General features: G+C 49.4%; 49 protein-coding genes and 1 pseudogene (1 of these 50 running past the window's edge). 13 read left to right on the plus strand and 37 right to left on the minus strand.

All coding sequences use genetic code 11. The annotated features are described in order from the left end of the window. Positions 1-804 precede the first annotated feature (804 nt). The 23 genes from NR121_RS17475 to NR121_RS17585 form a co-directional block, all read right to left on the minus strand. Positions 805-1,590, minus strand: a complete 786-nt coding sequence (locus tag NR121_RS17475) for an enoyl-CoA hydratase-related protein (RefSeq protein ID WP_256831568.1) — start codon at positions 1,588-1,590, stop codon at positions 805-807. A gap of 46 nt (positions 1,591-1,636) precedes the next feature. Further along, a complete protein-coding gene (locus NR121_RS17480) occupies positions 1,637-3,130 on the minus strand; it encodes an NAD-dependent succinate-semialdehyde dehydrogenase (RefSeq protein WP_256831570.1) in 1,494 nt (497 codons plus the stop codon). Positions 3,131-3,152: 22 nt separating this feature from the next. After that, a complete protein-coding gene (locus tag NR121_RS17485; RefSeq protein WP_256831572.1) occupies positions 3,153-4,352 on the minus strand; it encodes a thiolase family protein in 1,200 nt (399 codons plus the stop codon). A 16-nt stretch (positions 4,353-4,368) separates the two neighbouring features. Continuing rightward, positions 4,369-5,226 carry a 3-hydroxyacyl-CoA dehydrogenase gene (locus NR121_RS17490; RefSeq protein ID WP_062410799.1) on the minus strand — a complete coding sequence of 286 codons (858 nt, stop codon included), beginning with the start codon at positions 5,224-5,226 and terminating at the stop codon, positions 4,369-4,371. A gap of 39 nt (positions 5,227-5,265) precedes the next feature. Next, on the minus strand, positions 5,266-5,721 hold the full coding sequence (gene paaD / locus NR121_RS17495) for a 1,2-phenylacetyl-CoA epoxidase subunit PaaD (protein ID WP_054818472.1): 456 nt from the start codon (positions 5,719-5,721) through the stop codon (positions 5,266-5,268). 20 nt (positions 5,722-5,741) lie between these two features. Beyond that, positions 5,742-6,518, minus strand: a complete 777-nt coding sequence (locus tag NR121_RS17500) for a Phenylacetic acid catabolic protein (RefSeq protein WP_256831574.1) — start codon at positions 6,516-6,518, stop codon at positions 5,742-5,744. Positions 6,519-6,532: 14 nt separating this feature from the next. Beyond that, a complete protein-coding gene (locus NR121_RS17505; RefSeq protein WP_256831575.1) occupies positions 6,533-6,808 on the minus strand; it encodes a hypothetical protein in 276 nt (91 codons plus the stop codon). Between the two features lie 16 nt (positions 6,809-6,824). Then, positions 6,825-7,742, minus strand: coding sequence for a Phenylacetic acid catabolic protein (locus tag NR121_RS17510; protein WP_256831576.1), 918 nt, complete (start codon positions 7,740-7,742; stop codon positions 6,825-6,827). A 32-nt stretch (positions 7,743-7,774) separates the two neighbouring features. Continuing rightward, positions 7,775-8,950: a thiolase family protein gene (locus NR121_RS17515; RefSeq protein WP_074729121.1), complete on the minus strand. Its 1,176-nt coding sequence runs from the start codon at positions 8,948-8,950 to the stop codon at positions 7,775-7,777. 21 nt (positions 8,951-8,971) lie between these two features. Further along, complete coding sequence (locus NR121_RS17520; RefSeq protein WP_062410793.1) at positions 8,972-9,562, minus strand: TetR/AcrR family transcriptional regulator; 591 nt, start codon at positions 9,560-9,562, stop codon at positions 8,972-8,974. A gap of 28 nt (positions 9,563-9,590) precedes the next feature. Next, entirely contained in the window at positions 9,591-10,052 is a 462-nt protein-coding gene (locus NR121_RS17525) for a MaoC family dehydratase (protein WP_054818466.1), read from the minus strand. Beyond that, entirely contained in the window at positions 10,052-10,468 is a 417-nt protein-coding gene (locus NR121_RS17530; protein WP_160327418.1) for an acyl-CoA thioesterase, read from the minus strand. Before NR121_RS17530 ends, NR121_RS17525 begins: the two co-directional genes overlap by 1 nt. 17 nt (positions 10,469-10,485) lie before the next feature. Then, on the minus strand, positions 10,486-10,671 hold the full coding sequence (locus NR121_RS17535) for a hypothetical protein (protein ID WP_054818464.1): 186 nt from the start codon (positions 10,669-10,671) through the stop codon (positions 10,486-10,488). Positions 10,672-10,702: 31 nt separating this feature from the next. After that, on the minus strand, positions 10,703-12,085 hold the full coding sequence (locus tag NR121_RS17540) for a phenylacetate--CoA ligase family protein (protein WP_054818463.1): 1,383 nt from the start codon (positions 12,083-12,085) through the stop codon (positions 10,703-10,705). Between the two features lie 28 nt (positions 12,086-12,113). Beyond that, a complete protein-coding gene (locus tag NR121_RS17545) occupies positions 12,114-12,821 on the minus strand; it encodes an ABC transporter ATP-binding protein (protein WP_054818462.1) in 708 nt (235 codons plus the stop codon). After that, a complete protein-coding gene (locus NR121_RS17550) occupies positions 12,814-13,584 on the minus strand; it encodes an ABC transporter ATP-binding protein (RefSeq protein WP_062410789.1) in 771 nt (256 codons plus the stop codon). Before NR121_RS17550 ends, NR121_RS17545 begins: the two co-directional genes overlap by 8 nt. 37 nt (positions 13,585-13,621) lie before the next feature. Then, a complete protein-coding gene (locus tag NR121_RS17555; RefSeq protein WP_256831577.1) occupies positions 13,622-14,557 on the minus strand; it encodes a branched-chain amino acid ABC transporter permease in 936 nt (311 codons plus the stop codon). Beyond that, a complete protein-coding gene (locus tag NR121_RS17560) occupies positions 14,554-15,411 on the minus strand; it encodes a branched-chain amino acid ABC transporter permease (RefSeq protein WP_256831579.1) in 858 nt (285 codons plus the stop codon). The genes NR121_RS17555 and NR121_RS17560 overlap by 4 nt, the downstream gene beginning before the upstream one ends. Before the next feature lie 23 nt (positions 15,412-15,434). After that, positions 15,435-16,643 carry an ABC transporter substrate-binding protein gene (locus tag NR121_RS17565; protein ID WP_256831581.1) on the minus strand — a complete coding sequence of 403 codons (1,209 nt, stop codon included), beginning with the start codon at positions 16,641-16,643 and terminating at the stop codon, positions 15,435-15,437. 355 nt (positions 16,644-16,998) lie between these two features. Beyond that, positions 16,999-17,760: an IclR family transcriptional regulator gene (locus NR121_RS17570; protein WP_062410785.1), complete on the minus strand. Its 762-nt coding sequence runs from the start codon at positions 17,758-17,760 to the stop codon at positions 16,999-17,001. 158 nt (positions 17,761-17,918) lie between these two features. Beyond that, entirely contained in the window at positions 17,919-19,193 is a 1,275-nt protein-coding gene (locus tag NR121_RS17575) for a TRAP transporter large permease (RefSeq protein WP_174349609.1), read from the minus strand. Then, positions 19,193-19,687, minus strand: a complete 495-nt coding sequence (locus NR121_RS17580) for a TRAP transporter small permease (RefSeq protein ID WP_174349610.1) — start codon at positions 19,685-19,687, stop codon at positions 19,193-19,195. Before NR121_RS17580 ends, NR121_RS17575 begins: the two co-directional genes overlap by 1 nt. Before the next feature lie 144 nt (positions 19,688-19,831). Then, on the minus strand, positions 19,832-20,863 hold the full coding sequence (locus tag NR121_RS17585) for a TRAP transporter substrate-binding protein (protein ID WP_256831583.1): 1,032 nt from the start codon (positions 20,861-20,863) through the stop codon (positions 19,832-19,834). 706 nt (positions 20,864-21,569) lie between these two features. Here NR121_RS17585 and NR121_RS17590 point away from each other — a divergent pair. From NR121_RS17590 to NR121_RS17610, 5 genes are all read left to right on the plus strand, one after another. Continuing rightward, the gene (locus tag NR121_RS17590; protein WP_256831587.1) at positions 21,570-21,824 is read left to right on the plus strand and encodes a YciI family protein; all 255 of its coding nucleotides are present in this window, start codon (positions 21,570-21,572) and stop codon (positions 21,822-21,824) included. Between the two features lie 40 nt (positions 21,825-21,864). Continuing rightward, positions 21,865-22,809 carry a fumarylacetoacetate hydrolase family protein gene (locus NR121_RS17595; RefSeq protein ID WP_062410780.1) on the plus strand — a complete coding sequence of 315 codons (945 nt, stop codon included), beginning with the start codon at positions 21,865-21,867 and terminating at the stop codon, positions 22,807-22,809. A 2-nt stretch (positions 22,810-22,811) separates the two neighbouring features. Beyond that, entirely contained in the window at positions 22,812-23,300 is a 489-nt protein-coding gene (locus NR121_RS17600; RefSeq protein WP_054818450.1) for a DinB family protein, read from the plus strand. A 28-nt stretch (positions 23,301-23,328) separates the two neighbouring features. Continuing rightward, positions 23,329-24,441, plus strand: a complete 1,113-nt coding sequence (locus tag NR121_RS17605; protein ID WP_054818449.1) for a cupin domain-containing protein — start codon at positions 23,329-23,331, stop codon at positions 24,439-24,441. A gap of 70 nt (positions 24,442-24,511) precedes the next feature. After that, positions 24,512-25,693: an FAD-dependent monooxygenase gene (locus NR121_RS17610; protein ID WP_054818448.1), complete on the plus strand. Its 1,182-nt coding sequence runs from the start codon at positions 24,512-24,514 to the stop codon at positions 25,691-25,693. A gap of 57 nt (positions 25,694-25,750) precedes the next feature. Here the strand turns inward: NR121_RS17610 and NR121_RS17615 are convergent, their stop codons facing one another. From NR121_RS17615 to speD, 3 genes are all read right to left on the minus strand, one after another. Beyond that, complete coding sequence (locus tag NR121_RS17615; protein WP_256831589.1) at positions 25,751-27,364, minus strand: methyl-accepting chemotaxis protein; 1,614 nt, start codon at positions 27,362-27,364, stop codon at positions 25,751-25,753. A gap of 167 nt (positions 27,365-27,531) precedes the next feature. Continuing rightward, entirely contained in the window at positions 27,532-29,259 is a 1,728-nt protein-coding gene (gene acsA / locus NR121_RS17620) for an acetate--CoA ligase (RefSeq protein WP_062410775.1), read from the minus strand. A gap of 226 nt (positions 29,260-29,485) precedes the next feature. Next, positions 29,486-30,292 (minus strand): adenosylmethionine decarboxylase, encoded by an 807-nt coding sequence (gene speD, locus NR121_RS17625; RefSeq protein WP_174349652.1) that lies wholly within the window; start codon positions 30,290-30,292, stop codon positions 29,486-29,488. A gap of 204 nt (positions 30,293-30,496) precedes the next feature. Between speD and NR121_RS17630 the strand changes: the two genes are divergently transcribed. The 7 genes from NR121_RS17630 (at position 30,497) to NR121_RS17660 (ending at position 36,938) form a co-directional block, all read left to right on the plus strand. Continuing rightward, complete coding sequence (locus NR121_RS17630; protein ID WP_054818444.1) at positions 30,497-31,225, plus strand: amino acid ABC transporter ATP-binding protein; 729 nt, start codon at positions 30,497-30,499, stop codon at positions 31,223-31,225. A 74-nt stretch (positions 31,226-31,299) separates the two neighbouring features. After that, the gene (locus NR121_RS17635; protein ID WP_254611166.1) at positions 31,300-32,061 is read left to right on the plus strand and encodes a transporter substrate-binding domain-containing protein; all 762 of its coding nucleotides are present in this window, start codon (positions 31,300-31,302) and stop codon (positions 32,059-32,061) included. Between the two features lie 78 nt (positions 32,062-32,139). Next, the gene (locus NR121_RS17640) at positions 32,140-32,796 is read left to right on the plus strand and encodes an amino acid ABC transporter permease (protein ID WP_054818442.1); all 657 of its coding nucleotides are present in this window, start codon (positions 32,140-32,142) and stop codon (positions 32,794-32,796) included. Between the two features lie 15 nt (positions 32,797-32,811). Beyond that, positions 32,812-33,462, plus strand: coding sequence for an amino acid ABC transporter permease (locus tag NR121_RS17645; protein WP_062410772.1), 651 nt, complete (start codon positions 32,812-32,814; stop codon positions 33,460-33,462). A gap of 102 nt (positions 33,463-33,564) precedes the next feature. Continuing rightward, positions 33,565-34,860 (plus strand): ATP-binding protein, encoded by a 1,296-nt coding sequence (locus NR121_RS17650; protein WP_174349613.1) that lies wholly within the window; start codon positions 33,565-33,567, stop codon positions 34,858-34,860. Next, positions 34,835-35,752 (plus strand): response regulator, encoded by a 918-nt coding sequence (locus NR121_RS17655; protein WP_054818441.1) that lies wholly within the window; start codon positions 34,835-34,837, stop codon positions 35,750-35,752. The genes NR121_RS17650 and NR121_RS17655 overlap by 26 nt, the downstream gene beginning before the upstream one ends. Before the next feature lie 106 nt (positions 35,753-35,858). Further along, positions 35,859-36,938: a lactonase family protein gene (locus tag NR121_RS17660; RefSeq protein ID WP_062410769.1), complete on the plus strand. Its 1,080-nt coding sequence runs from the start codon at positions 35,859-35,861 to the stop codon at positions 36,936-36,938. A gap of 84 nt (positions 36,939-37,022) precedes the next feature. Here NR121_RS17660 and NR121_RS17665 read toward each other — a convergent pair whose 3' ends face one another. The 9 genes and pseudogenes from NR121_RS17665 to htpG form a co-directional block, all read right to left on the minus strand. Continuing rightward, positions 37,023-37,898, minus strand: a complete 876-nt coding sequence (locus NR121_RS17665) for a radical SAM/SPASM domain-containing protein (protein ID WP_256831591.1) — start codon at positions 37,896-37,898, stop codon at positions 37,023-37,025. Then, the gene (locus tag NR121_RS17670; protein ID WP_054818439.1) at positions 37,895-38,380 is read right to left on the minus strand and encodes an acyl-CoA thioesterase; all 486 of its coding nucleotides are present in this window, start codon (positions 38,378-38,380) and stop codon (positions 37,895-37,897) included. Before NR121_RS17670 ends, NR121_RS17665 begins: the two co-directional genes overlap by 4 nt. A 111-nt stretch (positions 38,381-38,491) precedes the next feature. Beyond that, a pseudogene (locus NR121_RS17675) lies at positions 38,492-38,831 on the minus strand (transposase); the annotation flags it as partial. A 236-nt stretch (positions 38,832-39,067) separates the two neighbouring features. Then, the gene (locus NR121_RS17680) at positions 39,068-41,974 is read right to left on the minus strand and encodes an S-layer homology domain-containing protein (protein ID WP_256831616.1); all 2,907 of its coding nucleotides are present in this window, start codon (positions 41,972-41,974) and stop codon (positions 39,068-39,070) included. 222 nt (positions 41,975-42,196) lie between these two features. Continuing rightward, the gene (locus tag NR121_RS17685; protein WP_256831592.1) at positions 42,197-45,307 is read right to left on the minus strand and encodes an S-layer homology domain-containing protein; all 3,111 of its coding nucleotides are present in this window, start codon (positions 45,305-45,307) and stop codon (positions 42,197-42,199) included. Between the two features lie 129 nt (positions 45,308-45,436). Further along, entirely contained in the window at positions 45,437-47,062 is a 1,626-nt protein-coding gene (locus NR121_RS17690) for a helix-turn-helix domain-containing protein (RefSeq protein WP_054818429.1), read from the minus strand. Positions 47,063-47,284: 222 nt separating this feature from the next. Then, positions 47,285-50,335: a type III restriction-modification system endonuclease gene (locus tag NR121_RS17695; RefSeq protein WP_074729100.1), complete on the minus strand. Its 3,051-nt coding sequence runs from the start codon at positions 50,333-50,335 to the stop codon at positions 47,285-47,287. A 15-nt stretch (positions 50,336-50,350) separates the two neighbouring features. Next, positions 50,351-52,264: a site-specific DNA-methyltransferase gene (locus tag NR121_RS17700; protein WP_054818428.1), complete on the minus strand. Its 1,914-nt coding sequence runs from the start codon at positions 52,262-52,264 to the stop codon at positions 50,351-50,353. A 174-nt stretch (positions 52,265-52,438) separates the two neighbouring features. Next, positions 52,439-54,319, minus strand: coding sequence for a molecular chaperone HtpG (gene htpG / locus NR121_RS17705; protein ID WP_054818427.1), 1,881 nt, complete (start codon positions 54,317-54,319; stop codon positions 52,439-52,441). Positions 54,320-54,748: 429 nt separating this feature from the next. Between htpG and NR121_RS17710 the strand changes: the two genes are divergently transcribed. After that, positions 54,749-55,516 (plus strand): IclR family transcriptional regulator, encoded by a 768-nt coding sequence (locus tag NR121_RS17710; RefSeq protein ID WP_256831594.1) that lies wholly within the window; start codon positions 54,749-54,751, stop codon positions 55,514-55,516. An 85-nt stretch (positions 55,517-55,601) separates the two neighbouring features. On the opposite strand, the gene NR121_RS17715 is transcribed toward NR121_RS17710, so the two are convergent. Both NR121_RS17715 and NR121_RS17720 read right to left on the minus strand, forming a co-directional pair. Further along, the gene (locus NR121_RS17715) at positions 55,602-57,059 is read right to left on the minus strand and encodes an aldehyde dehydrogenase family protein (RefSeq protein ID WP_256831617.1); all 1,458 of its coding nucleotides are present in this window, start codon (positions 57,057-57,059) and stop codon (positions 55,602-55,604) included. An 83-nt stretch (positions 57,060-57,142) separates the two neighbouring features. After that, positions 57,143-57,671, minus strand: the 3' portion of a protein-coding gene (locus NR121_RS17720) for a ketopantoate reductase family protein (RefSeq protein ID WP_054818426.1). The gene runs 416 nt beyond the window's last position; only the last 529 of its 945 coding nucleotides appear in the window; the start codon falls outside the window, past its right edge — the gene reads right to left on this strand; the stop codon is at positions 57,143-57,145.

Genomic DNA, 57,671 nt, shown 5'->3' on the forward strand with positions numbered 1-57,671 from the left:
TCATGCGGCCGGAAAATCAATCTACCATAACTCCGTACCGTTTGGCAACTGTTTTTTTATCCAGACTGAGGAACGAATCCTTTCGTCCAGACGCTGATTCAGTTGCAGTATTTTCGGAGTCACGGTTTAATAATCTATCATATTCGATTTCGTTTTGCAAGTCTTTTGGTTTCCGTGCTTGGGATCGTCCGCAAGCCCAGAGAAACCGTCTGACTTGTACCCTGTCTGCCTCGCAACAGCTCAGGATTAGTAATTTATCATATCTATTAACAAAACGCAAGCGGAATATTGTTCAATCCGGAATGGACTCAGCGGTCATTCTCCGTTGAAGAACCGGGAACGACCGCCGTATCCTGTATTCGGTTTGGTTCGTCCGGGGTTTACCCGGCATTCGAGTCCAATGTCTACTCCCTTGGTGATGATCATCCTTGTCTTCCTTGAGCTGACGTTCTTCATTGCTCTTCTTTCTTTAAACCAGCTACACTCTCCAGGTAAATATAGACCCCCTTTCAACCTAATGATAGCGGTTACAAAAAGATCCGTTTGTCAAGACTTAAAATGAGCACAGGCACAGCGCCCTATCTTTGTCAGAAGCATCAGGACAGCTGCCGAAGATCTGATCACATTTCGACAAACCGGTCCTGTGGGTGTTTCTTGAACTGACAGAAGACGCACAGGGTGCGATTCCGCTTCGACATAAAACTGCTTCAAGCTTGACAGCTAAAAGCTCCCTGGTTTGTTAGATAAAAAAAGCCGAGGATCCGTGACGGATCATCGGTCATCCGAAGCCTATTCTCCTGCTGATCACCTGCCTACAAACCGGGGCGCCCGCTTCTCCTTGAAAGCAGCCAGCGCTTCTATGCGGTCGGCTGTTGGAATGATGGCCTCATAAGTTTGAGATTCGATACGCAGGCCGGTCTTCAAGTCAGCCTCGCTTCCATATTGAATCGCATACTTGGCCTGCCTTACCGCCAGCGGACCGTTCTTCATGATTTCGTCCGCTAAATTCAGCGCGGGGCGCATCACGTCCTCCCCTTTCCCGGCTACGCCATTCAACATGCCCAAGGCCAATGCTTCCCCGGCGGTAATTCGCCTTGCCGTAAAAATTAGCTCTTTCGCCCGGGCCATCCCGATCAGCCGAGGCAGCCGCTGGGTTCCGCCGCCTCCGGGAACGATCGCCCAGCTGACCTCCGTTAAACCGATAAGCGCCCCTTTGACCGCATAACGAAAATCGCAGGACAGCGCCAATTCCAAACCGCCGCCGAGCGCATGTCCGTTCATCGCGGCAATCGTCGGTTGGGGCAGCTCTTCAATCATCGTGAACACATCGCGGATTTTCATCACATTCCGGCGCACCTCCTGCTCGGTAAGCGTTTGCCTTTCTTTCAAATCCGCTCCCGCACTGAAGGCTTTATCACCGGCACCCGTAATAATAACCGCATAGACGTCGTTATCCATTCGAATGCCGCTGACCGCTTGCTCCAATTGCACCAGCATCCGATAGTCGAAGCAGTTCAGCCTTTCCGCCCGATTCAAGGTAATGACCGCCAAATGCTCCCGTTTATCCAGCAAAACGAGCGACTCCTCCATTTTCCATCGTTCACCTCCAACCTATCTCTCTCAGGTCATCGTACCGCTACACTTGGATCGAAACGGTGACGGTTTCCAAAAAATCGTATAGCCCCTCTTTCCCCCCCTCACGCCCCCATCCGCTTTCTTTGACTCCTCCGAAAGGAGATTCAATATTGGCCGAAACGGCTCCGTTCACGCCTACGTTGCCGACCTCCAGCTTTTCGGAAATGGTGAGCACTCTGGAAACATCCTTCGTGTAGACAAAACCTGCAAGTCCGTAAGGCGTCGCGACGGCACGCGATACGACCTCATCCTCTTCCTTGAACGTAAGAAAAGTCGCTACCGGACCAAAGGTCTCTTCCCGGCAAATATCCATATGATCCTGAGCTCCTCTGATCATCACAGGCAGGTAGTAATAGCCTGAGTCCGAATCCACACCGTCTACCATCTTGCCGCACACTTGAGCCTCCGCTCCTTGAGCCACGGCACTTTTGACCAGCCGGTCCACCTTTTCAATCGCTCTTTGATGAATGAGCGGACCGATATGGGCTTCCTTATGATGCCCCGGTCCCACTTTCAAGGTATCGATTTGCCGATAAAACCGGTCAATAAACTCTTCCGCTATGGATTCATGTACGTAAATACGGTTAGGAGACCCGCAAACCTGGCCGGTATTTCTGAATTTGGCATACTGCAGGGTCTTTACGGCTCTCTCCTGGTCCGCATCCGGAAAAATAATGCACGGGGAATTGCCTCCAAGCTCCATATGCGTCTGCTTTAAATGCTGTCCCGCTTGTGCAGTGAGCAGACGTCCGACCTGAGTGGATCCGGTGAAGGTGATTTTCCGGACGGCGGGATGCTCGCAGAACACCTTTCCAATGGCCGCCGCATCTCCGGTAATGATGTTCACGACCCCTTGGGGAAAACCGGCTTTTTCCACAAGACGGGCGAGCATCAATGCCGTTAACGGCGTTTCCGGAGCGGGCTTGGCTGCAAACGTGCACCCTGCGGCGACAGAGGCGGCCAATTTTCTTGCCAGAATGCCAAAAGGGAAATTGAAGGGACAGATGGACACGACGACACCCACGGGTCGTTGCAGCACGAAAATCCGGTTATTCGGATTCGCAGGCGAAACCACGGTTCCGTTAATGCGCTTGGCTTCCTCCGAATACCAGCTTACGTAAGCGGAGGCCGAACGGATTTCCTCCATCGCTTCCTTCAATACCTTGCCCGATTCGGCGGTCAACAGAGAGGCCAACGGTAAAGCGTGCTCCCTCAATAAATTGGCTAACCGGTATAAATATTTCGAGCGTTCCCTCGCGCTGACCATCGACCAGCTGCCGAATGCGGCCTGAGCGGCTTCAACCGCTCGCTTCGCTTCTTGAGCGCCCCCTTTTGAAACGTAGGCAATCACATTTTTCGAAGAAGGGTCTTCGACTGGCTCCCATTCTCCGGACCGGCCCTCGACCCATTGTCCGTTAATGTACATCTTCAGTTGTTCACCGTGCTCGATGAATTCCAACCAAGGAAAGCTTTGCGCGTTTATTTGCACACTCATATCCAACCTCTCCCCCATTTCATTACACAGCTTCGACAATCGCTGCGATTCCCTGCCCTACGCCGATACACATCGTGGCCAAGCCCCTTTTGGCTTTTCTGCGTTTCATTTCATGCACCAGAGTGGTCAAAATTCTTGCCCCGCTGGCGCCCAGAGGATGCCCCAAAGCAATCGCTCCTCCATTGACATTCACGATCGACGGATCCAGTTCCAACCCCCGAATACATTGAAGCGACTGGGAAGCGAACGCCTCGTTAAGTTCCACCAGGTCCAGATCGGAAACGCTGAGCCCCGCCCTTTGGAGCACCTTTTGAACGGCCGGAATCGGGCCCAGTCCCATCACATCCGGTTCGACTCCGGCAACGGCTCCGGCCACAAATCGGGCTAACGGCTTTACGCCCAGCTCCTTCGCCTTGTCGGCACTCATCAACAGCAGGACGGAGGCGCCGTCGTTGACTCCGGAAGCGTTGCCAGCAGTAACGGTACCGCCACTGAACAGCGGCGGTAATTTCTCCAGCTGCTCCAGCTTAAGGTTAAAGCGGGGATGCTCATCCTGTGCGAAGGACGTCCGGTTCCCCTTGGCATCCTCCACCGTAACGGGGATGACCTCATCGTCAAACCGGCCCGATTCCCAGGCGCGCTGCGCCTTGTGCTGACTTTGCCATGCGAATTCATCCTGATCCGCCCGGGAAATGCGATACCGGTCCGCTACGATTTGGGCCGTTCCGGGCATGCTTGTCGATCCGTACAAGCGCTCCAACCGGGGATTGACGAACCGCCAGCCGATGGTGGTATCGTACATTTTCACATCGCCGCGGGGATATTCGGTTTCCGCTTTACCCATGACAAGCGGCGCCCTCGTCATGCTCTCCGTTCCTCCGGCAAGATAAATCTCGCCGGCACCGGCGCCGATGCTTCTCGCGGCGTACATCACCGCATCCAGCCCCGATCCGCACAAACGATTCACTGTCGTTCCGCCTACTTCCAGCGGCAATCCGGATAATAGAACCGCCATCCGGGCCACATTGCGATTGTCCTCCCCCGCTTGATTCGCGCACCCCAGAATGACATCTTCAATGTCCTGAACAGGCACCCCCGGGTTGCGATCAAGAATAGCCCGTATGGCGGCGGCGGCCAAATCGTCCGGACGTACCGATTTAAGAGCGCCCTTATACTTTCCTATCGGAGTTCTGACCGCATCGACGATCACAGCTTCTTTCATGAACGATCACCGTCACTTATTCTTTTTTCCCATACTCGTATACGCCTCTTCCGGTTTTGCGCCCTAAACGGCCGGCCTGCACATATTTGACAAGCAGCGGACAGGGCCGGTATTTTTCCCCCAAGGTTTGATGCAAATAGCGTAAATTGTTCAGCCGCGCATCCAATCCCACAAGATCCGCAAGCTCCAAGGGCCCCATCGGATAATTCAAGCCCAGCTTGATCGCTTTATCGATTTCCTCGGGAGTTCCGACTCCCTCCATCAGCATATAAAAGGCTTCATTGCCTACCAGGGCGCTCATCCTGCTGGTGACGAACCCGGGGAATTCGTTAATCGTCACCGTTTCTTTATTCATACGCCCGGCGACCAGCTGAATCAGCCGCACCGTCTCATCGCTCGTTTCCAGACCCCGCACCAATTCGATCAGCTTCATTTTGTAGGCCGGGTTAAAAAAGTGCATGGCCATGACTTTATCGGGACGCCTCGTAAACGAACCGATTTCGGTAGGGCTCAAAGTGGACGTGTTGCTGACCAGCAAACCATGCGCCGGAGCATGCCGATCGAGCATCTCGAAGATCTGCTTTTTCAAATCGAGCTTTTCCGTTACGGCTTCAATCACCAGATCCGCCGCTTGGACGCTGCCTTCCAAATCCGAGTGATAGGAAAGGCGCTCCTTGGCCGATGCCGCTTCTTCAAGCGTTAACTTGTTTCGTTGGACCGCGCCTGCAAAAAGCTCTTCTATTTCCTGCCGGGCGCTTTGCAAAACCTGTTCATATTTATCGACCAGCTTCACATGAAAACCGGAAACCGCCCCCGTGTAGGCGATGCCCCGGCCCATTACGCCGCCGCCGACAACAACCAGCTGTTCAATCAAAGCCTGTTCCCTCCCGTTAAGCGGATCAGTCATGCCGCCTTAAGCCAAATGCTTCATCTTTTCAAAAGGATTTTTGCAATGCTTGCAATAGTAAATCTCCTTGCACAGCGATGATCCGAAAGGGCTGTCCCGCACGATATGCTTGGAGCCGCAGTAGGGGCAATGAACGACCCCGTCCGCAGCCAAGGCAATCCCGTACGTTTTTAATGCCGTTTCCCCGTCGGAGCTGATTTTCTGAGATGTCCAGGATGAGGTAAAGCTCCAGCCCACTTCGGCTCGTTTGCCCGGAAATTGCTCCTCCAGGACGCCGATCACCAGCTCGCGTATATGTTCCAATGCGGGGCAGCCGGAGAAGGTGGGCGTTAGAACGACTTGAATGTGCTCCGGGCCGCAGTCAATGTTCTCGACAATACCCAGATCCACGATGCTGACAGGCAGCTCGGGATCCTCTACCGATTTTAGCGCCTCGCGTACCGCTTGTTTCTCCGCATCCATACGAAATCACCACCTTCGCTTTATCCCCAGACCATGTCCGGGTTTTGACGGTAAACCAAAGTAAATTCGTTGTACAACGGCATAAAACCGGAAGAGTGCAGTCCATAACGTCCGCCTTGTACCGACAGATTGCCGATCATCTCTTGTTCAGGGCATGGAATCGATAGTCCCAATTGGATCAATCGGGGATTCAATTCGTCCAGGCATTGCTTTAGCAGCGACTTCGCGCTGACCGAATTTAGGCCGTATTCCGCGGAGACGCGCTCAATTAACGGATCGGCGAAAAAATCGGAGATCAGCGGGTAAATTTGCCCGGCCGCTTTTTGCAGAAGCGATTGGCCTTGGCTGTCTTCCGAAATGAAAAGAGCCCATTCCATCCAATGCTCCAGATGAACGGCCTCCTCCCGCTTCATCAATCTCAGAACATCTTGCAGCCCCGAATCCGGGATTTCTCCGCCGAAGGACAAGCGCACGCCGTCGCAAATGTCATAGATGAGCTGCTTCATCACCAGCCGGGCCCAATCGTACTCATACCAATATTCGGCTAACCGGGAGACCTTGATTTGTTCCGGCAGCTTCCCGTAGATCAAATGATCTATCTGCTTTTCGCCGGTCGTATGGAGGTTCAGCAGCATCCTGCAGTGTCCGATCTCATCCTGGGAGATCGAACCGATGGCGATGTTTTCTTCCAGATCGGGTCCATATTCATATATTTTTTTGGTCAGCAAATGGCCTACCCAAAACTCGTCTTCCGCCCATTGATTCACAAAGTCGATAAGTACCGTATTTTCCTGCATGACAGCCCCTCCAATCAGACGTTGTACTCCATAGAAGCCAAGCGATATTTTTTATCTTTCGACATGCCCAAAAATTCGGTGTCCTGAAAATAGATCATGTGCTTTCGATTCACAATGCTCAGCTTCACGCAATTCTCGCGGCGGGCAAAAATTTCTCTGGCGCTGTGAAGGGCCAGGATCTCGCTCGGCGCCCGCACACTGCCTACATGAATGGCGGAGCGGTCCGCTTTTTCTTGAATGAATACCTCATATAATTGCTGTTTGCTCGTATCGTGTTGAGCCTGAGCCATACCGGTTCACCTCGCATCATGCCGTTTGGATTTTACTGCCCTTGTTCATCAAATCCCTGATCCATTGATAGTTTTCGTAGCTTTTACTTACGCTTTCTCGCCAATATTCCGAGGAAGGACCGCCGCCGTTAATCACCGCTTTGACCTCTTCCCAATCCGGCTCGGTATAGGACCAGGTTCCTGTTTTTGCATCTTTGGCTAATTGCGGATCTTGAAACTTGTAGCCCAAAGATTCCACCAGAGGAACAATCTTATCCAACCAGCGCGTGCGAATCGTGTCATTGGTGTCGACCTTGATTCTCCATTTCAAGGCATTGCTTGGCGCTTTGCCTTTCTCCGACGGACCAAAGTAAGCCAGCATCCGCGGATACCAGAGATCGAATGCATACTGCACGGTTTCCCGCTGCCGATCGGTGCCATGTGTCGTCAGCTGTTGAATCATATTCACGGCCAGGTTGTAATGGAAGGACTCTTCCTTCATGATTTTTCTCAGCGCCCGTTGATAGGGGAGGTAGCTGCCCTGCACCAGCGATTGAAATTGGACGATCGCCCCGGTGTTTTGCAGCAGCATAGCCGCAACCATTTCCTCATAAGAGCCGAAGGAGTAATGAAAAATATTCAACAGCTTGTTTTTGCGTTCAATATATCCTTCAATGATTTCTTCCCGCGAGTAGCCCAGATCTTCACAGGCCCGAATGAGAATATGAGCGTGGCCCATTTCGTCCTGAGATTTTGCCGCGTACATCATTTTCCTGACAATCGAAGGGGTATAAGGAATCCACTGGGACAGCATCATCGCGCCTACAATTTCGGCTAACGCCTGAAAGCCCATGACTCTCGTCACTTCCTTTTTGTATTCCTCCGGCATCCAATCGGTCGAATCGACTTTCCCGCCGCCTTCCACATGCTGAAAAAAAGCTTGAGCCGTCATCATATCGTATAGCCTCCTTTTTTAATTACTGTTAATTAAAATGCTTTGCAAAAAATATGCACGGCCAGAGCAGCCGAATCATTCCCTACTCTTCCGCCGGCATTTTCCGTTAACCCTACTCGGGCTCCCTCCACTTGTCTTGCACCAGCCTGGCCTCTTAGCTGCCACACGATCTCACAGATTTGAGCCAATCCGGTCGCTCCGCTGGGATTCCCTTTCGAAACGAGTCCACCGCTCGTATTGACGGGAATGGTACCGCCAAGCGTTGTTGCCTTCTCCCGAAGAAGCTTGACGCCTTCCCCTTCTTTACAAAAGCCCAATGATTCATAAATGAACAGCTCTACCGGTGAAACGGAATCGTGAACCTCCGCTACATCAATATCCGTAGGTTCCACTCCCGCCAGCTCGTATGCGCGTTTGGCCGCCCGCTCCGCCGCACGTTCGCCGTCCTCGGCATAAGGCGCTGAAGAATTGACTACGGAAGCCAGGACATCGACCGGTTCGCTTAACGAAGTGCGTTTGGCATACGCTTGGCTGGAGATCACGGCCGCAGCGGCGCCATCGCCTATAGGAGAGCACATCAGCCGGGTCAAAGGATCGCTTACCATAGGCGAGTTTAATATATCCTCTACGGTAATCGGGTTTCTGTATTGGGCATACGGATTAAGGGAAGCATGATACCGGTTCTTTTCCGATATGAGAGCAAATTCCAGCGGACTCACTCCGTATTTATCCATATAGGCTCTTGTTCTTTGGGCATAGGATTCGATGAAAATACTTCCCTGCATTTCGCCGTCCTTGATCAGCTCCACGTCTGTTGCGGCGGCAAGCGCCTTTAATGTCCGGGAACGGTCTGGATGGAACAGCTTCTCTGCTCCAACGACGAGAACCACATCGTATTGTCCCGACTTGACCGCCATATGGGCCAGATTGAACGCAGTAGACGCGCTTGCGCAGGCATTCTCCACATTATAGACGGGAAGTCCCGACAACCCGGAATCCCAAAGGCTGACCTGGCCCCGAACGCATTCCTGACCCGTGACGAAGCCGGCCATGGAATTCGCAAAGAATACCGCCTGGATTTCTTTTTTGTCTATTCGGGCGTCTGCCAGAGCTTCTGTGATTGCGCTTTGTGCCAAGCTCCTCAAGGTTTCGTGCTCATGCCTGGCAAATCGGGTCATCCCGACTCCGAGAATTTTCACAGGGTTCATGCTGAAGCCCCCTTCTCTCAACTACTTTTTTTCCAAACCGCTCAAAATCATTTGAGTAAATTGCCGGCTGACTTCCTGAACGCTGTATTTCTTTTCCGGCTTGAACCATTTATAAAGCCAGCTGCACATCCCCAGAATCCCGTTAACGACCAACACAGGATCCAAATCCACGAAATCGTTGGTTTTCACCCCTTGAGCGTAAATATTTCTGAGAACACGGATGAATTCTCTTTCGCGGGCGGTAATCAACTCCGTGTGATCTTCGGACAATTCATATTTATCTTGAAAAAATACCGTGAAGAAATCGAGATTATTGGCAACCAACGCGGAATATTCTTCTATCACCATTCTCAATTTGTCTTTAGGATTCATGGAATTTTCTGCGATCCGATTCATGGAATCCAGCCCTAATTTCATCGTCCGTTGGAAAATTTCATATAGAATCTCCTGTTTACTATTGAAGTGATAATAGACAGCCGGTGCAGTAATTTCCAGACGATCGGCAACATCCTTCAAGGTTGCGCTTTTATATCCCTTTTCCTGAAATATCCTAGCCGCCTGGTCTATGATTTCCTCGCGACGGAGATGGTATTTCTGGCTTTTAGATCCCATGACTTAGAACACCTCTAAACGATATTTACTAGATGACATTCGGCTTCGAATGAACCAATACGACCGCCCTGGATTCCACGACCTCATGACCGTGCTGGTTCACGCATCGCCCTGCAAGCTCAACGAATCCCGCTTTCAGCTTCTCTTTATAGGTCAGGGCTTCGATGGTCCATCGGGTGGTTACGGTATCGTTGGCGAATACCGGCTTGAGGAATTTGCCGCTGATGTTCGTGTTGGCCACGGCTGTACCCGCAAAAAAGTTTCCCAACGACGACGCCATCACACCAAGCGTGAAGGGCCCGGGAAAAATCCGCTTTTGAAACGGGCCTTTTTGAACAAAGGTTTCATTGACATGCACAGGATTGAAGTCGCCAAACAAGGCACTTCCCAATACCAAGTGCGTTTCGGTCAATGTAACGGAGGAACCAAATGCATCGCCAACCTGCAAATCATCGAAATACTTGCCCTCGACAACACCAATAATTGCCATTATACCCTAACTTCCTTTCTTATTGTATCAAAGATTCGATACAAATCTCCAGAAATTTCAGTTGCTTTAAAAGATTCCAGGTCAATAAAGCGGTGATGGGTTTTGCCCGTGCAGATCAGTTTTTCTTGTTCCGCGCGGATGATTTTATATTCGCATTCGAAGCCTTTGGCCGATAAATGTTCGATTCGGGCATGAATGATCAGTTCGTCGTCCAATCTGGCCGGCGAAAGATAGGAAAACTCCGAGCGAATCACCGGTGTTGCCACATTGTATTGTTCCGCCATCCTTTTGTGCGACAGGTTATATTTGCGCAAGACTTGTGCTTGCGCTTTTTCTGCAAATGCCAAATATCTGGCGAAATAGACCACTCTGGCATAATCTACATCGTCAAAATCGACAACCAGCCGATACTCCAATCCAACCCCTCGCTTCATTATTCATAATCGTGGATATACTCCACATGGAAAGGATCCACCGTCATCACCAATTGTCTTGAAAGAGCCAACATGAGAATGGCTAAATTTTTGATGCCGGGCACATCATGCTGACAAAGCCGTTTAAGGTTCTCGTGCGTTTGAAATACCAATTCCTCCGTATTCATTTCCAGCTGCTTGCTCATGTTTGATTCGCCTCCCGATTCTTATTTTGCCTTATTTCGCCGTATAGAAAATGCGGTCGCGGTCTTTGCTGCGTTCGTCGGTCCAACGGCGGACTTTAAATTCAAAACGCGGCAAGCTTTCCTTCGCTTCCGTGACTTTCATCCGGACCCCGACTTTATGCCGGATCTGATCCTCCAATAAGCAGAGCATTTCCCGCTTTCTGTCCTCCGATACGAAGCTTTTGAATTCCAACGTGATCAACACCTCTTCTGTTCCGTTCTCCTCCATATACACCTTGCCCCGGTATTCTTCCACTTCATCATAATGGAACAGAATGGATTCGATAGCGGCAGGCCATACATTGACGGCCTTGATTTTGATCATGTCGTCGTATCGTGCGATGCTTCCGGCCTCAAAAGCATCGAAGGCGCGACCGCAGGAGCAGGTATGATGCGGCAGGAATACGACTTTGTCATCGGTCGAGAACCGGATCAGCGGAGCCGCTTCGCGATCCAGATTCGTCAATACGATTTCGCCTTCTTCCCCCGGCTTCACCGGCTCGCCGGTTTCCCGGTTGAGCACCTCGACATAGGACATGTGTTCGAAGATGTGAATATGGCCTCGAGTCCCGTTATGCAGAACCCCGTGCTCGCATGTAAACCCAAGTCCGCCGCCCTGCTGCGTTGAACCGTACATTTCAAAAAGCTTGGCGCCCCAGAAGGCTTCCATTTTCTCGACCCAGGCGGGGGAGTAGCATTCCGTAGCCAGCATAATGCTCTTGAGCTCCGGAAATTCCTTGCGCGGGTCAATGCCCATTTCGGTACAAAGCACGGATAACCGTGTCAGGTAGGCAGGCACGATGGTGATTTGATTCGGCTTGAAACGAAGCATCATTTTCAGTTTGTCCTCGGATCTTTGGGTGCCTACATGCATACTCAACACGCCTAGATGCACGTAAGATTGCGTCAACGAATCCGGACCCGCCAATTGTCCCGCCGAGCCGGGCCACGTATTGTAACAGGTATCTCCCCGGTTTACCCCGGACCAATGCAGACCCATCGCCCACGTTTGGCCTGCGTATTCCTGATCTGCTCGGCTTCGACCGTACACTTCCTGTCCCAATCCGGAGGTTCCGCTTGTCATATACAGACCGATCAATTGCTCCTTTTTCATCCATGTCCGGCTGCCGAAAGGCGGATTGGCCTGCTGATCGGCGACCAGATCTTGTTTGCTGATTCTCGGCACCTTGTTCCGGAAATCATCAAAATGACGGATATCGTCGGGTTTGATCTTGTGCCGGTCAAATAAATTCCGGTAAAACGGATTGCGCGCATATTGATGCTCCAGCAAAAATTTGAGCTTTTTCCATTGCAGTTGTTTGATTTCTTCCCGGGTCAGCTGTTCCAATTTCGGATTGAATAAGCGTCGGTTCATCTTCATTCCTCCACTATGTTGGATTTAATTACGCACCCATATACATCTTTTGGATATCGGAATCTGCGGATAATTCGGAAGAGCTCCCTTCCTTCAACACTTTTCCGTGCGATAAGACATAGGATCGGTCCGATACATGTAAGGCGGCCTTCACATTTTGTTCCACCAGCAGAATCGAGATATGCTGATCCCGCAGCCTGCGGATGGTTTTGAAAATTTCTTTCGTAATAATCGGAGAGATCCCTAAGGAAGGCTCATCGAGCATCAGTAATTTAGGCTGTGCAATAAAGCCGCGTGCAATCGCGAGCATCTGCTGTTCCCCTCCGCTTAGCGTACCGCCTTTGTGATGGAGGCGTTCGTAAAGTCTCGGAAAGAGCTCGAACGCTTCCTTGATTTTCCGGGCTACCTTCTCCTTTTCCCTTCTCCAACGGAAGGCACCCAGCTCCAAATTTTCAATCACGGTAAGCTCCTTGATGACTCCCCTGCCTTCCGGCACATGAATCAGTCCGGCCTCGACTCTTTTGTAATCCGGCATATGGGTGATATCCCTGTCCATAAAGGTGATGCTGCCCTTGTAGGCGGGATTCAATCCGGATAAGGTTCGAAGCAGCGTTGTTTTGCCGCCCCCGTTCGCGCCTAAGATGCTGACGATTTCCCCTTCCATCACTTCCAGCTGTACCTGCTGCAAAACATGGATTTTGCCGTAGCCCGATTCCAGGTTTTCCACCCTAAGCACTGATATCCTCCTCTCCCATATAAGCCTGAATCACATCACGGTTGCGGTTAATGTCTTCCGGGGACCCCTCGGCGATTTTCTTTCCGTTATTCATCACCACAATGTCATCGGAGACCTCCATGACGAGTCCCATATGGTGCTCCACCAGCAAAATGGTTATGCCCATTTGGCGTATTTCGCGGAGAACGCCAACCAGGCGTTTGGTCTCGCTGTCATTTAATCCGGCGGCCGGTTCATCCAGCAGCAGCATCCTGGGTTTTGCCATCAAGGCTCTGGCTAACTCAAGCAACCGCTGATACCCGCAGGGAAGCTCGCTTGCCGGCGCGTGCAGCCAATCGGACAGCCCGATCTGGCCGCTCACCCGATGCGCTTCTTCCAACGCTTCTTGTTCTTCTTTACGGGAGATCATACTGCGTATACTGCTTCGGAGCATGCCCGCCTGGAAGCGCTTATCATAGCCGACCAACAAATTGTCCAGAACGGTAAATCCGTTGCTGTCAAACATTTTGACGCCTTGAAAGGTCCGAATAATCCCGTAATGGGCGATCTGGTGCGGCTTTCTTCCCGTAATGGCCCGGTCTTCAAAAATCACTTGACCCTCCGTCGGGGCAAAATTCCCCGATATGATGTTGAACATGGTGGTTTTCCCCGCTCCGTTCGGGCCGATGAGGGCTTTAATGCTTCCTTTCTTGATGTCGAAGCTCACTTGATCCACAGCTTTCAAACCGCCAAACATTTTGGAAATCTTCTGTACCTGCAGCATCGAAACACCTCCATACCGTTGGGCTGATTCGGTCTCGTCACACTTTGCGCCGTTGAAAGAACCTTTTTTGTAAAACACCGTAGATGCCTTTAGGCATGAACAGCAAAATGACGATGAGCGCCGCCCCGGTCAGCAATATTTTATAATCCTTAAATGAATGCGTCGTTTCGACCAGCAGCACCCATACGAAGGATCCCAGCAGGGGACCGTAGATGACTCCGTGACCGCCAAGCAAGGACATGACAACCAAATCGACGGAAAGGGCCAAGCCGAAAATATCCGGCGCGATAAAGCTCAAATAGTTGGCCATCACAAAACCGGCCGCAGCCGCATACATCGCGCTGACCACGAAAATCTGAAGCTTCACCTTCCCCGTATAAATGCCCAAGGCCGACGCCGCTTCTTCATTGCTTTGGATCGCAACCAAGGACCGCCCCGTGCGTGTTCGGGTCAGATTGCGGGCCAGAATAAATCCGACTCCGAAAATAACCCAGGCTAATATAAAATAGCCTCTTTCACCCAAGCTGTTCGAAAATACGGTCAAGGAATTCACGGACATTCCCGAAGAGCCGCCGGTGAGCGGGAACATCGATATCGCCAGCGCCTGAACCAGAAGGGCGAAACCCAGCGTGGCAATAGCCAGGTAATAGCCTTCCAGCTTCAAAATCGGATAACCGATGATGAACGCCACAAGCGCTGAACCGATCAGAGCAATCATAAAAATGAGAACCGGATGTACGCCATGCTGGCTTAGTATGGCTGTAATATAGGCTCCAAGTGCGATAAAGCCTCCGTTGCCGAGCGAAATTTGTCCGCCGTATCCCATCAGCATTTCCAGGCCGGTGGCCGCTAAAGCGTAGATTCCTACAAAGGTAAGCATGCTGTACAGATAGTGATTGGGAGGAAGCACAGCGAGCATGATGGCGACCGGCACGATAACAACGGTCCAAACGGCGATTTGTTTTTTTCTCATCGCTTAAACCCTCCTACTAACCCTTTGGGCATAATAATGAGGAGCAGGAGCAAAAATACAAGCGTCATCACATCCTTGTACTCCGATGAAACGAATCCCGCCATATTGCTCTCGAATATCCCGAGCAGCAGTCCTCCCAGCAAAGCCCCGACCGGACTTCCCAGCCCTCCGAGAATCGAGGCCACCAAACCCTTTACGACAAAGACAAGTCCCAAGGTATAATTCATCAGCAGCAGAGGCGCGATCACGACGCCGCTTATGGCGCCGATTGCACCGCTTAAACCAAAGGCGATCATTCTCATCTGGTTCACGCGGATGCCGGCAAGTCTTACGCTCTCAGGATTCGAGGAGCAGGCCCGGAACGCTTTGCCGTAATACGTTTTATGCAGAAAATAGTAGAGCCCGCCGTTGATCAGAACCATGACGGCAACAATCACCAGGACCTGGTACTGAATCGTAATGTCGCCCCATTTGACGGCGCCGGCCCAAACCGGCTCGGCCGTTTTGGACTGTTTGCCGAACACCAGCATGGAAATCCCTTGTAAAGTAATCATGATGGCCAAGGTCATGATAATTTGATTAATCAACGGCGAGGAAGAAACCGGCCTCATCAAGGAACGCTCGATGATCAGTCCGACGATTACCGCAATGAATACCGCTGCAATAAAAGCCAATACGGAAGGCATATAACCGCTGAGTACAATAAATGAAAGCGCTCCCATTGTAAAGTATTCGCCTTGGGACAAATTAATCACTTTGGAGATCGAGAAGACTAACGTAAATCCCATGCCGATCAAGCCGTAGATGCTGCCTAAACTGATTCCCGTGATCAGGCTTTGCAAGACATTGTCCATAGGAAATCCCCTTTAAAACATATTTACTCGAGCAAGGACCATTTATTATCACGGATCTCTACGATTCTCAACGTTTCCGGAGACAGTCCGATCCGGTTGTCTTTGGTAAATTTGAAGGTTCCGTTCACGCCGATTATGCTCTCCCCCCCGTTTTCCAAATAATCCTTGATCTTCTGCGGGTCGGTTCCAGCCTGTTTCAAAGCATGATAAGCGACATTTAATGCATCGTAACCGAAGCCTTCGATATAACCGGGTACATAGTTATGATCCTTTTGAAAACGGGAGATGAATGTTTCCAAGACTTGCTTTTGCGGATGATCGTCAGGAATTTGCTCGAATGCCGTAATAATTCCTCCGGCGGCCAGCACTTTATCATTATCGATTTTTCCGATCAAGTCCAGGAAAGCTTGTGTAGCTGAAGAATGGGGAGGCAGCATCGGCACATTCAGCCCGATTTCATCCATTTCTTTCCTTACCTTGACGGCAGGCTCCCCTGTCACGAACGAAATCACAGCATTCGGCTTGGCTGCCATAATGGAAGTCAGCTGCGGCTTCATTTGGATATCGTTCATATTAAATGATTCTCGTTTGACGATATTGACTTTATACTTTTCCGCGTACCGGGCAATCGCTTTGTCTGCGATCTGTCCCAAGGCATCGTTGGGATTGAGGACACCGATATTGTTCAAGCCTTTATTGGCAAAGTACTGAAACTGACGCTCAATGACCTGATCCGTGGAATGGACGACCGCCCAGCCCCAGCCAATCTTCGGATCCGGGATGTAACCTCCCGACATCGAGATCATGGGAATTTTGGCGGATCCCGCCGCCTGCTCCGCAGCGTTGGAGGTCGGCGTGCCGTTCGGGCCGATGATCATCACGACCTTATCCTCATTGATCAGACGCTTGGCCCAACGGCTTGCCTCTTCCGGTTTGGATTGGTCATCGTAAACGATAATCTCAAGAGGATGGCCATTCACTCCTCCCGCTTCGTTGATTTGCTTTTTCAAGGTTTCAACGGCACGCTGTGTGCTTTGTCCCAGCCATCCGGCCGGACCCGTCAGAGAGAGTATTGTGCCGATTTTATAAGCTTCATTGCCCTTTGGTCCAGCGGATGGTTGGTCGGAGGCTGGATTCGTCTCTACCTGATGATTGGCGGACGGATTAGCGCATCCGGCTGCCGCAAGCATACAGATCATGATGAAAATAAAAGGAAGCTTGAACTTTTTCACCACTGCATTTCCCCCTCTATGGAAATATTTTTAAATAAAGCGCTTTCTTTTTTGGGGTAAAAAAATAAGGGAACTGCAATCAACGTCCTGATGGATGAATGCGAGTCGGCTGTCAAAATACGATATTTCCAATGTCAGCTCGTCAAATTGGCATCAAGCCTCACCTCCTGTGATGATAAAATTTTAATGAACGTTAAGTAAAATATACTGTAGAAACTTCTCTTTGTCAATTGATTTTTCGCACTATTCTGATATTGGTGTTTGTGACGGTTTGAGCTTGTTTGTCCATTCTCGTTTAATAAACAAAAGAGGCGAGCTCCTGCTCCCCCTTTCAGTGAATGATTATAATACTTCTTTATGCTTTATATCCAAAGGATTGCGAGACCTCTTTCATCATCTTTAATAAATATTGGCTTGTCACATCATCGATTTGCGTCGGGATCGTATGCGAAAAACCAACGACAACGATGACGGCGAGCAATCGCTTTTCAAAATTAAAAACCGGAAAGGCTATGGAGGATATGCTCGGAACCAGCGGTTCCTTCGCAAAAGATATAGCGTTCTTACGGACAATTAAAATTTCGGATTCCAGACGATGCCTCTGTTCCTCGTCAAGCTTGGCCAACTGCTGCTGTTTCCATTCCCGGATGAGATGTTCTTCCATGAAAGCCGCAAAAACCTTTGCGGTGGCCGACATAATGGGAAGAAACGTGCCGATTTGAGCCCCGATGTTCAGTCCCTGCAGACTATTGATAATTTTCACTACCATCGGTCCATTGTGAGACCACGTCGTCAGCAGTACGGTGTTTTTGCAGGTCCGGTTGATTTCCTGAAGAAAAGGCGTCACCCGCTCGATCATGTTCTCCCGGTTGATCGCTTTCATACCGTACTCTACCAGCTTGCTCCCAAGAGTATACAGGCCGGTTTCCTTATCCCTGTAAAGCATCCCGATTTGAGTCAGCGTATTCAGATACTTGTACAAGTTGCTCTTGGTGATTTTTGTTTTTTCGTATATCTCGTTGAACTTCAACGGTTTGTCATAAGAAGCGACTAATTCAAGGATCTCGTTGCCAACCTGCAAAGACTGAATTGTCGTACTTGTTTTGGAAGCAGCCATTTTAGACAACCCTTCTGTAATTGACCTCTGTATACAATATAAGATAATCATATCCAATGATCAATATCTCCCCATCACTTGACAGTTAAACGAGACGATCATCATCCCTGAGAAAGGCGTTCTTGATGATGCCGGATGTTGTCAACAGAACAGCCATGTCATTCCATCAGCTTATTCGGCAACCAGGTGGTTAGCGGCGACCAATAAGTAACCAGGAAAAGGATCACAAGCGCAACGATGAGAAAAGGAACAACCGATCGAATGAGCGTCTCAAACTTCACTTCGCCTACTGCCGAGGCAATGAATAAGCCTGCTCCGACCGGCGGTGTGAGCAGCCCGATGGTAGCGTTCAAACAAACGATAACGCCAAAATGGATCGGATCAATTTCGAACGCATGAACAAGCGGCATGAATATCGGCAATAACACAATCAAAACGGCCATCTCGTCCATAATAATACCGATAAGCAGCAGGAACAGATTCACCAGCAGTAAGAACACAAAAGGGCTCGAGGTCAGCGTTCCCATAAATTCGACGATTTTTTGCGGAATTTGTTCAAACGCCATGACCCATCCAAACAAGTTCGCCGTCGAAATCAGCAAGGTCACCGCAGAGGTGGATATGGTTGCACCCACTAATATTTTGGGAAAATGCTTGATTTTCAAGTCCCTGTAAACAAAGAATCCGATCAAAATCGCCAAGAAGCAAGCGAACGCCGCAGACTCGGTTGTTGTGAAAATACCGCTTAGAATCCCGCCCACAATGACAGCGGGAACCGATAAAGCCGGCAATACCTTAAAAAAACTGGAAACTATTTCTTTCCATAATGCTTTTTCGGATCTCGGAAAACTGTGCTTGTAGCCTAAATATGCGATTAAGAGAATAAAAGCTGCCGCAAGTATAAGCCCCGGAATAATCCCCGCTATAAACATCTTGCCTATCGAAACTCCAGATCCTACAGAATAGATGATAAACAGCATACTGGGCGGAATGATAGGTCCCAACAGCGCAGCCGATGCCGTAGTTGCCGCCGCAAATGAACGGCTGTAGCCTTCCTTCTCCATCTCGGGAACCATGATCCGCGACATCATTGCCGTCTGGGCCGTCGCGGAACCAAGAATAGAGGCCAGGAACATATTCGCAATGATGTTGACGTAAGCCAATCCTCCGCGAAAGTGACCTACGAGCTTTTTCGAAAAATCGATTAATCTTCCGGTAATGCCGGCTGAGTTCATCAGCTCGCCGGCCAGCATAAAGAGCGGAATAGCCAACAGGCTAAAGCTTTCGACTCCTGAGTACAGACGCTGCGGAACATTATTGAACAGAACCATATTACCGTCCAGCCCGATATAGGCTACGCTAGTAATCCCAAGCACCAATGCGATGGGAATCTGAATGGCCAGCAGGGCGAAAAAAATGAGTAAAATAACCATTATATTCCCTCTCTACGTTGTTTTTGAAATACGCTTGCAAATAAATCCAACGAATGTATAGCCATAAATAACAGCCCCAGGGGAATGCCTATATAAGGAATGATCATCGGTAAGCCGACGGCCGGCGATTTTTGCAGCAGGATAGAGGGGTTCGTTATCCATTTCAAAGATAAGCCCAGAGCAAAAATGCAAAAGGCTAATGAAATAAAAAAAGCAATTCCCAAAAAGATGCGTCTTGTGTTTTCCGACAGCCTTTCCATAATAAAGCTTACGGCCGCCGCCTTGTTGGTTTTGATACTCATGCTTCCGCCAATGAAGGTCACCCATACTAAAGCGAATAATCCAAATTCGTCCGACCAACTCAGAGGTGAATTTAAAAAATAACGAAATATAACCCCTAACATCAGGGAAGTGACCATAAACGACAATATCAGAATGGCTAATATTCGTTCTATGGAAAAGACGGCATCACTAAGTTTGCGAACGAAGGTCATACGTACAACTCCCTTGGATGAATATCATAAGCTCCCATAAGTGCGGGTAGAAAAGAGAGGTGGTTCCGGACAAGGGAGAAAAGCAAAGCTTTCCCCCTCGCCGGATCATGAAATAAGAAACCAAGGCATCGCAACAGCTATAGACTACTTGTTCTGATTTTCCTGAATGAGCTCTTTAATCAATGCGTTGCTGGAATACTTGGTATAAAGTTCGTCGCGGACGACCTTAAAGCTGTCATTATTGCTCAATTCAGAAACCGTTGCGCCTTTTGTTTTCAAATTATCCAGGTTCTGCTTTTCCAAATTGATCGATTCCTTGTTCCCCCAGTCCACAGCCGTTTTCATGGCTTCGGCTACTATTTTTTGATCTTCCGGCGACAAAGCTTCCAATTTCGTTTTGTTCGCGATCACAACCCCCGGCCACGCCATATGATTGGTCAGCGTAAAGTTTTTAGCGGTTTCATAATATTTTTCGGTCATCAAAGCATCAAGGTCAATATCGATCCCGTCGATCACGCCTGTTTGCAAAGCCGTATACACTTCCGGCAGAGGCATCGGAGTCGGACCGGCGCCTACGGCCTTCCAGAAATCTTGAATGGACGGGCTGCCGAGAATACGAATTTTTTTGCCCTTCAAGTCTTCCGGTTTGGTGACTGTCGTACTCTTCATCAAAATATGGCGGTTCCCCGCAAAAATATAGTCCATCCCGACAAGCCCCTGATTGCTCAAGCCATCCAAAATTTTCTTCGCCGCTGTGGAATTCCGCGCAGCCGCAGCTTTCTCAATGTCGCTGAACAGGAATGGCATGAACCAAGCATTGAATTCTTCCGAACGGGTACTCATGTAGGCGTTCGTTATAATCCCGAAATCGAGCGTGCCGGTCTCCAGCTGCTGCACCATGTCCTTTTCTGCCCCAAGTTGTCCCGCCGGGAAAGTCTCCACTTTCATTCGGCCGTTAGAACGCGCTTTCAATTCTTCATTGAACTTGTCGGCGGTCTTATGCCAAATGTGTGTAGGCTGCGTAATATGCGCCAGTTTGAACGTGTACGTTTTACCTCCCTCTCCTGCTGCTTGCCCTTCATTGGAGCTTTTGGTTTGCGTTCCGCCTCCGCAACCGGCAAGAATGAGAGACATGCTCAGCGTCGCGGCCAATACGAGTGAAAACGTCTTTTTCATAGTTTAAAATCCCCCTATAAATTGTTTTTTTATAAATTCATTGCATCGGGCATCCAATGTTTCATGGTGATTTCATTGCAGGTTGAATGAGCTCTTCCGTCATGAAGAAATCGCTTTCATATTACTTGCAACGATTGAAATTACGAAGGCTGCGGCATACAACAAGCATCCTGCCGGGTACTCTTTTCACTCCTTTCCTATGCCCGCAATCCCATCTCTTCTACCCGGCGCAAAGATTTCTCAGCATGTATCCTCCAATACTCTCCAACACCCGATAATTCGAAAACGCATACATCTTATCAAGTAATCATGGATCGGGATTAAATTGATTGGGACTAGATAACGATAATATGTGAATTAAGTTCTCTATGTTTATATTATATAACTCTGTTATGAAGTTTCTGTCAACATTATTTTTTTGAAGCAAGCCTCATCGCACCACGAATGACAGACGCTTCCAAAGCCTGCTTTTCTCGCCTGTAAACTACTGCTTTACGCAATAGAGACGATAGTTTTAAAAAATCGTTTGAAAAAATATTCATGTTTTGATATTGACAATCATCAGGCGGTCATCGTTATAATAGAAATATAAATGAGAACTTAATTCTCTATTTGTGGATTGCAATCCAACCGAGGTGATTCACAACCAGCGTTACTGTGTTATCCTTGATTGCTGACTATCCAAATCAAAGTGAGGTGAATCCCATTGAAAAAATTTCTCGTATTCATTGAACGCAAACCGGGCTTTTCCGGGAATTCCATACCGGAGCATCGTCAATTTATCCAAAGCTTGCGGGAAAATGACATCCTGGTATCGGCCGGCGGTTTTAACGATCAAACCGGCGGTGCCTATGTCCTTCAAGCACATTCCCTTGAAAGCGCAACCCAAACCATGAAGCAAGATCCCATGTACATGGAGAACGAATGTATCTATACGATAAAGGAATGGAACGTTCAGTAAAATGTAAGGGCTTTAATTTTGGATATAAGGAGTTATAACCATGAAATTAGTGAGCTTTAGTTATAACGGGATTACCCGGATCGGCTGCATCGCAGACGAGCAGATCATCGATTTAAATTTGGCGTACCGCAGCATGCTTGAATCGCAAGGCGTCATCCGGGCCGAGCAAATCGCAGAAGCCTACATTCCTGCCAATATGGTTGAATTTCTTCAAGGCGGACAGCAAAGTCTCCAATTGGCCAAACAGGCGATCGAATATGTTCGGCAGAATGAGGCTGCCTTGAAATATAAGGCGGTTCACCCGACTTCAGATGTAAAATTGGAAGCTCCGGTGCTCAACCCCGGGAAAATGATTTGTGTCGGCCATAATTATCGCGAGCATATTTTGGAGATGGGACGCGGACTCCCCCCCGTTCCTGTCGTATTCGCCAAGTTCAGCAATACCATCATCGGCCCTCAGGATGATATTCCTTTCTTCCCGATCTCCGAGCAGCTTGACTATGAAGCGGAATTTGCTTTTGTCATTGGCAAGCGGGCCAGAAATGTATCGCAGGATCAGGCACTGGATTATGTAGCCGGTTACACGATCGTCAATGATGTGACATACCGCGATTTGCAGCGAAGAACCCTTCAATGGCTCCAGGGAAAAACCGTAGAAGGTACGGCCCCTATGGGTCCATGGTTGGTGACGAGCGACGAGCTTGATGATCCGACCGGCCTGGAAGTCGTGCTTACCGTCAACGGCGAAGAGCGTCAGCGTTCCAATACAAAAAATCTGGTGTTTACCGTTGCGTATTTGGTCGAGTTTTTATCCAACCTGATGACCCTCGAGCCGGGCGATGTGATTTTAACAGGCACACCAGGCGGCGTAGGCGTAGCCCGTGATCCTCAAGTGTTCTTGAAGGACGGAGACGTGGTTCGAATTGAAATCGACCGCATCGGGGCGTTGGAGAATCGGGTATCCAAAGTCGAAGGAGGACAATAAGCATGAGCATCCAAGAGGCGATCCGCTCCATCCATGACACGATAGATGACATTGTGCGCGTGTCCAAAGGATTATCCGAAGACATCATTCGCTGGAAGCCCGCCGAGGATAAATGGTCCGTGATCGAAGTATTGTGCCATGTGGAAGAAGCCACTCCTTTTTGGTTGAATGAAATTCAAGCGTTGGTGAAATCCCCGGGTATCGAGTGGGGACGCGGACTTCAGCATGAAGGCCGGTTAGCCGCCGTAGCTGCGGCCGGCGGGCGCTCCACCGGCGAGGTTCTTCAGGGCATTGAGAGCTCCAAGGCGCAAGTACAGGCGGTTCTCGGCACGCTTACCGAGGAAGATTTAAAGGCGGAGGCGCCGAGCCGCAACCCCCGCTTTGGAACCAAGCCGCTGCAATTTATTGTCGATCATCTGTTGGTCGAGCATCTCATCACCCACCTGAACCAAATCAACCGCAATATCGGACAGTATCGGGAAGCGCATTAAACCCTAAACCCCTTGGAGGTGTGGTCGCATGGCAGAAAAAATGGAATTTTTCCAAAGTCAAACCGTACAAGATTTTAATAAGGAAATCGAGAAGTACCATCTGGGACCTCTTTGGAATGCCATCCCTGACTTGATGCATAAACAGCCTACTCCGCAAGCCGTACCTTATCTGTGGAAATGGGAGACGCTGTACGCCAAGCTCATGGAAGCCAGAGAAATTTTCACGCCCGATCGCGGCGGTGAAAGAAGAGCCATCTATTTGCAAAACCCGGGATTAACCTACCGGCAGCCCTGGGGATGGGCTTCCACTACCCAAACCCTGTATGCGGCGGTTCAGTTAATCCTCCCTGGCGAAACCGCGCCGTCACACCGGCATACGCAAAGCGCTCTCCGTTTCATCATGAAAGGAGAAGGAGCTTACACTATCGTTCAAGGCGAACGCATCTTCATGGAAGAAGGAGATTTTCTGACCACGCCGGGAGGGCTTTGGCATGGCCATGCCCATCCCGGAAATCAGCCGATGATCTGGATGGATTGCCTGGATATACCGACCATCTACGCGATCGGCGGGACGTTCTTTGAAAATTACCCTGAAAGGATCGAACAGCCGAAGGTGCCGGATAATTATACCGCTCAACGCTATGAAGGCGGCATGGTTCGCCCCATCTCGGATCGCAAATCCCAAGTTGCGCCTCTGGGCTCTTTCAAATGGAAGCAGACCTTGGCTGCACTCGAAGGCTTAAGCCGGTTTGAACCGGACCCGTACGATGGCTATGCGGTAGAATATATCAATCCGTCCAACGGAAAAACAGCGAACCCGAACATTGCTTCCTGGATGCAGAAGCTTCCTAAAGGATTTCACTCCAAAGCGCACAGGCATACCAGCTCCACCATTTATCAGGTATTCAAAGGCACAGGTTATACCGTCATCAACGGGATTCGTTATGATTGGTCCCAAGGCGATTTCCTTGTCGTACCGAACTGGGCCTGGCACGAGCATGTCGCTGCGGAAGAATCTTATTTGTTCTCCGTTAGCGACCTGCCGATTATGGAGAAGTTTGATCTTCAACGTGAAGAACATTATGAAGAGAATCAAGGGAACCAGGAAATTGTGGATGAATTTAAACCTCTGTTACCTTAACTCGCAAGTTCCGGATTCATTCCCTTATCCGCTTTAATTTAAATCAACATTATTAGAGGAGCATACCGTTATGACGAAAGAAATAAACGTTCCGTTCCTGATCGTTGGCGGCGGCATCGGCGGTCTCGCGACTGCGCTCGGTGTTACCCAGACGGGTCGATCCGTACATGTGCTAGAGCAAGCGCCTGAATTCGGCGAGATCGGCGCAGGTATCCAGCTGGCGCCAAATGCTACGGCGGTATTAGACAAACTGGGGGTACTTGACGCCATATCGGAATATGCGGTCTTTCCGAAACGTTTGGTGCTGATGGATGCCTTTACCGGAAAAGAACTTAGCGCGCTTAATCTTGGCGAGGCCTTCCTCGAGCGTTACGGTTATCCGTACATCGTGCTGCACCGTTCCGATTTGCACAAGGCTTTGCTTGATGCTTGCCGGGCTAACGACCAGATTACGCTGGTGAACAACCAAGTGGTGCAATCTGCCGAGAATGTCGGCGAGAAGGTCCGGGTTACCTGCTCCGACGGTACAACCTACCTCTCCGGCGCAGTGATCGGAGCTGACGGACTGTGGTCTAATACACGCAAACTGTTCAGTCCCGACAAGCCCGTCTGCTCGCAATATGTAGCTTACCGCGGCGCGATCCCTATGTCTGAGATTACTCCGAGCGCCGACCTGGATGATGTCATCATGTGGATCGGCCCTAACCTCCACCTTGTCCAGTACCCTGTACGCCGGAAGGAGCTTTACAACCAAGTGGTTGTATTCAAAAGCTTCCGATACAAGGAAGATTCCGATGACTGGGGCACACCGGAGGAGTTGGATGAGCATTTCGGCACATGCTGCGAGCCTGTACGCCATGCCGTGACCTTCATTCAACGTCAGCGCCGCTGGCCGATGTATGACCGGGAGCCGATCGGTAACTGGACGGCGGGACGCATTACCCTGCTCGGAGACGCCGCCCACCCTATGTTGCAGTATCTCGCTCAAGGTGGTTGCCAGGCCTTGGAGGATGTGGCATGTCTGACCGAATCTCTCCGCAAGTACGGCAACGATACGGAAAAGGCTTTCCTGGCCTATCAGGAGGAACGCATTCCACGCACGGCGGAAGTGCAGCGCAGCGCCCGCCTGTGGGGCGAATTCCTCCACACCGGAGACGCCATGGCCATCCTTCTGCGGAACAGAATTCTAGCCGGGCGAAGCGCTGACGACTTCAGTGTTTCCGACTGGCTCTACGGCCGCAGATACATGTAAATGTTCTTTATAAGAAACAACAGGTTGTGACAATATCGCGGCCTGTTGTTTCGCAAGCTATTCCATTACAAATCGACCAGTGATCTTTTGCAGATTGCCGGAAATGCTTTTGAGCAATTCCGCTTGTTCAGCAATGAGTTCCGTAGCCATATGATGCTGTTCTCCGTTGACCGCCATGGATTGCGCAGATGCGGTAAACTGCTGGGATATATCCCAAATCGTCTTTATCCTGTCTTCCATAGAATGGAGTCCCAGCTGAATTTCACGCATTTCCGCGGAGTGTACGACCGCTTGTTCGGCCGTCCGGCTGCATTTGTCGGCGACATCGCGAATCATTTCGTTCAATTCGCCCAGCGTGCGGATTCCCCGTTCTACAGCAAACTGCCCCGCTTTCACACTGGCTGCGGTTTCTTTCGATTTCAGCGCCATATTATGCGTCAGCTCTATCGCGCGATCCGCCACCTCATTGGATGTAGCGGCAAGCTTGCGCACTTCATCGGCTACCACCCCAAATCCCCTGCCCTCTTCCCCGGCTCTTGCCGCTTCAATCGCCGCGTTCAGCGCCAACAAATTCGTCTGTTCGGCGATTTCCCGTATGTAAGTTATGAACTCTCTCATTTCTTGCGATTGCCGCTCCAGCTCTTCCATAGATGAAACACTCTGCTTGCTCGTTTCATGCAAATCATTCATTTCCTTGCGCATCTCCAATGTTTTCTCCAGTCCCATATGAGAGGACGCCCGTGCCTCCTCGGATATCCTGCCGGAAAGCTCCAATTCTTGACCGGCCCGGCTGACCAGCTCTTGAATCTGTTTCATCAAGCTGCTGTTTTGTTCTATGAGCTCCAGCTGGTCGGTTGCTCCCGCGCTCACTTCCTGCATACTTGCCGACAGCTGCTCGGCCGAGGAAAGAAGCCGGCGAAGTTCATCCGCCTGTTCAGAGCCGATGGTATTGACGGTCGCTGAAACCTCCTTCATCTCCGACAAAATCGTTCTCATGCCGATGACAATTTTGTTAATTTCAAATGAAACCTGCCCGAGCTCATTGCGCCTGGAGCCTGCCGGAACGGGCATGAGCTTGCCTGAAGAGATCGCCTTCATCCTTTCCGTCCAGTTTTTTATTCCCTGAAAAACGGTTCGCTGCAAGTAAACGCTTACAAGCAAGAATGACGCCAACAACAGCAAACTCAGCCATACGCGTTCGCCCGCCGAATCGGCCAACCAAAGTCCGCCCAATCCGATGAGCAGAGGAATGCCGAATAAGCTATAAAACAGGGTCCGAAACGATAAAGACTGCACAACTACGCCTAACCGCAAATTATACGGCGAATCCTTCCTTCCGGGAATGTTCACCGGAACCGCTGCATCCAATAAGACCTCTCCTGTATTCCGGTGGTAAATCTGGGTTAACGGTTCGCTCGTTTGAGCGGCCGCCAGGCCGACGGTGTCGTTGAAGATCGTGCCCTCCCGGAGCCGATTGGTATGCAGGACGGAAAGACCCTGATGCTCTACGAGCAAAAAGTATTCGTCATGCTGAAGACCATTGTCGAGCAGCGCCCGAATTTCTTCCGACCTTTCGGACAAATCATGTCCCTCCAAAAGCTTGCCGATCTCTGCCGCCATGGATTGTACTTTGGCTAATGCGCGATGTTCCAGCTGTTTAGGTATTTTCACATGGAATGCCCCCTTCACTTTGCCAGCGCTATAATAGATGAAGCCATAAGCCTATACCTGTTATCGGATGTAGATATGGATAAATTTAGCATTTATTTTGCGGTCCATAAGAAAAAAGGGCGAATCCCAAAGCATACACCCGCTTCGGGAACAGCCCAAACATCGCATTAATCCTCAATAGTGGAAAGATCTCCTGTCGGAAGGCCTAACTCCTGGGCCTTCAACACCCTGCGCATGATTTTGCCGGATCTTGTCTTGGGCAGCTTGCCTACCACCTCGATTTCCCGTGGGGCCGAATGTGCGGAAAGCCCGTTGCGCACAAATAAACGAATTTCCTCCAGCAGCTCCGGCGTTTCGCGATAACCCTCGCGCAAAGAGATGAATGCTTTGATGATCTCGCCGCGAATCGGATCAGGCTTACCGATCACGCCCGCTTCCGCCACAGCGGGATGCTCCACGAGTTTGCTTTCCACATCGAACGGACCGACCCTTTCGCCCGATGTGTTGATCACATCGTCCACGCGGCCTTGGAACCAGAAGTAGCCGTCTTCGTCACGGTAAGCGGAGTCGCCTGAAATGTACCAGCCCTTCAGACGGAAATACTCTTCATATTTGGCCGGGTTGTTCCAAATCTTGCGCATCATGGACGGCCACGGGGTACGGATGGCCAGATTGCCCAGGCGATACGGCGGCAGTTCATTGCCCTGGTCATCGACAATCGCCGCTTGAATGCCCGGGAACGGCTTGCCCATCGATCCCGGACGCATATCCATACATGGGAAATTAACAATCATATGCGCACCGGTTTCCGTCATCCACCATGTATCGTGAATTCGTTTGCCGAATACTTTCATTCCCCAGCGGATCACTTCGGGGTTTAGCGGTTCGCCCACGGAAAGCACATGACGAAGCGTGGATAAATCGGACTTTCTTGCCACTTCATCGCCCGCAGACATCAGCATCCGAAACGCCGTCGGCGCGCTGTACCAAACCGTAACCTTGTAATCCTCAATCGTCTGATACCAGCGCTCGGGAGAAAATCGTCCGCCGCGGATCAGATTGGTCGCCCCGTTCAACCATGGGGCAAATATACCGTATGTGGTTCCGGTCACCCACCCCGGATCGCCGGTACACCAGTAAATATCGTCATCCTGCAGGTCCAGTACCCATTTGCCGGTAATGTAATGCTGGATCATGGCTCCGTGAACGTGGAGCACGCCTTTGGGCTTGCCCGTCGATCCGGATGTATAGTGCAATATGAAGGGATGTTCAAGATCAACCCATGCAATGTCCAATTCGTCGGACGCTTCCGCCATCTCCTGACGGTAATCGATTTCTCCCGGAAGCCATTGCTCCTGTTCATCGACAACAATGACATATTTCAAGTGCGGGAGCTTATCGCGCGGAATACGCTGCTTCAACGCGGAGGTTGTGACAATGGCCACTGCTTCGGCATCGGCGAGCCGGTCCAGTACAGCCCCTTCCATAAAGGCTTCGAACAAAGGGCCGACGATTGCGCCGATCTTGATCGTTCCTATGATACCCGTATAAATCTCCGGGTTCCTCGGCATGAAGAAAAAGACACGGTCTCCTTGACCAATGCCCAGCTTCAGCAGCAAATTACCGAACCGGTTGGAGATTTGGCTGAGCTGCTCGAATGTATATTTTTCCTTACGCGCGTCATCCTCATAAATTAAGGCCGTTTTATTCTTTAGAGACCCTTGCGCATGGCGGTCGATCGCCTCGTAGGCCAAATTGCAATTGCCTGTTTGATGCCAAGTAAATTGAGTCTTGATTTCGTCCCAGCGAAACGTACTGTAAGCGGATTCGTAGGATTGCAGATTATACCTCCCTTTCACACTTGGAATCGTTTCGACAAGTTGGCGTTCTGTCATGAAACCAGCCCCTTAACCAATATTGAAAGCGCTTTATACCGATTATACACGGATTTGCTTATTATAGTGAAAAACGCGCGCGAATCGTTAAAAAAAGGGTATGAAACGTAAAAAAACAATCCTGTACGGGTACTACGAATGGTTAGAAACAGGAAAGACACCAAAAGATCGTTTTCATCCAATATCCGTGATCCGGATGGAAAACGATCGCTTTTCCCGTTCTGCCTCAGTACATATTTTTCCCGTAAAATATTTCGTCCATCTCCATATTCAAGCTTTCCGTTATGTCCTTTTGCTTCTCCGGACTCAGCTTGTCTTTCGTATATCCAAACAAATAATTGTTCAAATCAAATGCTTTGAGCTTGCATTTCGTATGGAAAATATTTTCCTGATATACATTGACGTCAATCATGTCATATAAGCTTTTGATTTCCTCCGGAATGTAATTTTGGATGGAGCTGATCTCGTGATCGACGAATAATTTGTGGCCGTTGATATCTCTCGTGAAGCCGCGAACCCGGTAATCGATCGTCATAATGTCCGTATCAAACGAATGAATCAAATAATTCAGCGCTTTGAGTGGCGAAATTTCCCCGCAGGTAGACACGTCGATGTCCGCCCTAAACGTACTGATCCCTTCATCCGGATGGTATTCGGGATACGTATGAACCGTAATATGGCTTTTGTCCAGCTGCATGACGACCGTTGCCGGGAGAGGTCCGGGCGATTCCTCGAACGATTCCGTAGGGGCTTCTTCCACCGGTCCCTCCGAAATCAGCAAAGTCACACTGGAGCCCTGGGGGATATAATCCTGCTTTGCGATATTCAAGACGTGCGCGCCTATAATATCGGATACGTCCTTGAGAATGCTGGTCAATCGGTCGGCATTATATTGTTCATCTATATATTCCAGGTAAGCTTCGCGTTCTTCTTTTGTTTCCGTATAGCAAATGTCATACATATTAAAGCTTAACGATTTGGTAAGATTATTAAAGCCATGCAATTGGATTCGCTGCTCCGGCGTTAGCTTCATCATGAATTTCCCCTTATTCTTGAGATTCAATGAATACTATTCCCTTTTTCCTGTTTACCCATTCTTTTCCCTTTAGGACATGGTAAAGAAAATAATGTTCATTTTTTTTGAATCGTTTCTGTCGGATCCGGTCGTTTTCGGTTGTTTGAGGAATACCATGATTTCATTCACGTAAACAATCCTGACAAAAGAAGGGGGAGCCCGATGATACATTTCCATCAGGTCAATAAACATTACGGCCAATTTCATGTGCTGAAGGATATTAACCTATCGATAAAACAAGGCGAAGTCGTTGTTGTCATTGGTCCTTCCGGTTCCGGGAAAAGCACGATGGTTCGCTGCATCAACCGATTGGAAACGATCACAGACGGCGAATTGATTGTCGACGGTGTTAGAATCAATGACAAGTCGACGGACATCAATAAATTGCGCCGGAATATCGGAATGGTGTTCCAGCATTTTAACTTATACCCGCATAAAACCGTACTTGAAAATATTACTCTCGCTCCCATGAAAGTAAACGGGATATCCAAAGAGGAAGCGGAAAAGACCGCCATGTTTTACCTTGAGAAAGTCGGCATACCCGATAAAGCGAATTCGTATCCGTCTCAGCTGTCCGGCGGCCAGCAGCAGCGTGTCGCCATTGCGCGCGGTCTTTCGATGAAACCGAAAATCATGCTGTTCGACGAACCGACGTCGGCACTCGATCCGGAAACCATCGGGGAAGTCCTCGACGTGATGAAAAAGCTGGCGCGCGAAGGCATGACCATGGTCGTGGTCACCCACGAAATGGGATTCGCCAAAGAAGTCGCCGACCGGGTCGTGTTTATGGACCAGGGTCAAATTATTGAAGAAGCACCGCCGGCTGAGTTTTTTGCCAACCCGCGCGAAGAACGGGCACGCTTATTCCTCAGCCGTATCTTAAACCACTAATTCAGGTAAAGGAGAGGTTCGCAATGAAACGTTGGGGTAAAATGATGAGTATTGCTTTAACCGCCGTATTGGCCATGGGCACTTTGGCAGCCTGTAGCAAGCCGTCTGACCAGAAAGCGCAAGGAACGATCGCGAAAATCAAAGAGCAGGGCAAAGTTATCGCCGGTGTGAAGTATGACCTGAATTTGTTCGGATTAAAAGATCCGTCTACCGGCCAGGTTCAAGGCTTGGACATCGATATCGCGAAAGCCATAGCCAAGAAAGTGCTTGGTGACGAGAACGCGATCGAGCTTAAGGAAGTGACCTCCAAAACGCGGATTCCCATGCTGAAAAACGGCGAAATCGATATGATCGTGGCGACGATGACGATTACGGAGGAGCGCAAGCAGGAGATCGATTTCTCCGACGTCTATTTCACAGCGGGGCAATCGCTTCTTGTTCCGGCTAACAGTCCAATTACATCGGTCAAGGATCTGACGAAAGCTTCCAAGGTGCTTACGGCAAAAGGCTCCACGTCCACCAAAAACGTTCGCGAGGCGGCGCCGGACGCGCAAGTGCTTGAATTCGAAAACTACGCCGAAGCGTTTACTGCATTGAAAGCCGGCCAAGGCGACGCATTGACGACCGATAACGCTCTTCTGTTCGGTATGGCAAAGCAGGACCCGAACTTCAAGGTATTGGACGAAACGTTCACGGAAGAGCCGTACGGCATTGGTATCCGTAAAGGCGATACCGAGTTTGTGAACCTGGTGAACGAAACCTTGAAGGAATTGAAGGAAAACGGTCAATACGATGCCATTTACGAGAAATGGATCGGCAAAAAACCGACGAAGTAATAAAAGCCGAGGGGATGAGCGCAAGCCGCTGGTCTCCTCTATGCTTTCAAACGGGATGTAAGGAGGGAACTTAGGGATATGTTTATTGATTTTACGGTCCTGACCGACAATATAGACCGCTACATGATCGGCTTCGGCGGAACCGTCGCAGCAAGCGTGATATCCCTCATTGCCAGTTTTATTCTCGGCACGGTGATTGCGGTGTTTCGAATTACCCCTTTTAAGCCGCTTCAATGGTTCGGCACGGCCTATGTTGAATTTATTCGGAATATTCCTTTGCTGCTGATTGCTTTTTTCGTTCTGGTCGGACTTCCAATCCTGACGGGCGTTGTCCTGGTTCCGTTCGTGACCGGATTGGTTGCCTTAACCGTATATACCTCCGCCTTTATCGCGGAAGCGATTCGCGCCGGTATTCAGACGGTGCCTAAAGGTCAGATGGAAGCCGCACGCTCATCCGGCTTAACCTACCTTCAAGCCATGTGGCACATCATCTTGCCGCAGGCCATTAAAATAGTGATTCCGCCGCTCGGCAACCAGTTTTTGAACCTGGTGAAAAACTCTTCGATCTTTACGGTTTTGTCCGCGTCGGATCTCATGTATCAAGCCGATTTGATTAATTCGGATACCTTCGATACGTTCAGCTCCTATATCTTTGCTGCGTTATTTTACTTGATTTTGACCATTCCACTCAGCTACGGCGTGCGATATCTGGAACGCAGGTACGCGGGGAATTAAAGGAGGGGAAGCGTAATGGATTTTATAGGTGCATTGTCCCCTGTCAATATACAATTTATGCTGCAAGGCTTTCTGCTCACGATTGAGGTGGCAATCCTCTCCATTGCGATCAGTTTTGTCATCAGTATTCTTGTGGGCACCGTTCGGTACGCCAAGGTACCTGTATTAGGCAAAGTATTCGCGGTCCTGGTCGAGACCATCCGCAACCTGCCGCTGCTTTTGATCATCTTTTTTACCTACTTCGCTCTGCCGGAGGTCGGCATCAAGCTGGATAAGTTTACAGCGGCCGTCGTCGCTCTGGTGATTTTTGAATCGGCCATGATCTCCGAGATCGTGCGAAGCGGGTTGAATTCGGTCGAAAAAGGGCTCATCGAAGCCGGACGTTCCTCCGGATTGACAGCGACGCAAACGTTAAGATATATTGTTCTTCCGATCGCTCTTCGCCGGATGGTGCCACCTATGGTCAGCCAATTTATCTCGCTGCTGAAGGATACGTCTTTAGCGGTGGTGATTGCGCTGCCGGAGCTGATGAACCACGTGCAGATCATTAACGGTCACAATATCAATTACGTCATACCGACGTTCCTGTTTGCAGCTTTGCTCTATTTTGCAGTCAATTACCTGCTTTCTATCGCATCGCACAGGCTCGAAAATAAACAGGCCTAAAATTATGAATCTTTTCCCACGCGACAAAATGCTCTTTCTTCCTGTACCATAGGAAGAGGGAGTATTTTTGGTATCCGGAGCAGAAAGGAGCGGCGAATCAAGATGCGGGATCACAGATTGTTCATCTGGGTCGTCATACTTCTGTCGACGGCGCTGCTGGGAGAGGTGAAAATGATCCCATTCGGCGGGGATTTCCGATTTTCACTTGGTATCGCGGCGTATTTCTTCGGATTATTGTGGTTTTCCGTTCCCGTCCTTGCAACAGGCTTATCGGCAGGTTTGTTTATCGTCTTTTTTCGGATTGTGATGGATGCTTCGCTGTACGGTATTCCTTGGACCGAAGGCATCGTGCAGCATATGCCTGTATTTTTTTATTATGTTACGTTTGCGGTGGTCATCTCCCTGCTAAAAATAAAAACTAACGTGGAATATCCGTTGAAGGTCGGTTTTTACGGTGCGTTTGCGGATATCGCGTCCAATGGAGCGGAGCTGCTGATTCGTATGGTGTCGGGCTCGCCAACCATGATAACGATCCATGGGGCTTTGATGATTGTACTGATCGGCTTGCTTCGCAGCTTCTTTGTCGTCGGACTCTGCAATATGCTGGCCATTCGGCAGGTGAGGGCCCAGGGAGAGCAGCGCCGGCAGGAATTGGAGCGGTTAATGCTCATTAATTCGGATTTATTTGAAGAAGCCTTTTATCTTCGCAAATCGATGTCCCATATTGAGGACATCACCCGGGAGAGCTACCGCTTATCCAAGGAGCTAAAAATTCTTTCTCCTCCTCATGCGGCGCAAGCGCTCCATATCGCGGAGAACGTGCATGAACTCAAGAAGGATTCCCAGCGCATTCTATCCGGCTTATCCAAAATCATTCAGCAGGAACGGATGCTGTCCAAGCGCATCCCCATTTCGTTTCTTTGCTCGATGGTAGCGAGGGCCAATAAAAACTACAGCCTGCTGCTGGGTAAAACCATCGAACTGGATAACCGATGCGACGTAAATCTTTCTACCGATGAGATTTATCCGCTTCTTTCCGTACTGAACAATATCGTATCCAATGCGGTCGAGGCCATTGAATCCCAGGGACGGATTGAACTCCGGGTCGATCTCGAATTCGATTCCGTCGTATTCTACGTGACAGACAACGGTCCCGGCATCTCTCACGATGAGTTGGACTTAATCTTTCACCCCGGCTATACGACCAAATTCGACGACGAAGGGAACTCGTCAACCGGTATTGGTCTTTCGCACGCGGCGGATATTGTCCGTTTGCTCGGGGGGAACATAAGCGTATACAGCGTACCGGGTCAAACAAGGTTTGAAGTCCGGATTCCGTCGGAACGTTTAATACAAAGGGAGGAGGCCGATCATGCTGAAATTTTATCTGGTGGATGACGACCCTGCCGTCCGAAAAATGATTTCCCGGATCATTAGAGAAAGCGGCCTCGGAGAGGTCATCGGCGAATCAGATGACGGAGCGCAAACATCCAGAGAAGACATTCGGGATGCTCAAATCGTGATCATCGATTTATTGATGCCTGGCCGCGACGGGATTGAAACCGTCAAAGCGCTTAGGGAAGAAGGCTACGAGGGCAGGTTTATCATGATTTCACAGGTAGAGAATAAGGAAATGATCGGGGAGGCTTACCAGCAAGGAGTCGATACCTTCATCCAAAAGCCGATTAACCGCCTGGAGGTTCTTGCCGTCTTAAGACGTGTATCGGATCATTTATTATTGGAAAAATCCATGCAAACCATCCGTCAATCGCTGAGTTTATTGGAGACATCGGGCATTGCGGATCCCAAAGGAAAAACGGCCGAGCGGAAGGAAAAATCCATCGAAGAACAGGCCAGATCCTTATTGCCGCTATTGGGCATCGCCGGAGAAGCGGGTGCCTCTGACCTGATCCATATTGTCGGTTGGTTGAAAGAGCAGGAACAAGACGGGAATATGCTGCCCGATTTGCCGCCGCTCAAAACCATTTATGAGCAGGTTGCCAAGAAGAACAGCCAGCATCCGGATGCAAGCATGCTCAAGGACGTGCGCGCGCTGGAGCAGCGGGTACGCCGGCTGGCGCTGCAATCTCTTACCCATCTTTCATCTTTGGGATTAAACGATTACGGAAACCCGACTTTCGAATATTTTGCCTCCCGTTTATTCGATTTTCAGGAGGTGCGCAACAGGATGCGAGAACTGGAGGAAGACAGCAAGACGTCGTCCTCCAAGTTGAATATTCGAAAATTTCTGTATGTATTCTATATGGAGGCGCGTTCTCCAAGTCATTGAAGCCACATCGTTCCTATTTTTTGCATTTGAGATCTCATTTGCCTGCGGGCAGCGGATTTGCGATAATGTGTTTATGACTTTAATGGAAAAAAAGGAATGATGGTTAATGGAGAAAAAGAAGAAGGTGCTTGCTTTCCTGGGATCCTACGCGGATTCGTCCGGTCCCGGATTATATGCCTGCCGGTTCGATACGGAAACCGGAAGTCTCGAAATCGTTGATCAAGCCGACGGCCTTCAAAACCCGACTTTTCTCGATGTCGATCCTGCCGGAAAGAAGCTGTACGCCATAACGGAAGGAACGGATTCCAGCGGTCAGCGCCGCGGAGCCGCTGCCGCTTTTCATTTCGATCCGGCAAGCGTCAAATTAACCTTGGTAAATAAGGAAAACACCGTACCGGCCCCTACCTGCCATATCACCCTGGATCATTCCCGCCAATGTGTCATCGTATCCAGCTACCATGGCGGCATGATCGGGCTGTCCCCGCTTCTGGAGGACGGAAGCATCGGTGCGACAACGGATATCCACCAGCATCGGGGCTCCAGCATTCTTCCCGTGCAGAACCAGCCGCGTGCGCATTCCGTTTTTCTCGACCGTTCCAATCGCTTTGCCGTCGCTTCCGATCTGGGCCTGGATCGAATCTTGATCTACAGGCTGGATCTTCCCAGCCAACGGTTGATTCCTCATGGGGAAGTCGGGGTTGCGCCCGGATCCGGTCCGCGGCACTTTGCCTTTCATCCGTCATTGCCTTACGGCTACGTGATTAATGAGCTGAATGCCACCATTACCGCGTTCTTCTATAATGAGGAACAAGGGGAATTGAGTGAAATTCAAACGGTGTCTACTCTGCCTGACTCCTATAAGGGAGAAAACGCATGTGCGGATATTCATATTTCCCCCGACGGCCGTTTTCTGTACGGCTCCAACCGCGGACATGACAGCATTGCGGTATACGCCATCGATCCGTTAACAGGCAAGCTCACTTTAGTGGAGCACGCCTCCACGCTGGGCAGGCATCCCCGCAACTTTGCACTGTCGCCGGACGGACGCTTTCTGCTCGCCGCCAACCGGGATTCCAACAATATTGTCACATTCAGCAGAGATGCAAGCACCGGCAAGCTTCTTCCTGCCGGAAGTGTACTGGAAGTGTCCAAGCCCGTGTGCATCAAGTTTGCCGTTTTGGATTAAATTCACGGGCCCGTCCCTCCGTTCTTGCGGAGGGATTTATTCATTTCGGCAGGAGGGTGCCCCACAGCCGAACAGCCATGAAACCTATGCACCGAATCTTTGCCTATAGCCGCACTTCCTGCATAATTCTTCAACAGCCTCTCTCCTGGAAAATCCATAGAAAAGATTGTTCGCTCTTTCACCTTCTACAATTTCAGAGAAAGAACGGCTGTGGATATTCCCTAGATTAATCACGCCTTCTCCATCCAGACAGCAGGGCACGACGGTTCCGTCAACCAGAATCGCGGCATGGCTCCGAAGCGCGTGACAGAAGCCCTTACCGTCATCCTCAGGCGCTTGCAAGCTCGGCCATTGAAATTCATGATCCTGATTCAAATAAATGCGATCTGCAATTTTGACCCCGCTGCCCGGTACGACTTTTTCCTCAATTTTGAAGTCCAGGTTAAACTCTTTCTCCAGCATGGCCAGCGTTTCCCGGTTTCTGCTCTTCTCCAGGTTGGTGGCATTATCTTTATCCAAATTCCACAGCCTGAACGAAATAATCACCTTATGCTCGACCGCTTCCCGGACAAACGAAAAAATGTTGGCCAGGTATTCTTCCCGGTTCGTCGACCCCTCATGCCCGTCAAAGCTGTGAAGCGAGAAGTTCATTTGGCGCAGCGCCGGTTTTCCGAGGATTTTATGCCCGGCTTTATGAATCAGCGTTCCGTTCGTCGTTATATTGACCTTAAAGCCTTTGGCGTGGCATGCGTCGAGCAGCTCATCAATTTTGGGATGAAGAAGCGGCTCGCCTTTGACGTGAAGATAAATATGATTCGTATGCGGCTTGACCTGATCCAATATGTCATTAAAGGTGTCCGGCCTGATAAAATTAGCCTTTCGGCTCGTTTGCGGGCAAAAGGAGCAGGCCAGGTTGCATACGCTTGTAATTTCGATATATACTTTTTTAAAGCTTTTCAAGACCTGCTCCCCATTCTATTCTGTTCTATGGATCGTTCTTCGAATGATCGAATGGCTTCGCGGGCTGCATCGGGTATCGGCGTACTTTTCCCGCTGTTTGTATCCACGAGCACAATCGTCCCTCTTCCGGCTGCTCTCAACTGGCCATTCACGGCCAAGGCGTATTCCAGATCCAGGGAAGAACGTCCTATATTGGCTGTTCTTATATGGAGCTTCAAGGGGTCCCTCAAGTAAATTGACGCCAGATACTGGCATTCCAGGTTGGCAACGACCGATACCGTTTTATCGTTGAACAGATCCTCCGTCAATGCGAGATGTTCAAAATACTCGATGCGTCCCTGCTCGAAATACATAAAGTAGCTGACATTATTCACATGTCCGAGCAGATCCGTCTCACAATAGCGGACTTTAATCGGAATGGAAAAATGAAATTTCTCCAACCAGCTCTGAGGGTCAGGCTGGACAAAGCTTATCGTTTTCACAGGATGAGTCTCCTCTCGTTATGCATGCAGCAGTATATCTACATATTTTAGTGCTAATCTATTGTATTCGCAAATACGGGGCCGTCCCATAAGTTGCTCTCTTACTCGACCTTTTTGGTTCATCGCCGCCCACTTTAATAAATTATGGGCAAGGGAAAGCCACCCGACCTCCAGGCTCACTTTGGGCAAGCCGCGAAGCAGGACGCCGGAAGTTCTGGTTATTTTTCATTTGTCCGAACACACTCTCCGGTTGGATCATACGTCGAACTGACAACGCGTAGCCTTCCTCACTTCGCAGCTTTTCCCGCGTCTGCCGCTTGTAGCGAAGGTACTTGAGACTCACCCGGATTTCCCGGTTCCCTTTGGCTTTCGTGCAGGCATCCTTCAAAGGACAGCCTGTACACTCCCGACTCCGGTAGTGGCGCAGACGAACCTCATATCCGCTTTCCGTTTGTTGCTCCATTGGCAGACAGAGTTGATCCATGTTATATTGAATGTACAAAAGAAGCCCTCCTTTGAATGGTTGCTCGTCACTTCCATTTTACCAAGGTTTGGCTTCTTTTTGTTTTACAAAATTAAAAAAGGGGGTATCCCCGTCACCTCAGTGACTTTTGGGACACCCCCGTCAACATAGCCGTCTCTGCGATTACCTGATTTCAACTTCACAGAGGCGGTTTTCAAATCAATTCAATTAGTTATCGTTATTGTATTCGATAGGCGGCTTGTAAAGCCTTGATAGGACTGAACAATGTAATAAGAGCCTGCTGGTAAAGAAGGTATACTTACCGCACCATTGTGTCCTACAGTATAGGTACTGCCGATGACCGTATTATTGCTTGCATCGTATACACGCACTTCAGCGCCTGAGATTAAACCTGACGATTCCAATGTCGATCCGTTTTGAGTTAAGGCAGGGGCGAGAATCACCGTAACCGGGATTTCTAACGTCATTCCCCCATATACCGCGCTAATCACTGTCGATCCGGAGGCACCAGGTGTGATGACACCATTGGGAGCTACAGCAGCAATGTTCAGATTTTGGGATATATAAACCATATTAGCATCATAAGTCACGTCGGTTACCGTTCCGTCCCATCCGGCTGCACTTACCGTCACACCTAACGGTGTCAAATCATAAAAAACAATCGGACCTGCAGGCGAGTAAGTAAGAGATGTAACCGTAGGTGTGCTTATAATAGAAACCGTATACGTCCGGGATGAAAGACCGTCAAAAGATCTTGCGATCACTTTATCTCCATTCATAACAAAGCCTGTACGAACCGTAGTTCCATCGGATTGGTACACCTCTAACGATGTTCCCGGCGAAACGGAAAGTCCTGCCTTGAAGCTCTCTACCTGCGTATTTGCCGGCACCAGAATTTCGCGCACATTCTGATCAATGCTATATACTGCGGATGTTATCGTAGTATTGCCGATTCCGTTAGCAAGATGGCCTTGTGCAGCACTTTCATTTGCATAAAACTGATTAATATCTGTGAACGAGCTGATCAAGCCGTTAGACACATTCATTTCAAACACAGTCCAATAAAGCTCTGAGCCTGCTCCGGTTGGAATATCGTAAGTTTTTGCAGGCGTTGTCGTAGCCCCCACGTATACCTCAATATGAGCTCCCGATTCCCTCATATTCGTTTCACCGGAAAAATTATGCACATAAAAACGATAAGTACCGTCTACCAATTGACGAATGGTCGTCGTTTCAGGACCATAAGAAGTAACATCGTCATGGTCCAGATCTGCGTATACAGCGCCGGATACGGAATGAATTCTATCCGCATACCAAGTATGGAAAACCCCTCCATTCGGTATTGGACCTACAAGATGCGAATCAAGATCCCGAGGCCGTTCACCCCAGGTTAATACAATACGAATTTCATGGGCTGCCGCTACACGAATAGCCGTTGCATTCTCATTGGTGTTACGCACGTTACTTGCTGAAACTCCAACGAGATAGGTGGTAATAAACCCTGGTTTAGAAAGCTCACCCGTATAAATCCCCGGCGGTAAATCAACAGAATAACGGCCGTTGCTATCGGTGACAACCGTAGCGACGATGGTACCGTCCTTATTATCCAGTCCTCTCCGGAAATGAATCGTCATCCCGGCAACGGGTTGATTCTGAACATCGACAATTCTTCCTTCAAAACCGTATACCGTTTCTGTCACAGTATCATCGTCAGAAGAACTATCATCGTCATTGGAACTGTCATCATCGCCGGAAGAACTGTCATCGTCACTGGAAGAACTGCCGCCGCCTGATGCACCACCGCCGGAAGTACTGCCTACACTTATTCCGTTCCCTGTGGTGATATTGGAAGGAGTACGTTCAAAAGTCGAGCCGTTCGCATTCACGGCGGCACGTTCTATTGTCCCGTTCCCTGTTACGGAAGCTGCCGCATTCAAAATCAATTCGGCGATGGATGCGCCCGTTCCAACATTTATTGTCGAATTGCCTGCTTCCCGGGCAACGGTAAGCTGCTGGATCGAACCCTCAGTCAGGCTTACCCGTACGCTGGTGGCCTGCACATCCACTGTATTGAATTGCCCAGCTAAAGTTACCTGAGCATGAGGGGGCAGCACACTGGAAAGAATGACGTCGGTAATCGTGCTCGTCCCTCTTGCTTCCAGCAAAGCACTCGACTGTACCGTGAATTGCTGTACGCTGGTAGCTCCTTCTGCCACGATACGAACGCTGCCGTCTGCTTTATTTACAATGACGGTAAGCAGCACGGAATCTTCAATATGTACCGAGTTGGCACCACCGCCATTGACAGTGGTAATACCTTTCACCGTTACATTCTTTAAGAAGACATCCCCTTCACCGATCGATTCAGCTAATAGAAGATTGCCTTCAATGACCGTATTTCTCAAAGTAACCCCTTGAGCGCTGATGACTACATTTCCGCGGATCGTCTCTACACCTGTTGCAGGACCAAATGTACCTTTGTGATCGTAGGTCACAACAGGAATCGCGTTAGACTGAATCCGATCCAACAGTACGACAATTTCTGCTCGCGTCATAGCGTTGTTGGGCTTGAATGTTCCATCTTCATATCCGGATAAGTACCCTTTGGCAGCAAGTGCACCAATGGAACCCTTGCTCCAGCCGGCAAATTGCGCCGCATCTTTGAATGTTTCGGCACCCGCAGCATTTTCTTGCAGTTTAAGCACATTTTTCAGCACGACTGCTGCTTCTTCACGACTGATTTGTTGATCAGGATGAATTGTTCCATCCGGGTAACCGCTAACATATCCCGCCGCTTGAGCACGGGCTATTTCAGATACGGCCCAATGCGAAGCACTAAGGTCCGTGAAGGATACGGAAGCTTCCTGGCTAAAGTGGAAAGAGCGATTAACTAAAGTAAAAAATTCCGCTCTGCTGATACTCTGATCCGGCTTATAAGTTCCATCCGAATAACCTGACAATAAACCCTTGTCGATCCATTGCCTCATTTCTTTCTCGGCCCAATGCTTGTTAATGTCGGAAGGCGCCGAAGCTGGTGCTGCGATCACGAAGCCCGGTAATGCGATGAGCACGCATAACAGGAGTACGATCGCTTTGGATACATACTTCATTCGTCTCACCCATAGTTCCTCCTTAAGTTATAGTAGCATGTATATATTACCATCGTAAGATCAAAGCTACAACAAAATTTTACATTTTTTTAGTCTTATTTTCCCATTTTTTTATTTCCATTTTAGTTCAAAAGAAACAGTATTTCCCGGGAAAGTTTCTGAAAGCCGAAAAAGACCCTCTTTGGTGAGGGTCTTTCGTCTTATAATAATGATGAATAACGGTTAAGGAGCGGTCACAACCGTCACTCTGGTTCTCACTTCCGCCGAGCTTCCTTTATAAGCGATAAGATCAAAGCGGCCGACGTTGCCTGTGACGGTTACCCGTCCTTCTGCATCGATGCTCACTGTCCCTAATGGAGCGCCAGGATTCATTGGCTTTATATAGTCTACGCCGAATGAGTTGCCGAAGGCGTAGTTATAATTCACCGTATTGCTTCCTTTATAGCCGATGCCATAATTGTCTTTAAAAGAGAGGCCCATTAAGGTGTAGACATTTTCCGTCACCGAGCCGCCGGACGGCAGCGTTAGTACAGCCGTTTCGTTATCCGCCGTAAAAGAACTGACGGAAAGCGGGTCATCCTTAACGTTAACCTCTACGTTTGCTATTTTTTGTTCATTTTTTACCGTTTTGTATACCACACTGATATTCGTTTTACCCGCTTTACTGCCAAGAACATAAACGCTGCCGTTTTTAACGGCTGTTTTTACGATCTGTGTATCGGAAGCGGCAGCGCTCTGGCTAAAACCGTTAACGAAATAGATCTGTTCTCCCCGGGCGTTTTTAATCGTAAAAGACAGCTTTCTGGCAAACAGGCTCTGGGCAGGGTCGAGATGCGCATCCTGATAAGCCGCGGGAACGATGCTGCCGGGGCGGTATAAAGCCGGTACGGCATCCAGGGAATAGGTGAGATCATTCGATCTTTTGATCTGCACCGTTCTGGTTGCACGGGATATTTCTGTTCCATTCTTCAGCAATTGAGCCGAAAAGGTGTATGAACCACCCTCTTGCCCAGGAGGTGCGTAAAAACGGAATCCATCGTTGAACGTTTCAAATTCATCTCCGGTATATTCGAAAGACGGACGATTGGCATGTCCCTTGGCCGGATCTTTATCCAATGTCAATCCATAAGTGGTCTCTGTAACGGTATCCGTAAACGTCGAGCCCGGATCAAGCCGGATGGAGTACACGTCGCCTCCGCTGGCCACGATTTTACCCATAGCCACATTGTTGGCCGCGTCCAGTTCTTCTCCATATTGATCGACCACGGTATAAGTGAATTTGGTATAGCTTCCGGGAACAATCTCACTTGCAGGCGCCTTTACTTCTTTAAAACCAGCAGGAATGCGGGCATTCTGTACGGCATACTCACGGAAAAATGAAGCGGTCTTTCCTTGATCCATGATATCGGCGGTAAGACGGATTTTACCGTTGGCCGGAGCGGTAATTGAAGTGAGCCAAATGCTGCCTTTGTTCTTGCCGGCCTTCTCAATCACCGCACCCGTGCCTAATGAACCGTCCCGCTGATCGGCCTGAGCACCGATTACAGTGATCCTGACCCGATCGGCGAAAGCGTCGCTGGTCAAATCTTCGAGACTCAGCTTGGCTCCGGACTCGTCATAGGCTGTAACCGGAATGTAGACGTTCGTGTCTCCATTAGCGATCACTTTGTTCATATCGCCGAATTCAATGGAAACCGCTTTGGCATAGGCTTGAACGGCAATTGTAACCGAAGCCGAGCCTCCCTGAACGTATACGCTGGCTGTATAATCCGCTGCAAGAAGGATGTCCTCAATAAGAGTGACGTGCGCCTGAATCGTATCGTCTCCCCGTTCATCCACAATATCATAACGGAAATTCGCCGTTCCGGGATGAAAGTGAAGACTTACGGCATCCTTCAGATTCGCCGTCCCCTGGCCGGCTTGAAGCGCTTCGCGCAGGGCGTTAAATCCCAGCACATTCCCATACTGGTCATATGGAATCAAATCGAATACGGCCTTCTGTCCCTTTGTCTTAATCGCCGTCCGGCTGTCCGAATAGGAAACCTCACCCGCCTTCAGCGTCGTCACCACCGGCTCGGCGCCTATAGTAAAGCTTTTTTGCACGGCGATATTCGTATCGTTATGCCGGAGATTAACTTGTATAAGAGTGGATCGCGAATTCAAATGGTACGTCAGCGTATCCAGGGTGAGCCTCAAATCCCCATCCGGTGTTTTGTCCAATCTCGGATGCAGCGCCGAACTGTCATTTACCGTATAGGAGAACGAAGCGGGCGAGAAGGAAGCTTTTTGCCCATACTGATTGATCGCCTTTAACCGAATCGAGGCATAGCGCGATTTGGCCAGCATTTCACTTTCCGTAACAAATTCAATGCTTGTTACGGTTTCGTTGTCCGCTGTAAATTCCGCCTCGATTTGCTCCACATCCTCTTCCCTCAATCCTCCCAGCGTCACCTTGTACCGGCCCGCGGTAAGCTTGCCTTCCTTCAATGTAAGAACGGCGGAGGGGTGCCCCTCTGTATATGCAACCGTCGCCGCCACTTCCACACCGTCCTTTGTTAAGACCAGTGTAGCCGTATCCGGATCCACTTGCCGGTTCAACTGTACCTTCACCTTGTTGTAATCGGTCGCTTCCGCCGAAACAACAGAGACCTTCCCGGCTTCGGCTGCATTCAATTGCAATTGGTATGCTTGGTGAGCCTGATAGGAGGCTTTGATAAAATCTTCCCGGGTTGCAGCCTCATCTCCGGCTTTGCCTCCAAAATCGATGCCCTGCGTTTGGGCTGCCTGCATATAGCCGGTGTACCAGGCTTCATTCGGTCCGGTTGGAGCGGCTTTTATTCCCAAGCCTCTGACCAGGATGGCAGCAAGCTGGCCCAGCGTGATCGACCCGTCAGGATCAAAACGCGCTTGATCGACGCCTTCGATCAGTGAAGCCTGTTTGGCCGCTTCGATGTAAGGAATTCCCCATGCGTGTTCGGGGGATTGAGCGCTGACATCCGTAAAAGTAGACTTTTGAACCGATGAATCTACAGGTATGCCAAAGAGCTTGGTCGCTATTTTGGCGGCCTGCACCCGTGTCAGCCGGTCGGCCAGCCCGAAGTGGTAATCGGACATGCCTTCGACATAACCTTGGGCCAGCATGAAGTCCACGATTTTTCTCGTATCGGCTTCAATAGAATCCAAATCTTTAAAATGTTCCGAGGTTTTAACCTGAGGATGGGAATAACCGGATGAGGTATCGGACGGACTCGCCGCATTGGCCAAGGCCATCGGATACACGAGAGACATCGCTATAGTGGATGCCATAGTAAAAACGGACAAAGACTTATACATAAAAAACAATTCATCCTTTCACCACTCATTGATAAAGATAATCATTATCAACAAGAAGTATAAGTTACGCCTTGTCTTTTTGTATATGATCTTTTCGGACAGGTTTTAAATCATCGGCGTCCGAATGCTTCACGGAAGAACATGCCCACAAATACCCATGATTTGATCAAGAATCATTCCATGATTGTAAGCCGTGTACTCGAACCAAGGGCCAATGGTAACGATATGAACCCGCTGTCCGCGAACAGCCTTTAAATTCTTCCAATGCTGCGTCTGCTGAAGTTCATGCCAGGTTACTCTTGACATGACATCCTCTGACAGCAGGATCAGTATGCGCCCGGCCTCCCAATCCTGTAATTCATCCGCAGTCATCCGTATAAAGTCTGAAGGGAGCTGATCGATGCGACGCGGAGCAAAGGGCAGCGCAGCCGGATCCTCTCTCCGGTTTACCCAGCGGTAGCATCCTTTTCTATCGATCATGATCGTAAGCAGATCATCCTGACGGATCAGGCGGTTTACCTTATCCGAGACAAGGCCGGCCTTGTCGTCATACTTATCGAGCCATGCCTCCGCTTCTCTTCCCCGATCCAGAAATTCCGCTATCAGACGCAAATGGTCACGCCAGCTTCCGGTCAGCCAAGGCACGAAAAACGTCCGCGCGATCTGCCCAAGCCTTTCTTGCTCCTCCGGCGTTACGTAGGCATCGATTCCAATGATGCAATCGGGGCCAAAACGGCTCAGCGCCTCGCGGTTAAAATCATACCGGTGTCCCAAGGGTACCGTAACGTCGGCCCCGTATTTTCTGCGGTAGTGGTCGGTCCAATACTGGTCCATCGGGGCTGCCTGCGGAATGATATGAAGCGGCAGCAATTGCCCCAAGTTAGACCAATTGTATGCCGCCACTTTCATTTGCCGGTTTTTCAGATAAAGGGCAGGCGGAATGCCCACCTGCTTTCTAAACATGCGCCTGAAGTGACTCTCGTTGTTATATCCGGTCTGCCGCGCAATTTCTTCTATGGGCATGCAGCCCTTTTCCATCAATTGTTTCGCCTTATTCATACGCAGCTCATTAATGTAATCCATCGCGCTAATTCCGTAAGTATCCTTAAACAACCGCCTAAAATGACGGGAACTGACCTGCATCGAGCCTGCCAGTTGTTCTATGTCGATAGCCTGTTCATAATGCCGCTCCATGAAAGCTTTTGCAGCTACAAGTTCCTTGTTCCAGCCCTTGACGTTTTTTAAAAGGCGGCTTTGCATGATGCTGTAAAGCAATTCATGAAAAGCGGCCTGACTGCGCAGGCGCTCCATCTTGTTTTTACTATGCCAGCAGCGGGCCATCGTATCGCAAAGTGCAAGATCGGCGTGGCTCGGAGTGAAGTCAATGTCGCCGCTGAACGGAAATAAGCTTTCCGAACGGTCCGGTTGATCGTTGGCTGTCTCCAACACTGCAAATCCGGATTCGAAACAAACGATATATATCCCGTCCTCATCCTGAACGGCGGCTTCTGCCCGGACCTCTTGACCCGCCCTGCATACCACGATAAATCCGGACCGCAGCCCATAATTGTGACCGTTGATGCTTACATGGCCCAGCCCGCCGATCGGGATAAAAAGCATATGGAAATCCAGCTTATTCGATTTAAAATTCCAGCACGTATTACGCTTCTGTATATGCCAAACATCGTGGAGCTTAAACCACATGTTCTCCATTGGTGTATATGCCGCTTGATCGTTGATGAATGTCGAAATCATGATCCCATGACTCCTTTCTATATATCGACGGCTATTGCAATATCATTACAAAGTCACATTCTAATTGATAATGATTATCAACGTCAATGTTTTTTTTGCAAGAACCCCATTTTGTTCACAAAAAAACGCTCCATAAAAAAGCCTTTGAGCCCGAACGGTTCGGACACAAAGGCATTTTGCAATTTTTTCCGGCGAACCTTATGAACCATGCTCGCACGGGAATTATCCTTTTACAATCTCCAGCAGCTTCTCGTAATTATTGACCACATCGTACTTCAATTGTCCCGTGCTTAATCGGGCAAAATGCTTGCGGGCACATTCGATCTTCGCCTTCTCCACTTCTCTCAGTTCCATCGAGTCGATCGAGCCCTTGGTCTCCGCAATAAAGTAAATGTGCCTTACCGTGCCTTCCTTGAACACAATGGCCCAATCGGGGTTGTAATTACCTACCGGAGTCGGGATGAAGAAGCCGCGCGGCAGCTTGGCATAAATCTGCACTTCCTGGCTCGTATCCAGCGCCTGGGCGAAGGCCCTCTCGATTTTGGAATCGGTCACGACATAATCGTAAATGTGCTTCTCGGCGGAAACGGCATTGTGGCCCAACTGTCCCTTCAGCGTATTTTGGGTAAATATGTCCGTATGGAACGTCTCATTCACAACGTCATAGGTGATCGATTCGATGATGGTAGTCGCCTTTTGTTCATTGATCAGCTTGGCCGCCCGAATGATAAATTCCTCCGGGTTTTCCCTGAACTGCAGAAAGGTGTTCTGCTTCACTCCGGCCAGGATAGACGCAATCGTCTTTCGTGTGAGCCGCGTCTCATCCATCAGCTTGCCGATCAAATCGTATTTGATCCTAGAGGACGCCTCCCTGTGAACAAACTCCGTCTGCGTCTTTCGGGTCACAAACGCCTCACCCTGCCTCAACTGCTCCCTTGACTCGATCCGGTTCATTACTCCATGCTGGACGGCATAACGTACGGAGGGAACCCGCAAGTCGGCATCCAATGCCGCGATACAATTTCGAACCAGCTCGCCGGAATCGAACCGGACGGTATAGACCGATTTGCGGTTGATCCGATCCCACAGCTCCTTAAACTCTTTTTTGTAGAAGTTGCCGTTCACGGTGACGGACGGGATATTGCGGTCCCGGTCATTCTCCGTCATTTCCTCCTTGCCTGCTGCATATATCGTTTTGATCATCTCGATGAGCGGTTCTTTATAAGGCAACAGTTCATTAGGCAGCTTGACGTCTTGCCGTTCAACTGCGGCATAATAATCATCCGTTAACCGGAACTGATCGTCGACATAGCCGTTCTTTATGAACGTATACTGCAATTTGGCGGCCAGCTTTTCGCCGATTTTCAATGGCTCGCCGCGGGCGTTTGTTAACACCTTGTCCATAAAGAAGCCCATATCCGCCTTGCGGGGCCGGTCCGATAAAGCAGCGGCAATTTCATGCTGGAGCTGCTTGGCGAATTGCTCATAGGATTCGCTGGCGATTACTGTCAAGACGTTGATCTCATGCACGTCGATACCGGGGACGCTGGAATCGATCCGCTCCCCATGCCGGTTGACGCACAGTCTGAGGCCCCGGCCTACCTCCTGCCTTTTTTTGACGGCGGAATCGCTGTACTTCAGCGTGCATATCTGGAACACGTTCGGATTATCCCAGCCTTCTTTCAAGGCGGAATGCGAGAAAATAAACCGTGTCGGTTCCTCGAAGCTCAGCAGCCTCTCCTTGTCCCGCATGATCAAATCGTAGGCGTCGGCATCATCCGAATCCGTCTCTCTGGCGGATACTTTGGAATCAATGAACCGGCTGCTCCTCTTGTCGATGGAGAAGTACCCTTTGTGCGTCTCTTTTACATGAATTCCGTTTAAATACTGAACGTACGGATCGTCCGAACCCAGCGACAGCTGCTCGTTCAGGAGATCCATATATTCCTCTTCGAACATGCCGGCGTACACGCCATTATGTTCGCTGCCGTCCTGATCATACTGCCGGTATTTGGCAACCTCATCGATGAAGAAGAGCGACAGCACTTTGATCCCTTTATAGAACAGCACCCGCTCCTTCTCCAAATGGGATTTAATCGTTTCCCGAATCTGGATTCGCCGCAAATGCAGCTCGCTCACGTCGCCCTGGACGTCACCGGCCCGCAGCGTAACCCCGTTAATGAAGCTCACCGTATTGTTCCGACCGTTGATTTCGGACACCTTATAGCCTCTGTACTGTTCCAGCCGGCCGGATAATGGATACATGTCGTCGCCGCTTCTGATTCTCAGCGTTTTTTTGCTCAAGCCGGTTTTTGTGCGGATTTCCAGCTCAAGCCGGGCTATGGGAGCATGTTTATCGCTGACATCGATGCCTTCGAGATACAGGTAGCTTTCGGTTCCGCTTGTCCCTTTCACCGAGATGCCCTTGACGCTGATCTTTTTTACGAGCTTCATATTGTATGCATCCAAGGCGTCGAGCCGGTAAACCTTGTTATATTCCTCCCGGTGGGTGGCCGAATATCGCAGGGTGAACAGCGGATTGAATAATTTGAGCGATTCCTTGGTCTTCTGGCCTTCCACCGATTGCGGCTCGTCAATGATCAGGATCGGATTCGTGCCGGCAATCACATCCATGGGTCTGCGGGTATGGAATTCATCCAGCTCCATGTAAATCCGTCTTGCATCCTGCCCTCTGGCTGCAAACGCTTGCGAATTAATAATCATGACATTGATGCCGGCATCGGCGGCAAACCTCTCGATATGATGCAATTGCTTGGAGTTGTAGACAAAATATCGAACCTTCGACCCGTATTCGGCCATAAAATGATCTTCCGTCATTTGAAACGTCTTGAGTACGCCTTCCCGGATGGCGATGGACGGGACAACGATGATGAATTTGCTCCATCCGTATTTCTTGTACAGCTCAAACATCGTCCGGATATAGGTGTAGGTCTTGCCCGTACCGGTTTCCATTTCGACCGTCAGGTTATATTGGCCTTCGAGCCGCTCCGATATTTTCAATCCGTTCTCGCGTTGTACGGCTTGGATATTGCGGAGTATGTCATGATCGGGCAGCTTGATGGCATGATTTTTAAATCCATATTCCGGTTCGTTATTTGCCGTTTGAAACAAATCCCCCGCATATTCGGCCTTCTGCCGTCTGCCCTTATCCAGCGTGAAACGGGAGGATTCGTTAGGCTGCCCGTAAAACGCGCCGACAACGCTTTTGACGGCATCCAGCTGAAACGGTTGGTGCTTGAATTTTATTCTCATGTCAGCTCACCTTCCTTACAGCACCTGGATTTCCGTGCCCGGAGAAAGCAGCTTGAACAGTTCTTCCACGTTGATGCGTGCGGCGTCGTCCCTAAAAGAGCTATCGCGGAATACGACACGCTGAGGCTGTTCCATTGCGATCTTCTTCATGACCGATTCCGTGATGTCTTCATCGAAGCAGGCGATCAAGGAGCCGCCTGCCACATGATGAACGGTCTTCCCTTCAACTTCCTTTGTTTCCATGGGCAATGAAAGCTCCAGGCCGTATTCCAGCATCACTTGAACGAGCAGATCTTCCCCGGTCCGGTCTTCCTTGATGTTGGATGCCAAATCCGCAAGATCCACTTGACCCAGCTCGGCCGGCGTATAGTAGACATCCTTCATATTGGAGGAATCCGTACGGTATACCCGGAAGCCATAATCAATGTCCGCTCCGGTCTCCTCTTTGATTTTCCCGGCGGCGCGGCGGATGCGCTCTTTACCCAGCTCCGTTAAGTAATGAGGGCGGTTCAGTTCGTTTAACGTATCTATCGCATTTTTGAAGATCATTTTGCGGTTTTGTTCGGCCTGATTGTACATCGCGTCAATATCTTCCTGCAGCTGCACCAGAATAAATTTTCTGCGGCCGTTATCCTCCGCGTTTAATTCCATGATCGCATGGGCCAGTGTACCGGAGCCGGAGAAGAAATCGAGAGCCAGATCCTCGGAGCCTATGCCAAAGCCGATCAGATGCTTGATTAAGCTGACGGGCTTCGGGTTAGAAAACACGTCTTTGCCGAATAGCCGGAGCAAATCGCTGCTGCCGTCGCTGGTTGTTCCATTCTCATCCAGCATGGCGCCGGATTTATAGATGCTTCTGGGCGTCTTGCCTTTGGGCAATCGTTGTTTAAACTGGACCGACCAGTTCTCGCCGACTTTAATGATCCGGATTTCTCCTTTGGCCAGGTCTTCTTTAAACCTTTTCTCCGACCGGAGCCAGCTGATCGGATTGCCGTTTTCGTCCAATTCCAGGACGGTGCCGTCCGGGCAGGTAATCGGATAATATTGCTTCCCCGATTTTCTTTTAAATGTGTCCCAATAAAATTTACCTTCCGAGTCTTCCTCTTTGTAGCGCTTCAAATAGTCGTCGGAGTACATTTCATAAAGCTCATCGACCATCTCTTTATTTTTGGCGTAAACCAGAATATATTCATGCTCGACGGCGACATGCCTGGAATCGTTTCCCCCGCCCTTTTTATTTTGCCAAACCAGATCCGCGATATGGTTTTTGATTCCAAATATCTCATCGCACAACAGGCGCAGTCTTGGATGCTCGCTTTCGTCGATACTGATAAACACGATTCCGTCGTCTCTTAACAAGTTCTTGGATACTTTAAGCCGGGAATACATCATGGTTAACCAGTCACTATGGAATTTTCCATTGGATTCGGTATTCTGAACCAGTCTATTCCCTTCGGAATCGACTTGTCCCGACGCCGCCAAATAGACATCGGCAGACGATTTGAAATCGTCCTTATAAATGAAATCCTTTCCTGTATTGTACGGGGGATCAATGTAAATCATTTTAATCTTATGTAAATAGGACTCCTGCAGCAGCTTCAGCACTTCGAGGTTGTCGCCTTCGATGTACAGATTTTGCGTGCTGTCCCAATCGACACTGTCTTCTTTGACCGGCCGCAGCGTTTTATCGATGGGCGTATTGGCGTTGAGGATCGCCTCTTTCTTGCCCGGCCAGGTCAGCTGGTATCGTTCTTTCTCTCCTTCGACAAGGACATCGGACAGCTCCTGTTTTAACAAATCAAAATCGATCGCGCGGATCAATTTCCCTTGACGATCTCTTGTCTCCGTAATCACATTGGGAAACAGCGCCGCTATTTTCTCGAGGTTGACTTGTGTCGTATTGAATGTTTTCATAGCCAATTGATTCATGAGTTTGCCTCCTGTGTTTCCCCTTGGTCATCCAGCACTATTTTTCTGTATATTACTTATTCTTCTGTCTACAGAAAAGTCCTTCTTTGGACATATCCCATGCACGGTGCGTCAGGGAGACAACGACAAATAACCCGACCCGGGCTTGCGCCCGAATCGGGTTATTCTGTTATATTAAACCATGATTTTGCAAATATCGTTGGTGAATTCGACGGGATCCTGGATCGGCAATCCTTCGATTAACAGTGCCTGGTTGTACAACAGATTTGTATACAGATTGAGTTTCTCTTTATCGTTTGCATAAGCATCCTTTAAGGATTGGAATACCTCATGATGGATGTTGATCTCCAGAATCTTGTCCGCTTTGACATCCTGGCCGCTAGGCATGGCTTTGAGGATCTTTTCCATTTCAATCGTTAATTCGCCCTCCGTAGACAGGCAGACAGGATGGGTCTTCAGTCTCTTGGATGCTTTGACATGCTTCACTTTATCCTTCAGTATGTTTTTCATATATTCAAAGAGGTCTTTGGTTTCGCCCTCTTCTGCATCCGACGTGTTTTCGCTTGCATCCGGTTCAATTCCCAGGTCGCCGCTCGATACCGATTTAAATTCTTTTTCTTTGTAGGTCATGAGCATTTTGACGGCGAACTCATCGATATCATCGGTAAAGTATAGGATCTCATATCCCTTGTCGGCTACCAGCTCGGTTTGAGGAAGCTTCTCGATGCGTTCAATCGATTCCCCGGAGGCATAGTAGATGTATTTTTGATCCTCAGGCATTCTCGACACGTACTCATCCAGGGTGACCAGCTTCTTCTCTTTGGAGGAGTAGAACATCAGCAGATCCTGCAGCATCTCTTTATTGGCGCCGAAATCGCTGTATACCCCGAATTTCAGCTGTCTGCCAAAGGCCTTATAGAATTTTTCATACTTCTCTCTTTCATCCTTCAATAAGCTTTGCAGCTGGCTCTTGATTTTGTTCTTGATGTTTTTGGCGATGAGGCTCAATTGCCGGTCATGCTGCAGAATCTCTCTGGAAATGTTGAGCGATAAATCCTCGGAATCCACCATTCCCTTAACAAAGCTGAAATAGTCGGGAAGCAGATCGGGACACTTATTCATGATCAGCACATCGTTGGAATACAGCTCCAGGCCTTTCTCATATTCCTTCGTATAATAATCGAACGGCGTATTCTCCGGGATAAACAGAATGGCATTATACACCACGGCACCGTCGGCACTAATATGAATATGCTTTAGAGGCTTATCGAACCCGTAGCGTTTCTCGGTGTAGAAATTTTCATAGTCTTCCGGCGTAAGCTCGTTCTTGTTTTTCCGCCAAATCGGAACCATGCTGTTGATGGTTTGTTCTTCAACATATTCTTCGAATTCATTGTCGCTGCCTTCTTTAGGCCGCTGCCCTTTCACATCCATCTTTATGGGGTACCGGATAAAATCGGAGTATTTTTTGATAATCGATCTTAAACGATACTCTTCAAGATACTCGTCGTATTGATCCTCTTCCGTATTCTCTTTAATTTTCAAAATAATATCCGTACCTGCCGTCGCTTTCTCGCATGGCTCAATCGTATACCCGTCTGCTCCTCTGGATTCCCACTTATACGCCTCATCGCTGCCCAAAGCCTTGCTGATGACCGTAACCACTTCGGCTACCATAAAAGCAGAATAAAATCCCACCCCGAATTGACCGATGATATTGTGCCCATCCTTCAATTCGTTTTCTTTCTTGAATGCCAATGAGCCGCTCTTGGCGATAACCCCCAGGTTATTCTCCAGCTCCTCTTTGGTCATACCGATCCCCGTATCGGAGATGGTCAATGTCCGGTTGGCCTTATCCGGCTTTACTTTGATGTAATAATTGTCTTTATCAAAAACCAATTGATCGTCGGACAGCGCTTTATAGTAGATTTTGTCAATGGCATCGCTCGCATTCGAGATCAGCTCTCTTAGGAAAATTTCTCTCTGCGTATAAATGGAGTTAATCATCATTTCCAATAATCTTTTGGATTCGGCTTTAAACTGTTTTTTGGCCATGATTCGCTCTCCTTTCAATCCGTCCCGCGATTAGCACTCTAAGCGCCTGAGTGCTAACTCTCCTTTTTATATTACATAGACGATTTTTTGATGTCAATATACAGTAGAATTTTTGAGTCCGGTCAATTGACTATATGGGCCCCCATAAATTACTTTTCCATCATCAGTGAAACGATGGTTTGTTCTGCTACTTTATATGTCCCATTTTCTTTTTTTACAATATACTTTGGTTTGATTTGGAGTTGACTCATCCAGGTTTATAATTTCATAGCTTAGTTGCTGCACTCACTAAGGCTACAAAAGGAAGCAAATGTCTTGCTGTTCACAATGAATTATCCCACCTTTCAATAAAATATAATAACAACTTTACCATATTCATATCATTTAGTGATATAATAAGTGAAAAACGCGAATTCGCCGGAGAGGCTTATGAAAGCGCTTAAAAAGAAGGATTATACCCTTAATTCCGTAAAAAATGCGGCGCGTATCTTGCGTCTGTTCTCTTTGGAACGGCCTGAATTGGGAGTGACGGAGATCTCCAGGCTCTTGGGATTAAACAAAAGTACGGCCTACCATCTCATGACTTTCCTCACGGCCGAGGGTCTGTTGGAGAAAAGCCCAAAGTCCCGGTACCGCCTCGGCCTTGCCTTTTTGCGTTACAGCGGGATCATTACGACACAGATGGAAATTCACCGGGAATCGCTTCCTTTTTTGGAGAGACTGGCGGAGGAATTGGGGGAATCCGCTTTTATCGGCATTTTGGAAGGGACTAATGTGGCGTACCTTCAGAAAGTGGATGTTAAACATCCCCATCCCCTGTCGCCCGTAGGCAACCGGAACCCCGTATCCTGCACCGGATCGGGAAAAGCGATTCTGGCCTTTCAAAAAGAGGAGATCATTTCAGGAATAGCGGAACGCTTGCAGCCTTACGGTCCCAATTCCATCACCGACCCGGAACGCTTCAAGAAGCATTTAAAGGATATCCGAAGCCAGGGATATGCCCTATGTATTGATGAAATATATGAAGGCGTTTCAAGTATTGGGGTGCCTGTACGCGATTATACCAGCGAGGTGGTGGCCGCCGTCAGTATCGCCGGGCCGACAGAACGCATCCGGAGCTGCAATATTGAGCATGCGGTGACAACGTTGAAGCAAGCGGGGCTTGGGATTTCCGCCAAATTGGGCTATTACGGTTGAATCCCGGCGTTCGGTGAGATCCAAGGCCGCAGATAACACAAAGCGACCGCTCCTTCTAACGATACCGGGGAGCGGTCGCTGCTTTTTAGAATGGGAAACGGCGATACTTTTCCTGAACCGAAACCCATTTGGTTATTGTAAATTCATCGATAATCCACGGATTCCCAAACCTTCCGCTTCCGCTCGCCTTATTTCCGCCAAACGGAATGTTGGGGTTGTCATTCACCGTCTGGTCGTTAATATGCGTCATCCCGCTCTCGATTTGCAGCGCCAACTCTTCGCCTTTGGCCAAATCTGTCGTAAAGATCGAAGAGCTTAACCCGTATTCGGTTTCATTCGCCATAATTATGGCTTCTTCGTCCGTATTCGCTTTGATAATGGTGGCGATGGGGGCAAACAGCTCGGTTTGCGCCAGCTTGCTTGAGTTATCTACATCAATAAATACGTAAGGTGTAAGCACATTGCCTTCCCGTTTGCCTTCCAACGCCATTTTCGCTCCATCTCGTTTGGCCGCCTCAATCGCACTGACCGCTTTCTCAAGCTGACGCTCGTTAATAAGAGGGCCGATCATGGTGTTCGGGTCCCTCGGATCGCCGCACGGAAGGGCCTTCGCTCTTTCCACAAACTTTTGGACAAACTCGTCGTGCTTATCTTTATGGACAATGATACGGTTAATAATCATACAAATTTGTCCTTGATGGATGAACTTCCCAAACACCGCAGCATCCACCGCCCGGTCGACGTCCGCATCCGACAGCACCACAAACGGACTGTTACCGCCCAGTTCCAGAATAACTCGCTTCAAGTTTCTACCGGCAATCTCGCCGATGTGTCTTCCGACGGCAGTAGAACCGGTGAAACTGATCAATCCGACATGCGGATGGGTTAACAGGTCATCGCCGATTTCTGTGATATCCGTGAGAATCATATTGAATACGCCATGAGGCAGACCGGCGTGCTCGAATGCCTTGGCGATAATGGAACCGCCGGTTAAGCCAACTTGAATATCAGGCTTATGCACCACGCTGTTCCCCAACGCAATGGCCGGCGCAATGGTTCTCATCGACAAATTCATTGGGAAATTAAACGGCGAAATCGACGCAACCACTCCCAAAGGAAGCCGGCGGATATGATTGACCTTCCCCTCGATGGCAGAAGGAATCTCCCTCACCTGATCGATTGCGTCCGCATAATGTATTGCTTCCTCCAGCACCTCCAGGGCGAGATGCACTTCCACATTGGCTTTTAACAAAGTGCCTCCCGTCTCACGAACGATGATATCCACAATGGCGGCCCGGTTAGCTTTCAAATACTCTGCCGCCTTGTAAATGACCGTCTTCCTTTCATCGGCGGAAGATTTGGCCCATTTCTTTTGCGCCTGCTTCGCCATGTCAATGGCCTCATGCAGCTGCTGGGACGTCGCCAACCGAACCGTAGTCACAACCGAATGATCGTAAGGATTTACAATATCGTAAGTTTGGTCGCTTCTCCCCTCCACCCATTCGCCGTTAATAAAGCTTTTGTTTAAATTTTCGTAACGCATCATTGGAAGTTCTTCTTTTGTGATTGCCATTTGTAAGCTCCTCTCATCATTTATTATTAAAGGCTGAAAGCTGACAGTCCCTTCTAGTGAAGGACTTCGATCCGTTTCTCATACGTGCTTTCCAGCATACGGATCAGATGGGTCAGCAGCGTATTATACGGAACGGCAATACCGTATTTCCCCGCTTTATCCACGATGGCTCCGTTGAGGAAGGCGATCTCCGTTGCCCGTTGAGCCAGCACATCCTGCAGCATGGAAGTCAGATGCTCGCCCGACATGGCCGGATCGAGAACGCCTTGGATCGCTGCGATGATATCTTCTTTTTCGATATCCACTTGTTCCGCTTTCGCTACGGTCACGATTTCGTCCAGGATGCCGTTCACGAGCTCGTCAAACCGTTCATAGCCTCCGATATCCGATGCCTTCAATCGAGTCAGCGCCGCAAGCGGATTATACACCGCATTAAATGCGACCTTCTTCCAAACGATGGACATCACGTCCGGTTCAATGGACACATGCAGGCCGGCCTCGTTCATCATGCCGCAAATCTGCTGCAGCGCTTCGGTGATTTGTCCGTGAGCGCTCATCATGACGGTTTCCCCGGAGCCGAGT

The organism is Paenibacillus sp. Pae15, assembly GCF_024519685.1.
Classification (GTDB): Bacteria; Bacillota; Bacilli; order Paenibacillales; family NBRC-103111; genus Paenibacillus_G; species Paenibacillus_G naphthalenovorans.

What these genes read in the sequence shown, in the direction of transcription:
- NR121_RS17475 (WP_256831568.1), bottom strand. Translation starts at nt 1,590, where the DNA reads ATGGAGGAGTCGCTCGTTTTGCTGGATAAACGGGAGCATTTGGCGGTC.
- NR121_RS17480 (WP_256831570.1), bottom strand. Translation starts at nt 3,130, where the DNA reads ATGAGTGTGCAAATAAACGCGCAAAGCTTTCCTTGGTTGGAATTCATC.
- NR121_RS17485 (WP_256831572.1), bottom strand. Translation starts at nt 4,352, where the DNA reads ATGAAAGAAGCTGTGATCGTCGATGCGGTCAGAACTCCGATAGGAAAG.
- paaD (WP_054818472.1), bottom strand. Translation starts at nt 5,721, where the DNA reads ATGGATGCGGAGAAACAAGCGGTACGCGAGGCGCTAAAATCGGTAGAG.
- NR121_RS17500 (WP_256831574.1), bottom strand. Translation starts at nt 6,518, where the DNA reads ATGCAGGAAAATACGGTACTTATCGACTTTGTGAATCAATGGGCGGAA.
- NR121_RS17505 (WP_256831575.1), bottom strand. Translation starts at nt 6,808, where the DNA reads ATGGCTCAGGCTCAACACGATACGAGCAAACAGCAATTATATGAGGTA.
- NR121_RS17510 (WP_256831576.1), bottom strand. Translation starts at nt 7,742, where the DNA reads ATGATGACGGCTCAAGCTTTTTTTCAGCATGTGGAAGGCGGCGGGAAA.
- NR121_RS17515 (WP_074729121.1), bottom strand. Translation starts at nt 8,950, where the DNA reads ATGAACCCTGTGAAAATTCTCGGAGTCGGGATGACCCGATTTGCCAGG.
- NR121_RS17520 (WP_062410793.1), bottom strand. Translation starts at nt 9,562, where the DNA reads ATGGGATCTAAAAGCCAGAAATACCATCTCCGTCGCGAGGAAATCATA.
- NR121_RS17525 (WP_054818466.1), bottom strand. Translation starts at nt 10,052, where the DNA reads ATGGCAATTATTGGTGTTGTCGAGGGCAAGTATTTCGATGATTTGCAG.
- NR121_RS17535 (WP_054818464.1), bottom strand. Translation starts at nt 10,671, where the DNA reads ATGAGCAAGCAGCTGGAAATGAATACGGAGGAATTGGTATTTCAAACG.
- NR121_RS17540 (WP_054818463.1), bottom strand. Translation starts at nt 12,085, where the DNA reads ATGAACCGACGCTTATTCAATCCGAAATTGGAACAGCTGACCCGGGAA.
- NR121_RS17550 (WP_062410789.1), bottom strand. Translation starts at nt 13,584, where the DNA reads ATGCTGCAGGTACAGAAGATTTCCAAAATGTTTGGCGGTTTGAAAGCT.
- NR121_RS17555 (WP_256831577.1), bottom strand. Translation starts at nt 14,557, where the DNA reads ATGAGAAAAAAACAAATCGCCGTTTGGACCGTTGTTATCGTGCCGGTC.
- NR121_RS17560 (WP_256831579.1), bottom strand. Translation starts at nt 15,411, where the DNA reads ATGGACAATGTCTTGCAAAGCCTGATCACGGGAATCAGTTTAGGCAGC.
- NR121_RS17570 (WP_062410785.1), bottom strand. Translation starts at nt 17,760, where the DNA reads ATGGCTGCTTCCAAAACAAGTACGACAATTCAGTCTTTGCAGGTTGGC.
- NR121_RS17575 (WP_174349609.1), bottom strand. Translation starts at nt 19,193, where the DNA reads ATGGTTATTTTACTCATTTTTTTCGCCCTGCTGGCCATTCAGATTCCC.
- NR121_RS17580 (WP_174349610.1), bottom strand. Translation starts at nt 19,687, where the DNA reads ATGACCTTCGTTCGCAAACTTAGTGATGCCGTCTTTTCCATAGAACGA.
- NR121_RS17585 (WP_256831583.1), bottom strand. Translation starts at nt 20,863, where the DNA reads ATGAAAAAGACGTTTTCACTCGTATTGGCCGCGACGCTGAGCATGTCT.
- NR121_RS17595 (WP_062410780.1), top strand. Translation starts at nt 21,865, where the DNA reads ATGAAATTAGTGAGCTTTAGTTATAACGGGATTACCCGGATCGGCTGC.
- NR121_RS17600 (WP_054818450.1), top strand. Translation starts at nt 22,812, where the DNA reads ATGAGCATCCAAGAGGCGATCCGCTCCATCCATGACACGATAGATGAC.
- NR121_RS17605 (WP_054818449.1), top strand. Translation starts at nt 23,329, where the DNA reads ATGGCAGAAAAAATGGAATTTTTCCAAAGTCAAACCGTACAAGATTTT.
- NR121_RS17610 (WP_054818448.1), top strand. Translation starts at nt 24,512, where the DNA reads ATGACGAAAGAAATAAACGTTCCGTTCCTGATCGTTGGCGGCGGCATC.
- acsA (WP_062410775.1), bottom strand. Translation starts at nt 29,259, where the DNA reads ATGACAGAACGCCAACTTGTCGAAACGATTCCAAGTGTGAAAGGGAGG.
- speD (WP_174349652.1), bottom strand. Translation starts at nt 30,292, where the DNA reads ATGAAGCTAACGCCGGAGCAGCGAATCCAATTGCATGGCTTTAATAAT.
- NR121_RS17630 (WP_054818444.1), top strand. Translation starts at nt 30,497, where the DNA reads ATGATACATTTCCATCAGGTCAATAAACATTACGGCCAATTTCATGTG.
- NR121_RS17635 (WP_254611166.1), top strand. Translation starts at nt 31,300, where the DNA reads ATGGGCACTTTGGCAGCCTGTAGCAAGCCGTCTGACCAGAAAGCGCAA.
- NR121_RS17640 (WP_054818442.1), top strand. Translation starts at nt 32,140, where the DNA reads ATGTTTATTGATTTTACGGTCCTGACCGACAATATAGACCGCTACATG.
- NR121_RS17645 (WP_062410772.1), top strand. Translation starts at nt 32,812, where the DNA reads ATGGATTTTATAGGTGCATTGTCCCCTGTCAATATACAATTTATGCTG.
- NR121_RS17650 (WP_174349613.1), top strand. Translation starts at nt 33,565, where the DNA reads ATGCGGGATCACAGATTGTTCATCTGGGTCGTCATACTTCTGTCGACG.
- NR121_RS17655 (WP_054818441.1), top strand. Translation starts at nt 34,835, where the DNA reads ATGCTGAAATTTTATCTGGTGGATGACGACCCTGCCGTCCGAAAAATG.
- NR121_RS17660 (WP_062410769.1), top strand. Translation starts at nt 35,859, where the DNA reads ATGGAGAAAAAGAAGAAGGTGCTTGCTTTCCTGGGATCCTACGCGGAT.
- NR121_RS17680 (WP_256831616.1), bottom strand. Translation starts at nt 41,974, where the DNA reads ATGAAGTATGTATCCAAAGCGATCGTACTCCTGTTATGCGTGCTCATC.
- NR121_RS17685 (WP_256831592.1), bottom strand. Translation starts at nt 45,307, where the DNA reads ATGTATAAGTCTTTGTCCGTTTTTACTATGGCATCCACTATAGCGATG.
- NR121_RS17690 (WP_054818429.1), bottom strand. Translation starts at nt 47,062, where the DNA reads ATGATTTCGACATTCATCAACGATCAAGCGGCATATACACCAATGGAG.
- NR121_RS17695 (WP_074729100.1), bottom strand. Translation starts at nt 50,335, where the DNA reads ATGAGAATAAAATTCAAGCACCAACCGTTTCAGCTGGATGCCGTCAAA.
- NR121_RS17700 (WP_054818428.1), bottom strand. Translation starts at nt 52,264, where the DNA reads ATGAATCAATTGGCTATGAAAACATTCAATACGACACAAGTCAACCTC.
- htpG (WP_054818427.1), bottom strand. Translation starts at nt 54,319, where the DNA reads ATGGCCAAAAAACAGTTTAAAGCCGAATCCAAAAGATTATTGGAAATG.
- NR121_RS17710 (WP_256831594.1), top strand. Translation starts at nt 54,749, where the DNA reads ATGAAAGCGCTTAAAAAGAAGGATTATACCCTTAATTCCGTAAAAAAT.
- NR121_RS17715 (WP_256831617.1), bottom strand. Translation starts at nt 57,059, where the DNA reads ATGCGTTACGAAAATTTAAACAAAAGCTTTATTAACGGCGAATGGGTG.